Raw genomic sequence first — 57,671 nt, 5'->3', positions numbered from 1 at the left:
CTACGACTCCTACGGCGCCATCATCGGGCTCTCCGGCGCCACGCACGTCACCGCCCCGCTCCTGGCCCCGGATTTCATGCCGGACCTGGCCGCACTCGAGGCCGCCTTCAGCAACCGCACCAAGCTGGTGCTGATCAACAATCCGCACAACCCGACCGGGGCGGTGTTCCCCCGCGAGGTGCTCGAGCGCGTCGTCGAACTGGCCGCTAAATACGACGCCGTCATCGTCACCGACGAAGTGTACGAGCACCTGACGTTCGGTGTGCGGCACATCCCGATCGCGACGCTGCCCGGGGCGGCGGAGCGCACGCTGACCATTTCCTCGGCCGGCAAGACGTTCTCCTTCACCGGCTGGAAGATCGGCTGGCTCTCCGGGCCGGAGGAGCTGGTGGCCGCCGCCCGGACGGTCAAGCAGTTCCTGAGCTACAGTTCCGGCACGCCCTTCCAGGCCGCGATCGCGGTGGGCCTGGGGCTTCCGGACGAGTTTTACGCCGGCATCGCCGACACCCTCCGGTACAAGCGGGACATCCTCAGCGAGGGCCTGCGCGCTGCCGGTCTCGACGTGCTGACCCCGCAGGGAACCTACTTCGTCAACGTGGACACCTCACCGCTGGGGATTACCGATTCCGTGGAGCTGGCCCGCAGACTGCCGGCCCTCGTGGGCGTCGCCGCGATCCCGGTGCCCGTCTTCTGCCACGCCGACGGCGCCGAACGCACCCGCAGCCTGCTCCGCTTCGCGTTCTGCAAGCAGCTGCACGTGCTGGAGGAGGCCGCCGAGCGGCTGGCGACCTTGCGCGACAGGCTGTGAACATGGCCGGGCAGCAACCCGGGGCCTCGCGGTTCCTGCGGACCACCGGGCAGCACGCCGTGATCGAACCGGATCCCTTTACCGACGGCGGCTTCGTGCTGAGCATCGGCGGCGCCGAGCAGTCCCACGTCAACCTGGCCGACCCCGCGGACATCTTCTACGAATACCTGCGCAGGATCGGGCACGTGGTGGACCTCGCCGCCCCGTGGGGCGAGCCGATCACGGCGCTGCACCTGGGCGCCGGGGCCCTGACGCTGGCCCGCTACATCCAGGCCACCCGGCCCGGCTCGGTTCAGTACGCGGTGGAGCTGGAGCGGGAACTGCTGGACTTCGTGCTCGCTCAGCTGCCCCTGCCGGAGGGGACCGAACTGCACACGGTGATCGGCGATGCCCGCGACGCCCTCGCCGGGCTTCCGGCGGACCTGCGCTTCGACGTCCTGATCCTGGACATCTTCTCCGGGCCGGAGGCGCCGGAACACATCGCGTGTACCGGGTTCTACCAGGAGGCGGCGGCCCGGCTGACGCCGCGCGGCGTGTTGATCGTCAACGTGGGCGACGAACCCGGACTGACCCTGGTCCGGAGCCAGATCGCGGCCATGCGCCAGGCCATGGCCGACGTCTCGGCCTTCGCGGAGGCCGGAATGTTCACTGGCCGGTACCCCGGGAACATCATCCTGACCGGGACGCAGGGGCCGTGGCCGGAGGTCTGGACGGCGGCGCTCACGGCGCGCGGTCCGCATCCGGCCCGGCTGCTCGCCGGCGTCGATTTGGACGCGCTGGCCGGCTAGTCCCCTGCTTCCAGGTCCGCTGCTTCCACAGCGTCCAGGGCTTCCACGCCGGGCTCGGTGAACCACAGCCGGGTTTCGCCGTACTTCTTCTCGGCAAACCGTTCCATGCCCTGGGGCCATGCCGGCTCGGGGCTCCGGGACGAGCGTTCCACTACCACGACCGCTCCCTCGCCCAGGTGCGGCACGAGCTTGGCCAGCACGGCAGCGAGGGCCGGCTCGTCCAGGGGGTAGGGCGGGTCCAGGAACACCAGGTCCCAGATCGCGGAGTCGGCGGCCCGGTCGAGGAAGGATTCGACCTTGGAGCGGTGCACGGCGACGACCTTGCGGCCGGTGACGGTGTTGACAAGTTCGGCGTTCCGCTGGCAGACGGCGCTTGCCTTGGCGTCGAATTCGACCAGGTCCACGGAGTCCGCGCCGCGGCTGCCGCTCTCCACCCCCAGCGAGCCGGATCCCGCGTACAGGTCGAGCACGCGGGCGCCGGCGATGACGTTGAAGGCGTCCAGCCGGGAGAACAGGGCCTCCTTGACACGGTCGGTGGTGGGCCGTGTCAGGTTCCCGGGCACGCTGTTCAGCGTGCTGCCGCCGGCCGCACCGGCAATGATCCGGCTCATGCGCGGACCCCCGCGGACGTGTTTGCCTGGCTCGTGGTCCTAGCCGCGTTCAAGGAACGCCTCCTTCTCGGGGTTCAGGTATTCATCGATCGCGGCCGCAAGCCGGGGCTGGCCCGCCAGCGCGGGATCGGCGGCCACGATCCGCTGGGCGTCCTGCCGGGCCCGGGCGATCACGTCCTCGTGTTCGAGCACGCGCAGCAGTTTCAGCGTGGAGCGCCCGCCGGACTGCGAGGCGCCCAGGATGTCGCCCTCTCGGCGGAGCTTGAGGTCCTCCTGGGACAGTTCGAAGCCGTCGGTGGTGGCGGCGACGGCATCCAGGCGGCGCCGGCTCGGATGGCCCGGCTCCAGGGTGGTGACCAGCAGGCAGGTTCCGGGCAGCCCGCCGCGGCCCACCCGGCCGCGCAGCTGGTGGAGCTGGGAGATGCCAAATCGGTCAGCGTCCAGGATGACCATGAGCGTGGCGTTGTGGACGTCCACGCCGACTTCGATCACGGTGGTGGAGACCAGCAGCTTGGTCTGGTTGGCTGTGAAGGAGGCCATGGTCTCGGACTTCAGGACCGGGTCCTGCCTGCCGTGCAGCGGTGCCACAGCCACCCCGGCAAGGGCCGGTTCGTCCTGGAGGTGTTCCACGACGCCGGTGACCGAGGCGAGTTCCCGGGAACCGTTCTCGCCTTCGAGGTCCGCGGCGGACGGTTCGGCCTCGCCCGGGGTGAAGTCGCCGTCGTCGTCCGTGCCGATCTTGGGGCAAACGACGTAGACCTGGTGGCCGGCGTCGATCTCCTCCCGCGACCGGGACCAGATCCGGGTGGCCCACCCCGGGTGTTCCGCGAGCCCCACCACGTGGGTGGAGATGGGGGCGCGGCCGGCGGGCAGCTCATCGAGCACGGAGGTTTCGAGGTCGCCGAACACGGTCATGGCCACGGTCCGGGGAATCGGGGTGGCGGTCATGACCAGCAGGTGCGGCGGTTTGCTGGCCTTGGCCCGGAGGGCGTCGCGCTGCTCCACGCCGAAGCGGTGCTGTTCGTCCACCACGATCAGGCCAAGGTCGTAGAAGGAGACGTTGTCGCTGAGCAGGGCGTGGGTGCCGATCACGATTCCGGCCGTTCCGGAGGCGGCGTCGAGCATGGCCTGCTTCCGCGCCGCGGTGGGCATGGAGCCGGTGAGCAGGGTGACCTGGACGGCGTCCGGTCCGAACCCGCCGAGCATCCCGTCCCGGGAGAGCGGTCCGAGCGTGCGCCGGATGGATTCATAGTGCTGGGCGGCGAGGACTTCGGTGGGCGCCAGCAGGGCAGCCTGTCCCCCGGCGTCCACCACCTGCAGCATGGCGCGCAGCGCCACGATCGTCTTGCCGGAGCCCACCTCGCCCTGCAGCAGCCGGTTCATGGGCGAGTCCTGGGCGAGCTCGTCGGAGAGCGTCTTGCCGACGGCGGCCTGGCCGGCGGTCAGGGTAAACGGGAGCTGGCGGTCGAAGGCGGGCAGCAGCCCGTCCGGTGCCGGGCGGCGGGCCGTCGCTTCCTCGGCGGCGAGTTGGGCGCGGCGGCGGGCCAGGGCCGACTGGAGCACCAGGGCTTCCTGGTAGCGGAACCGGTCGCGGGCGCGCTGGTAGTCCGCCGGGGTTTGCGGGGCGTGGATCAGCCGGTAGGCGTCTGCGACCGGCAGGAACTTTTCCCGCGACGCGATCTCGGCGGGCAGCGGGTCGCCGAGCGTTTCCAGTTCCACGGTGTCCAGCAGTGTCGAGATGACCTTCTGGATGGACCAGCTGGTCAGTTTCGCCGTGGCCGGGTACACCGGGATCGGCATGGCGGCGAGCTTCTCGGGGTCGATGCCCGGCGTTTCGGGGTCCTCGTCCAGCAGCAGGAAATCCGGGTTGGTCAGGCCGAGGGATCCGGCGTAGCGCGTAACCTTGCCGGAAAACATGGCGCGCCGGCCCGGCTGCAGCTCGGCCTTGGCCCGGAACCCGTTGAAGAAGCTGACCTTGAGCGTGCCCGGCAGTGCGCCGGCGGCCCGCGTGGAAGCGGCACCGCCGGCGTCGTCGGAGACCACGACGTCGGTGAGGGAGCCGCGCCGGGCGCGCATGGGCCGGGTGCTGTTGGAGACCACCCGGGCGATCAGGGTCACTTCCTCGTCCAGCGGGACCTCGCTGATGGGAGTGAGCTCACCGCGGCTGAGGTAGCGGCGGGGAAAATAGTTCAGGAGCCCGCCGACAGTGGTGATGCCAAGGTGTTTTTCGATGACAGCCGCGGAGCGCTTGCCGATGCGGCGCTCCAGGCCCAGTTCAAGTTCAGCGTGCATGTCCGTCGGGGTTTCGGGTTTCGGCGGCACGCGCCGGGGCAGCAGGAGCAGCAGCAGCGACAACGGGTGCGGCGGCGGTGGCGGCAACTGTAGCGGCCGGTGCCTCCGGGTCGCGCGGGACTGCGAGTTCGCTCACGGAAATATCCGTGGGCTCGCCCAGGGAACGGATCAGCGCGACGGCGAGGTCCGCATCCAGGACGTGGACGTGGACACGCCAGCGGTAGCGCCCGGCGGCGTCAGCGCCGCCGCCAACCTGGCTCATGATCACCGAGTCGCCCATTTCGTCGAGCCGTTGGCGCATCATGGCGGCGTCCAGCGGGGACAGGGAAATGGTGCACATGACTTCGACACCTTCGTCGCGCGGCATGCCGACGTGGATATGCGGATCCTGGACGTCGTAGCCGTGCAGTCCGTCCAGCAGTTCGCTCTGGAGCTCCTCGCCCAGCACGGCGGAGCGGAGGCAGTCCAGGATCAGCAGCATGCCCACGCCGCCGGCGTCCACCACGTGGGCGGCCTGCAGGGCATCGAGCTGCTCCTCCGTGCGGACCACGGCGGCGAGGGCCGCCTCGACGGCGGCGTCCAGGGCCAGCCCCAGCGTCTGGTTGCTGTCATCGCCGTCGTGCGCGGAGTCCACGGCGGCCGCGGCCCGGGCGGCAGCCTCCATGACGGAGAGCATGGTGCCGGGCACTGGATCACTCAGCGCGGACCAGGCCCGGATCTGGGCCCGGTTCAGGGCCGCAGCCAGCAGAGGTGAGCTGATCCGGGTGTGCCCGGCCAGAGGTTCGGCGGCAGCGCAGAGGAAGACGGCGAACAGCGTTCCCGAGTTCCCGCGGGCCTGCTCCATGGCAACCTGGCCGGCCTGCGCCAGGACGGCGCCAACGTCATGCAGGGTTGGGTCCGGTGCCCCATCCGGGTGTCCCGGCACGGCGGCGTCCGCGGCGTGAGCCGCGGCGCGGACGGTCAGGTAGAGGTTGGTGCCGGTGTCGCCGTCGGCTACCGGAAAGATGTTGATGGCGTTCAGGCGGTCGCTGTGGTTGCCGAGCGTTGTTTCCGCCTTGCCCAACCACCGCTTCATCGCTTGCGCGTTGGCGGCAATCTTAGTCTGCAAAGTGATCCCATCCCACAGCGTCAGCGGGCCTGCCCGCGATCGTAACTCCCGTGCTTTCGGTTGGTGCAGGGGCCTCTACTGAGCCTATCGCAGTGAACCCGGGCGGGAGCGGAACCCCTGCCGGGAAAGTGGCGAGCAGCCCATGGTCTTCACCGCCGCCGAGAACCCAGGCCATCGGGTCGGCCCCCAACCGATCCGACGCCGGCAGCAGCGGGGCGGCCAGCTCCTTCAGGGCGGCGGCGTCCAGGTTCAGCACCGCGCGGCTGGCGGCCGCCATGCGGTTTCCGTCCCGGACCAGGCCGTCCGAGATGTCCATCATGGCGGACGCCCCCGCCTCACGGGCCAGCGGTCCGGCGGCGAGCGGCGGCTGCGGCCTGCACTGGGTGTCCAGGAGGGAACGCTGCCCGGCAGTCAGGGCGCCCACCGGGACGTCCGACTCCAGCAGCGCCAGCCCGGCGGCGGCCCGGCCTACCGTTCCCGCCAGGGCCACGGTGTCCCCCGGCCGGGCCCCGGAGCGCAGGACGGGCTCCTTGCCGTCAAGGGTCCCCAGGATCGCCACGCTGACCGCCAGTTCGCGGCCGCGGCCGAGGTCGCCGCCGGCCACCGCGCAGGCCGGAGCCCCCAGCCCCCTGATGCCGGCCACGAGGCCGTCCGCGAAATCCTCCACCCAGGAGACGAGGGTCTCCGGCGGCATGGTCAGGCTCACCACAACGGATGTGGCCCGGGCGCCCATGGCGTTGATGTCGCTGAGGTTTTGCGCCGCGGCCTTCCAGCCGACGTCGTACCCGGTGGTCCGGTAGCCGTTGTTCCATTCGAGCCGGAAATCCTGGTCCGCCACCTGGGTGTCGATGCTCACCACGGTCCGTCCGTCCGGTGCGGCGACAATCGCGGCGTCGTCCCCCGGCCCCAGCAGCAAGTACGACGCCGCCGCCGGGGCGCCATCGGGCTGCGGGATCGTCAGCCGCGGGAAGATGCGCCCCAGCAGCTGGGACTCCGAGAGACGGGCAACGGTCAGTGCGACGTCCGCGGGCACGGCGTCGGAGACAGGAGTTTCAGGCACAGTTTCAGGCACAGCCCTACGCTACCGCGAGGCCCGACACCTGTTTGGCGAGAGCGACGTAAACTCTTAGCCGTGCCTTCTTCCGTCGCCGCTGTGAATACAGCCACCCGCAGGGTGGTCGCCTTCGCCGTCGGGGGCATCTTGCTCTGGCTGCTCATTGCGGTTCAACTGTTCGTCAACGTGGATCCGCTCAGCGTGCGCCGGACGGACGCCATCATCATGCTGGGCGGCGCGGCCACCGAACGCCTGCCAGTGGCCCGCCAGATCCAGGCCGAATTTCACATCCCTGTCCTGGTAATCTCGCACACGGACACGTTCGGCAACCGTGCTGCGGATGAGGCGTGCAATGCAGCAGTCTTTCCGAACCCGTCTGTCATCTGTTTCAGGCCCCCCAACCTGGACACTCGTGGAGAAGCGCGGGCCGTCTCCCGTCTGATCGAGGCCAACGGCTGGAAGTCCGTCACCGTAGTGACCTCCAGCTACCACGTCACCCGTGCGGGCCGCCTGATCGGGCAGTGCACGACGGCGGACGTACAGATGGTCGCCTCGCATCCGGACCTGGATCTGGGCCAGTGGATCCGACGCTTCGTCATCGAAACGGGCGGCCTGATCGATGTGTCGCTGCGGCCGGAATGCGCCACGGACCGCAACTGATCCGACGCTCCCGACCCGCGGACGGACTGGGCCTGGTCCGGCACAGCCGCCCTCATAGCTCGTCGCTGAACTCGCGGAGCCTCTCGTGCGCCGGCGCGGGGTGGAAGCCCGCGGCGGTGATCCGGGTCAGATCCAGCACGCTGCTCTCCGGCCGGGGTGAAAATGTTTTTCCGCGGAAATATTCGGCGGTGGTGACCCCGGTGACGGCGTCCCGGGGATTTCCCTGCAGTTCGTACACATCGGCCGCGATGTCTGCCCAAGACTGCGGTTCCCCTGTGTTGCTGAGGTTGTAGGTGCCGTAGGGGGCGCCCGTCTCGAGCAGGTGCCGGATTCCCGCGGCGATGTCCTGGGTGAAGCTCAGGCGCCCAATCTGATCGTTGACCACCGACACTTCGATGCCGCGGGCAGCGAGGGAGGCCATGGTGCGGACAAAGTTGTTGCCGTCGCCAATGACCCAGCTGGTGCGCACAATGTAGTGGCGGGGCACCACGCTGACGACGGCGTCGCCCGCGGCTTTGGTCTGGCCGTAGACGCCGAGCGGCGCCACCGGCTCCGATTCATCGTGCGTGGCGCGCGTGCCGTCGAAGACATAGTCCGAGGACACGTGCACCAGGGTGAGGTCGTGTTCGACGGCGGTGCGGGCCAGCCGCGCCACGGCCGTGACGTTGACTGCCCAGGCGGCCGCGCGGCCCTCGGCCGACTCGGCGGCATCCACGGCGGTGTAGGCCGCGGCGTTGATGATCGTGGAGTAGTTCTTCCAGTTCCGTACGGCGAAGGCGTCCTCGCTGCCGAGGTCAAACTCGTCCCGGCCGGCAAACTCAACGGACGGGTCGCCGTCGTACTGCCGGCGCAGCGCCTTGCCGAGCTGGCCGTTGGCGCCGACCACGAGGACCTTCTTCGGCGGCATCGGCGTGACGTCCGCCAGGCGCGGGTGCGCCTTGTCCTTGTCCGAGAGCTCGGCCTGGCCCAGCGGCACCGGCCAGCCGATGGCCGCGGTCTCGTCGGCGAGGTTCAGGAACGTGTACTGGCCCTGGGCGTCGGCGGACCAGTGGTCGTTGACGAGGTAGGTGTAGGCGGTGTTGTCCTCCAGCGTCTGGAAGGCGTTCCCCACCCCGCGGGGAATGAAGATGGCCTGGCTGGGGTCCATCTCGGCGGTGAACACGGCGCCGAAGGTCGGGCCTTCGCGCAGGTCCACCCAGGCGCCGAAAATCCTGCCGGTGGCCACCGAGATGAACTTGTCCCACGGCTCGGCATGGATGCCGCGGGTGGTGCCGGCGGATTCGTTGAACGAGATGTTGTTCTGCACCGGACGGAAGTCGGGCAGGCCAAGCGCCACCATCTTTTCCCGCTGCCAGTTCTCCTTGAACCAGCCCCGGTTGTCACCGTGGACCGGAAGGTCGTAGAGGACGACGCCGGGGATCGGGGTTTCGTGCGCTGAGAGCTTCTTCGAGAACTCGATCGACATAATCTACTGGCCTTGTTCCTTGTACTTCGCTTCCGTGGCCGCCTTCTGGGGCCGCCACCAGTCCTCGTTGTTCCGGTACCAGGCGATGGTGTCATCGATGCCGGCCTCGAAGTTGGAGAACTGCGGCGCCCAGCCGAGTTCGTCGCGAAGCTTGGAGGAATCGATGGCGTACCGCAGGTCGTGGCCGGGCCGGTCCACCACGTGATCGTACGCGTCCGGCACCTCCCCCATGTGCTTGAGGATCAGCTCGACGACGTCCTTGTTGTTTTTCTCGCCGTCGGCGCCGATCAGGTAGGTCTCCCCGATCCGGCCCCCGGCGATGATCGCCAGGACAGCGGACGAGTGGTCGTTGGCGTGGATCCAGTCGCGGACGTTCTCGCCCTTGCCGTACAGCTTGGGGCGGATGCCGTCGATCACGTTGGTGATCTGGCGCGGGATGAATTTCTCCACGTGCTGGTACGGGCCGTAGTTGTTGGAGCAGTTGCTGATGGTCGCCTGCAGGCCGAAGGACCGCACCCAGGCTCGGACCAGCAGGTCCGAGCCCGCTTTGGTGGAGGAATACGGGCTGGAGGGGTTGTAGGGCGTGCTCTCGGTGAACCGCTCCGGGTCATCGAGCTCGAGGTCGCCGTAGACCTCGTCGGTGGAGATGTGGTGGAAACGCTTGTTGTGCTTCCGCGCGGCCTCGATCAGGGTGTAGGTCCCGATGATGTTGGTGTCCAGGAACGGGCGGGGATCGTGCAGCGAGTTGTCGTTGTGGGATTCCGCCGCGTAGTGAACCACGACGTCGGCCTGCGCCACCAGGACATCAACCACCGCGGCGTCGCAGATGTCTCCCTGCACGAACCGGAAGCGCTCTTCCGGCAGGCCTTTAAGTGACTCCAGGTTTCCCGCGTAACTGAGCTTGTCCAGCACCGTGACATGGCCGTCGGTGTTTTCCATTACATAGTGGACAAAGTTCGAGCCGATGAAGCCGGCGCCACCCGTGACGAGAAGTCGCTGCATGACTCAGACCCTACCGGTTGCGGTTGCTTGGATAAACATAAAGGATGTGCCCATGCGCGGAATCATTCTTGCCGGGGGAACCGGTTCACGGCTGCATCCCATTACGTTTGGCATCAGCAAACAACTGGTCCCGGTTTATGACAAACCGATGATCTACTATCCGCTGTCCACCCTCATCCTGGCCGGAATCAGGGACATCTTGATTATCACGGCCCCGCAGGATACCGACCCGTTCCGCCGTCTGCTGGGGGACGGCTCGCAGTTTGGGGTTTCCATCACCTACAAAGTCCAGCCGTCCCCGGACGGGCTCGCCCAGGCCTTCATCCTGGGCCAGGAACATGTCGGCAACGATTCGGTGGCCCTTGTCCTCGGTGACAACATCTTCTATGGCCCCGGAATGGGAACCCAACTCGGGCAATACACAGACGTTGACGGAGGCTCAGTTTTTGGTTATTGGGTGCAGAATCCGGGGGCTTACGGCGTCGTTGAGTTCGACGGTTCCGGCCGCGTGCTGACGCTGGAAGAGAAGCCCCCGACGCCAAAGAGCAACTACGCGGTCCCCGGCCTTTACTTTTACGACAATGACGTCGTCGGCATTGCCCGCGAACTGAAACCCTCTCCCCGCGGCGAACTCGAAATCACGGATGTGAATAAGGCGTATCTGGCCTTGGATAAGCTTCACGTCGAGATCCTCCCTCGCGGCACAGCCTGGCTGGACACAGGGACGTTCGACGATCTCAACGACGCATCAAATTTCGTCCGCACGGTCCAGAAACGCCAAGGGTTGATCATCGGTGCACCGGAGGAAATCTCGTGGCGCTTGGGCTTCCTCTCTGATGACGAACTGCGGGCCAGGGCCGAGCCCCTCTTGAAGAGCGGCTACGGTTCCTACTTATTGGGCCTGCTCGAGTCGTAGCCCGCATGGTTCATGAGTGGAGCACAGGTTCCGGCCGACCCGAATGCAGATTCAGCACGCGGGGATGTAAGAATTGAGACTGGCCCGGTAGACGTCGTCGACCAAGCCGGCGACTTTACGAGCGAGGAGGACTGACGTTGAAGGATGACGCCGAGCAAAGTCCCCCGCTAGTTGCAGCCCCGCGGCACTTGCGCCGGCGCCGCCTGCACGGCGACATTCCCGATATGCTCTTGGTCCCAGACGCCGAGCCCCTACCGCTGCCAGCCGCCCGCGCACCGCGTGAACCGAAGACGCAGGAGCAAGAAAGCGATCGGCCAGCGCCGGCCAAGCGGGCCGCCGACCTGGACCACGACGACGAGGAAATGGCTTACCGCCGCAAGCGTCTGACGGCTCTGCTTGCCGTCGTATTCGTCGTAGTCAGCGTCCCGGCCCTCATCATCGCCTTGCTGCTGCTGGGTTGACGCGGCCCTGCCAGCTTTTACCCACCTCAACCAACTCTTCTGGGGGATAGTCCATGCACACCATCATGCCAATCTTCGGGACCAGACCGGAGGCCATCAAGATGGCCCCGATCGTCAGTGCTCTGCACGAGGCCCCACACTTCCGCTGCATCGTGACGGTCACAGGGCAGCACCGCGAGATGCTGGACCAGGTCAACGAACTGTTCGGCATTGTTCCGGACCATGACCTCAACATCCTGCAGCAGGGGCAGTCCCTGTCCGCCATTATGACGCGCACCATCGACGGCCTGGAGACACTCTTTGCCGAGTCGAGGCCGGACGCCGTCGTCGTCCAGGGCGACACCACGACGTCCACGGCCGCCGCCATCGCAGCGTTCTACCACGGCATCCCCGTGGTGCACGTCGAGGCCGGGCTCCGCAGCGGAGACCTGCTCTCGCCCTTTCCGGAAGAAGCCAACCGCAAGATCACCAGCCAGATCGTGCGGCTGCATTTGGCTCCCACCTCCACCAGCAGGGAAAACCTGCTGAGGGAAGGCGTCAGCCCGGAGGACATCGTCGTGACCGGCAACACGGTGATTGACGCCCTTCTGGCCACGGTGGACAAGCGGCTCCCCTTCACGGACCCCAGACTGGAAGAGCTGGCAACCAGCGGCCGCCGAATCCTGCTGGTTACCACGCACCGTCGCGAAAACCAGGGCGAATCCATGCGCAGCGTGGGACGGGCGTTGGCCCGGATCGCCGACGCCGAGCCGGATCTCGTGATTGTCCTGCCCGCCCACAAGAACCCGGTGGTTCGCGAGGCCGTGCTGCCGTCGCTGGACGGCAAACCCAACGTGCTGGTCACTGAACCGCTGGCCTATGGCGAGTTCACCCGCCTGCTGTCCGCTGCCCACGTGGTGTTGACGGATTCGGGCGGAGTCCAGGAGGAAGCCCCTAGCCTGGGCAAGCCTGTCCTGGTGATGCGGGAAAACACCGAGCGGCCCGAGGCGGTAGTCGCGGGGACGGTGCTGCTGATCGGCACCGACGAAGAGCGGATTGTTGCCGAAGTGAACCGCCTGCTGCACGATTCCGCGCACTTTGCTGCAATGGCAAACGCCGTCAATCCGTACGGGGACGGTAAGGCCGCCGCGCGCACGGTCGCAGCGATCGAAGAACTGGTAGGCGTAGGGACCCGGATTCGCGAATTCGACGGCGCATAGGCGCTGGTAGAATTCACTGACGATCTGGTCCGGTCCAAAGCCAGCCCTAAGTTGAGTGAAGACCTCATTTTGAGCAGCGCAGAGCAGGGCAAGATGCAATTATCACGACGTGACGCAATTCGCTGGGCAACAAGTGCCGCGATAGGGGCCACTGTTCTGGGACTGTCCGAGTCCACGGGCTTGTTGGTGCCTGGCGCCCCGGGCGCCAGGCCGGCGCAGCTTGACCTAGATTCAACGCTGACAACTTTGGACGCCTCAGTCACTTTCGGACCCCTGCGCGAGCAGCGTCTGCCGTACCGCCGGCTCGCACGCGGGCCGGCTATTCAGACAGTCGTACGGGAAGAGTTATCGACCCGGAACAGCACCTCGAACACCCAACGCACAGCTCTGGCGTCTTTCGGCCATTTGACCGACACCCATGTGCTCGACGCAGCCAATCCGGGTCGGCTGACGTTTCTTTGGCAGTACTATGACTTCTCGGATGAATTTCCCAGTTCAACGAGATTTCGGCCACAAGATCTTTTTACCGTCCACGTATTGGACGCCACAATTCGGAAACTTAACGCCGTCCGACGCGGCCCCATTTGTGAACGACCCCTGGACTGTCTGGTGGCTACAGGCGACCTTACCAACGCTTATGCGGTCAGTGAACTGGCGGCAGCGATCGGTGTGTTCAAAGGCCTTGAGGTTTCCTCGCACCCGGGCGGCGGCTACCAGGGAGTCCAGGACGATGGCCCGGCCCCCTTGCAGCTGTCCAAGAGCATCTGGCATCCCGAACCCGAAACTTCATTGATACCCCCGGACGACTGGAAAACGCTTCATGGTTACCCCACGGTTCCCGGGCTCCTCGCAGCTGCAGTCAAGCCGGTAGCAGCGGAAGGGGCAAATGTCCCATGGCACATCGGCTTCGGCAATCACGATGAATCAGGACGGTCGTTCCTGTCGCCAAAGGACGAATTCGTCGACACTGTCCGAGTCAGCAGCCGGCTTCCGATCCGGCTGCCTCATGGCATGGACACCTCGGACTTCTGGAAAATAGTCGACGGCGCAAGTGACAGCGAACGCAGGAACCTCATAAAGTCGATGCCTTCCCGGCCGGTGCGCGCGTCCACGCTTCGCCGTCCGTTCAGCAAGGCGGAGTTTTTTGATGCCTTGCCGGCGGATGCCGCCCAGACCCGGTCCGCCCCTGGCCGAAGCTCCAGTGAGGCGCCTTACTACACATTCGAGATCTCACCAGATGTTATGGGTATCATGCTGAACACCGCGAGACCCAATGGGAGCATCAAAGCCGAGCTGGACGCGCCCCAGGCGGAGTGGCTGGAAGATCAACTTCGGCATGTATCCCAGAAGTTCTACAGTGCAAAGGGCAAACTCACCAAGTCTGATGCCAAAGATCGCCTTGTAATCTTGTTCAGCCATCATCCGTTGTCCTCCTTTGAGAAGGATGAGCGCTCCTCCACCAGCGGACCGCAGCCGTTGAACCGTTCCGCTGTCGTAGAGCTCATCTCCCGTTTTCCCAACGTGGTCGCCTGGATGAACGGCCATATACATAGGCACAGGATTACCCCTCACAAGTCGCAATACGAAACCGGCGGATTCTGGGAAATCACGACCGCGTCCCTCATCGACTATCCGCAACAATCAAGGATCATTGAACTCTTGGACAACGGCGACGGGACACTGTCGATCGCGGGCACGTTGATCGACCATTCAGCACCAGAGTCGGTCACGCATGAAGGAACCCAGACTGCCCCGTCCCTGGCGGCGCTGAGCCTCGAACTCTCCGGCAACCGCCCAGGACTTGACCGCGAGAGAATGCTGGGACAGGACATCGACCAAAACGTCGAGTTGATATTGCGGAAACCTTTTTAGCGCCGGCACCCGCACCCGCCGGCCAGCCGACCGGGATGCGGACTTCAAAGCCCGCGTTGCCGACCCGGCCGACGCGGGCACCAACTGAAAGTTAACGCACCGCCAACATTCGGTAACGAGCGTCATTGGGCGTCCCGTGACTGAACCCTTATGCTTGGACGCGGGGGAAGCGCCCTCTGGCCCGTGCATACGGTTCCGGGGCGATCTCTAGCGATGCAATGGCTCGCCGCTCCCGCCACCCGGATCGCTCTAGAAGAGGAAAAGACACATGAAAGTTCAGGCCGTAATCCTTGCAGCCGGAATGGGTACGCGGCTGGCGCGCCCACACCCGAAGCCCATGACAGAGCTTAGTGACGGACGCACCATCATGCACCAGCAGGTCCACAACCTGCAGAAAGCATTCGGCAAGGGGCTCCGCCTCACTATTGCTGTCGGCTTCAAGCTCGAAATGATCCTCGAACACGTGCCGAACGCGTCGTTTGTGTACAACGAGAACTTTGACCAGACCAACACTTCCAAGAGCCTCCTGAAGGCAATCCGGAATTCGGCCAAGGGCGGCGTTCTGTGGATGAACGGCGACGTCGTGTTTGACCCCGACATTCTTCAGATGCTGGCGCCCTACATCAAGCGCGATGAGTCTTTCATTACCGTTGATGTGTCTTCGGTTTCCGATGAAGAAGTCAAGTACATCACCGACGCAGACGGCAACATTTTGGAGCTCTCCAAGACAGTGCCAGCCAACGTTGCCCAGGGCGAGGCTGTTGGAATTAACTACGTCAGCTCGAAGGACAAGAAGAAGTTCCTGAAGCGGCTTATCGAAGTCGACGACCAGGACTACTTCGAGGGCGCCATTGAACTGACCATCAAGCAGGACGACGTCAAGTGGACCCCGGTGGACATCAGCGAGTTCTACGCCGTTGAGGTTGACTTCCCGGACGACTTGGTCCGGGCAAACGCCAGCATCTGAACCCGTTGATCTAACCACCCTTCGCATCGAAGGTGCCGCGAGACCGACCTGAGCCGTGTGGCTGGCATCTCCAGCCACACGGCGGGTAGAGAATGACCGACCCCCTCCCCCAAGAACTGTCACTGCTGGAAAACGCACTGCTGGAAAACGCAACGGAGATGCAATGAGTACCTGGGAAGCTGCGTTTGCTGCCGCCCGCCAGTTTGAGATCAACGACGATTGGCCGGCCGCGCTCGAAGGATACCGCGACCTGTATCACAACGGGCACGGTGGAGACAGTGCTGTCGTCTTCCACTACAGCGTTGCCCAGCTGCAGCTCGGCGCCCTGCAAGAGGCCCACGCGCTCCTCGCAGAGGCCGTCTCCATGGAGCCAGCCAACGACGACTGGCGGGAACGCCTCACGCTTCTGCGGAGCAACCCGGGGGTAACTGTCGTCGACGTGAAATCCAGCCCGGATCTGGCACCGCCCAAGTCGGGAGCACCCGAACGAACTGAGGAAGCCAACGGCAACCCGGCGGTCCCCCTACCGGACAGTACGGCAGTTGATCACTCGGCTCTCGCAGCCGAACATAAACGTTCCGGTCACCGCTGGCTGGAGATCCAAGCGCTGGAGGCCGGACTCGAACTGCACGGCGCAAGCGCAGCATGGCACATTCGGCTCGGCGAGGCGCGCGAGGCCATGAACCGGTACGAGCAAGCAGCCGAAGCCTATGCCGCGGCCAACCGTCTGGACCCGAGTGCGGCGGAGATTCACTTCAAGGAGGGATCCTGCAGACAACGCGGAGGGAATCCCGAGGCGGCGAACGCTCCGTTTGCCAAGGCGGCGGCAATGGACGAGAAGCTCAATGCAGCCTCGTTCGGTGTGGGCGTTTTTTACCAGCAGTTCGGAGCCTGGACTGAGGCCTCCCTTGCATATACCCGCGAACTTAGCAGTCAGCCCCACAATGCGACGCTTGCATACCGGGCGGCACACGCGCTCGAAAGGTGTTACGAATGGGAGGCGTCGGCGGAAATGTACCGTCGGGCAACGGCCATGAGTCCCAACGAGACTTCGTGGCACTTTCGGCGTGGCTTCGTGTATGAACGCCTGGAGCGTTGGGCTGATGCTGCGGACGCGTATGCATTTGGCCTCGCGTCAAGTTCGAAACCGTCCGCCTACTGGGCCTACCGGCGCGGGTTCGTGCTCGAACGCTTGGAACGGTATGAAGAGGCTTGCGCGGCTCATTGGCTGGGTGGGCCTGCGCCCGTTGACAGCATCGCGGCTTCAAACGGTGCTGCATCAACAGCGTCAGACTACGCTGAAAAATACGTTGACGACGCACTCCAAGCTGCTCTAAGAAATCCGGCGCCGCAAGCGAGCATGGAAGTGGCCGACAAAGCGTTCTCTCTGGGTCTCTATAGCCAGGCGGCGGATGCGTATCAAGCAGCCATAGATCGCAGCAACGAAATCCGTTCGGGCTGGTTTTACCGGCTGGGCCAGTCCCTGACGCTCACTCACGAGTTCAAGTCGGCGGCGGCAAGCTTCCGTATGGGCAGAGTGTTCGATCACGCCCATGGGGTGGACACAACGGGCTACCGCAAAGACAAAGCCCTTCTCGACGTCATGTACTACACATCCTGGCGGGAAAGTCTGCCGCTAAGGGAAAACGTTGTTCTTTACGAGAGCTTCCACGGCGAGTCCATCAGCTGCAACCCCTTGGCGATCTTCGAAGAACTAATACGACGCCGGGAATTTGATGGCTACCTCCACGTGTGGGTCGCCAATGACAAGACCTTTATCCCGCACAGCGTAAACACGCACCCAAACGTGGCCATAATCAGGCGCAACACTGCCGGATACAGGCGCCACCTTGCCACAGCAAAATACCTGATTAACAACGTCACGTTCCCGGCTTACTTCGCCGCACGGCCCGGACAGCAATACCTGAACACCTGGCACGGCACGCCTTTGAAAACCCTCGGCAAAGACATCGGAACTGGCTTTCTAGAGCACAAGAACGTGGCCCGCAACTTCCTGCACGCCACCCACCTCATAGCCGCGAATCAATTTACCGCTGACGTCCTGACGCGGCGCTACGATGTGGACACCATAATGTCCGGGCGCGTTGCGGTTACCGGCTACCMGCGAGTCGACCGAACACTCAACGCCTCGGTGCCAGCGCGCATCGGCTTGCGGCGGGCGCTCGGAATCCCCGCATCCGATATGCGGCCGGTGGTCCTTTACGCCCCCACATGGCGCGGAGGTTTGAGCACGACACATTTCGATATGGAGCGGCTGACCTCCGATCTCACAACGCTCGCAAACCTGGATTGCAACGTAGTTTTTCGGGCGCACCACAGGACACAGGAGCTTCTGGCCGGAGCAGACCTGAGCGTAACTATAGTTCCCGATAGCATCGAGACGAATGAACTCCTCGCGGCCGTAGACCTACTGATCACTGACTATTCGAGCATTGTTTTTGACTTCCTGCCCACCGGGAAACCCGTGGCGTTGTACACCTACGACCTCGATGAGTATCAGAACGAACGGGGCCTGTACATAGATCCGAGCTCAATAGGCATCCCCACAGCGAACACCATCGACGAACTTGTCAAGATCGTTGCTGAGCAGCTAGCCAATGATGATCAAACTAACCTCCACGCGGACCTGGTCGAGGAGTATTGCCCGCAAGAAGACGGAAGGGCATCCGCACGCGTTGTGGACTTCTTCTTCTTCGGCGATGATACGCATATATTGACGAGTTACGCCCCGGCGAAAAAGTCACTCCTTTTCCATCACAGTTTTATTCCAAACGGAATCACGTCGTCCCTGCTCAACCTTCTGAACTACATCGACCCTGAGGAATACGACGTTACGGTGGTGGTACCGGTAGACGACACTGCAGCGCATCCGGAGAGAGTTGAACAATTCGAAAAAGTCCCTCCCCATGTAAGGGTCATAGGAAGGGTCGGGCGTCAGCTTTTTACGCCCGAGGAGAAATGGGTTGTGGACCGTCTTAATAAACACCGCACTTTGGCGAATGATTCGCAGATGAAAATTTATCGACGAACGTTTGCTCGGGAATTCACGAGAATATTTGGACCGCACAAATTTGATTCTGTAATTGAATTTGAGGGATATTCCACATTCTGGACTGCGCTTATGAGCTCGGCTCCCAAACCTTCGCGGCGGATTGCATTTTTGCACAATGATATGAGAAGCGAATGGCTGGGGCGCTTCCCGCACCTTGAATCGATTTTCCGCATTTACCCCTCCTTTGATGCCCTCGTCTCCGTCTCTGAGGTCATAAGCGAAGAAAACCGCGACCACCTGGGTTCATTTTTGGCTCTGCCTGACCATAAATTCGTGCATGCTGTGAACCAAATTAACCCGACCAAGACACTCGAGTTGGCCGACGAGGATTTGGACCAAGACTTGCTTGATTGGTTCTCACCCGACTTCAGAACCTTCATCACCATGGGACGAATGTCGCCGGAAAAAGATCATGAGAAGTTAATCCGCGCTTTTCATGAATTCCGGAAGACGGACCCGACCGGTCGCCTGGTGGTCCTTGGGGATGGACCACTCAGGCAATCTCTCGAAATGCTGATAGCTGATCTTGATCTTTCAGCGAACGTCTTGTTGGCTGGCCTGCGAAACAACCCTTTCCCGGCTCTTGCCCGCGCGGATTGCTTCGTGCTGTCCTCAAACCATGAGGGTCAGCCCATGGTGCTCCTGGAAGCCCTCACGCTCAAGAAGCCCATAGTGTCCACGGACATCATCGGGGCGAGGTACGTTCTTCAAGACGGATACGGGCTACTTGTTGAGAATTCAGTGGAGGGCGTCCACAAAGGCCTGCAACAGTACGTTGAGGGCCGTGTACCCAGGCGAGTCTTCAATATTTCGAAATATCAGCAGATGGCGCACGCCCAGTTCGTGCAGTCTGCGCTCCCCGGCGAATCCGACAACGCCGCTATTCCCGGTAGCGCCCGTTCCGCTCTCTCATCTTCGTAGTGCCTCGCATTCGATAGCTGATGGCCATCGCTGGACCATCATGGTCCCCACACCATAGCCGAGGAACAAACACATCCGACCAATCGGAAACTCCTGCCGATGGTACCCATTAAAAGCAAGATCCTGCCGATTTACCGGGAAAATCCTGCCGATTTACCGGGAAGATCCTGCCGATCGTACCCATTATCGGGTTGTAGGATTAGGGACTGTCTGAGCCGCTGTGGTACTGGCGGCTGACCGGCAACAACCTGCCCAGAACATCCGCCGCGGGGGCGAAGGGTGTCCTGCACAAAAAAATACGCTTCTATGGAAGGTCTCAGATGTTGACGCGTTTGCGCACAGGAAGACGCACGGGATCGGGCGCTGCAGCGATTCTCCTGACACTAATGCTTGTTTTCGGCATGGGAACACCGAGTGCCATCGCCGCTACGGCACCTCCGACCGGGCTGAAGACCACGTCGCAGACCACGTCCACTTACTTGAGCATGTCCTGGAACCCGGTGACCGGCGCGGTCGGATATCGGCTCATGTATTCGACCGCGTCGGATATGAGTGCGCCGTTCTACCGCAACATCGCGTCCGGCACCACCGGTGGCTACGGGGGCTTGACGCCGTCAACCACCTACTACGTGAAGATCAAGGCCTTGGACTCAGCCGGCGCAGACCTCACCGCATATTCAGCGGCCGTGATGGCCAAAACCCTCCCGCCCGCGCCCGCCCCCCCGACCGGCCTCAAAGCGATTTCCCAGACCTCCAGCTACTTGACCATGGGTTGGAACGCTGTTTCCGGCGCGGTTGGTTACCGGCTCATGTATTCAACCGCGTCAGACATGGGGGCTCCTTTTTATCGAAATGTCGCGTCAGGTCTCACCGCAGGCTACGGGGGGTTGAAGCCGTCAACGACCTACTACGTCAAGATCAAAGCCTTGAACGCAGCTGGAGCGGACCTCACCGCATATTCAGCCGCTGTGACGGCGAAAACCCTGGTGGCCGCGCCCGCTCCCCCGGCAGGACTGAAGTCCACGGTCCAAAGCACTACGACCTTGACTTTCGCCTGGGGAGTCGTTGCCAACGCCCCCCAGTATCGGCTGGCATGGAGCAGTAGGGCTGACATGGGTTCGCCGGGCTACCTGACCACCTCAGGCCCGTCAGGCGAGGTTCGTGGCTTGTCACCCGCAACGCCGTATTATGCGCAGGTCCGTGCGCTCTCAGCAACCGGATCCGCTATCACGTCATACTCGGCCGTGGTGAAGGCAACAACGGCAGCAGTGCCCGTGATGCCGGCAATCGCTCATCCCCTGTCCGTTGCGACGTACAACATTCACTGCGAAAAATGTCATGACGGCATGCCGGAGGAAAAGACTTGGGCGGACCGGCGGGGCGGCATAGTGCAGAACATCGTCGCCAAAATGCCGGACGTCCTTGGCGTTCAGGAGGCGTCACAGTCATGGATTGATGGCGACACCAGACCGGGCGGTTATACGCAATTTGAAGATCTCCGAGATCGGCTCACAGCCGCGGGCGGAGCTTACAAACTTATCAACGCGAACCGAAACAACTGTGTGGACTCAACGCGTCCGACGAACTGCGTCTACGCCGACAGAGGCGCATCTGGCGGAACGAAGATTTTCTATAATTCCAAGACGGTCAAGCCGATCCGGTCAGGTTCCACGGAGCTCCCTGGAGCCACGGGAGGTGACGGCGCGCGTTACGTAGCATGGGCTGAGGTGGTGCAAATTCCCACAGGCAAGCACGTGTTCTTTGCCGACACTCATCTGGAGACCGGAAAGGACGCTGCGTCCAACACCCTGCGCAAGCAGCAGGCCCAGACCGTTACGGACACCATTAGGACCCAAAACCCTAACGGCCTGCCGGTTGTTCTTGTCGGCGATATGAACTCAAACAAGTGGACGGACCCTTCCAACGGCCCCTACGACGTTGTCACGAGCACGGGGCTCGTCGATCCCTTGGGCAACACTTATAAGAGCTGGTACCCAAGTGGCGCAGCGACCGCCGAAATGGTTGTCAACCGGCGCGTCAACAGCTGGAACGGATTTGAACGAGCGGCCAGACAGGGCGCGGCCGGAACCAGCGGTTCATACATCGATTACATCTTCACGTCAAAAATGAGGGTCTCGTACTACGAAAACGTTGCCAAAATCGACGCACTGGGAAACTATGTGGGGACGATTCCCTCGGATCACAACATGCAGTTTGCGACCGTCGGTCTGCCTTAGCCTTGAAGGTTTAGGGTGTAGCAGCAAATCACGCAGAAGCCCGGCTGGGTATACCAGTCGGGCTTTTGCGTTGCCGGCAATAAACTTCCTGGGCGAAGTGATGTGGACATGGCCAGGAATGACGCAATGGATCTGCCGGCGATTTGGGGACTGCGCCGCAGTATGCGGCGGCCCTCAATGCAGTTATGCAGGACTCAGGCACGTTTAACTGCAGCGCAGAACCGCGGGGCGGACTCCGAGGCGATGATCCTCTTTGCGGAGCTCGTTCGTCTTTATACCTTCATGGTCATAGAGAACCGCTGTGGCCCAGCGGTTCTCTATCATCCGTAGGACGGCCTGACACGGTGGACATCCAGCCCTGTCTCCAGGTATCAGGCCCGAAGCGCCTTGCTGTGGAGGCCGCCCCCGCGCGCAAGGACGCCCTCAATGCAGGATTCTGCAGATACTCGATCATCGAATTCGCGAGTGCTTCGATATCGCCATGCGGGACCAGCAGTCCGTTGTGACCATGCTGGACAATATCCCGCGGGCCGTAGACGACGTCGTACGAAATCACCGGAGTGCCGCAGGCGAAACTCTCCGTAAGCACCAGTCCGAATCCCTCATAACGGGACGTCAGGACCGAACAGTCAGCTGTGGCAAATTGATTGAGGGGCTCAGTGGTGTGGCCTTCGAGGGTGACTATACCGTCAAGCTTGCACTCGGAGATGACTTTTCGAAGAGCTGCCTCAGCGGACCCGATTCCGAAAATCTTGTATCTGGCTTCCGGGAATGCGCTATGCACCTTAGCGAAGGCCCTTATGGCGTGGTCAACTTGCTTGTCGTCAGTAAGTCGGGCGACGGTAACGAAGGTCTGCTCCACCCGGTTCAGGGTGCGCTGCAAAGCGGCCCCCTGATCCAATGGAGCCGCGTGCGGGACAACCGTCGTTCGCTCTGGGGGGCAACCGGTGTCCTTGATGAAGTCGCGCCGCTGTGTATCAGTGAAAAAGACGAACAGTCCAACGTTGTCGATGAACTCTACGTGGTGCTTCATCCATTGCTTCAAGCCGTCGGCATTGTCCCGATTGTTCTTGTAGTGCGTGGTATGGATTGAAGCCACATGAAAGACGCCCGGAGAGGCGATTGCCAGCGCGAAGCTAGTCCGGGGCTCGTCGCTGAAGACAACCGCCGGCCCGAATTCGTCCAGCTTCTCGGCCAGCCAGGCGCTGTTGGCCCAGCGCATATCGTTGTGGAGTACAGGGTCCCCGGACGTGTGCTCGACGGTTCGGTATTCATATCCGCCCGGGTTGACCCACGTTGAAATATACGCGCATTCGTCCACTCCAACGTAGGTCCTAAAGCGGACATTTCCTTCGTCGTCAAAATAGTCCCGCTTTGCAATGGCTCCGCCCGGCCAGCCCGTATCACGGTAGATCCGGAGCCAAGGCCGGTCGTCGTCGTGTCTATCGACATGGCGCAGCTCCCCGTTAGCCGCTCTGCCGACCAGACCAACGAACGCACCCGAAGCGAAATATCGTCGAAGGCTCCAAGAGGCCGCGTTTTCAGATACCGACTGGAATGCTGGGCTCGACTCCCACTCTGGATGCTCAAATACCATTCTTTGGCGTGACTCGCGGGTACGGCGACGGAGATCCTGATGGAAGCTGACGAGTTCGGCATGCGCAGGAAGCGACCCGTCCCTCTTCAGTTCGTCGAAGAGCTCTTCAACGTCCGACTGAAAGGCCACGGTGACAAGGATCGCGCGCCTTCCCTCGGAGACTGCACGGAAGCGGTCAAATACAGCTCTGGTCAGGCCTCCACGATTCCTGCCCAAGCTGTCGAGGACCTGGACGATCACTGTGTCGCTCGGGCCTACGTCTTCACTCCAACTTGTCATAAGCGCCATCTTATTCTGCGATGAAGGTATTCCAGTGATCGGCTCAGCTGCGCTCCCGCGCCAGGCAACGGGCGACCCAAGGAGGCGGACTGCAAACGCGCGGACGCCCCAAGGACGCATTGCTCGCTCAGCGAGCCCTCGGCATCGCTCCACCGATCCGCAGTTGGTCCTCATTGACTATCGGGGCGGCTGCCGCCTGACTCTGAATGAGGGCCACGTGATCGGGCGTCGAGAAGATCGCTGCACTCCGCGCCCTGTCCACGTTTAAGGCCCAAGGTTTTCCCATGCTGCCCTCCCTACAGTCTGTCTTGCCAGGGGGAATTGCAGCAGGGGGGCTAAAATGGAACGTTCGGCGACAGGCCGGAAGCAGGGCAGGAACGTCCGCCACGGGTTCTGGGGGCCGCCCTCCGACCGGGCCTTAGACTCCGGCAGAAATTCAGGTCCCAACTCTGAAATTCTGCCGGCAACGCCGGCGGTGATACATGCGTCGTTCCGTCTGCCGCGGCCTGCGATCCTGCTGGCGGTGCGTACCGACATACGCCGGGTGTCCTTACTTCTGATCGGATCATTGCTGATCACGGCTCTCGTGGCACTCGTTCTGCACGTGCCGTCGGGGGCGACCGGATCGCACATTCACAGTGCGGTGCCGCCGGCCGCGGCAGAGGCGACTCTGGACGGCTTGTCGGGCGTGGACGGACCTCACATTCACAATGCCGCGCTGCCGGCCGCCGCGACGGAGGCCGCTCCGCTTCCCTTGTCACGGACCGGCTGGACCGCTTCGGCCAGCGACGAGGAAACCACCCGCGTGAACGGCCAAGCCAGCAACGTGCTGGACGGAAGCGCCACCACCATGTGGCACAGCCGCTGGTACCCGGCGCCGGCTACGCCATTGCCGCACACCATCACGATCGACACCAAGGCGGCGCGAAGCATCGGGGGGCTTCGCTATCTCCCGCGTTCTGACGGCAAGAACGGGCGGGTCGGCAGCTTCGAGATCCGGGTCAGCACCAACGGGACCACCTGGAGCGCCCCGGTGGCCCGCGGAACCTTGCCGGATAGCGGCACGGAGAAGACGGTGAGCTTCATTTCAGTCAGCGCCCGCTATGTCCGGCTGATTGCCACTTCCGAGGCCGGCAACCGCGGTCCGTGGAGCAGCGCCGCCGAGATCAACCTGCTCGCCGGGCAGACAGTAACTCCCACCAGTGTTCTGCCCCGGACCGGCTGGACGGCTTCGGCCAGCGACGAAGAGGTCATCCGGGCCAACGGCAGGGCCAGCAATGTACTGGACGGCAGTGCCACGACGATCTGGCACAGCAGGTGGTCGCCGGCGCCCGCAGCACCGCTGCCGCACACCATCACGATCGACACGAAGGCGGCGCGAAGCATCGGGGGACTCCGCTATCTCCCGCGTTCTGACGGCAAGAACGGGTGGATCGGCAAATACTCGATCGGGGTCAGCTCAGACGGTATCGTCTGGCGTGCGGTAGCCAGCGGGACGTGGCCGGACACCATTGAGGAGAAGACGGTGACCTTCCCCACGGTCGATGCCCGCTATGTCCGGCTGACCGCAACCACCGAGGCCGGCAACCGCGGTCCATGGAGCAGCGCCGCCGAGATCAATCTCCTCGGCCCGTCGCGAGGTTCCTGGGGTCCGACCATCAACTTCCCGCTCGTTCCGGTCGCGGCTGCAGTGCTGCCGGGCAACAAGCTGCTGACGTGGTCGGCCTATTCCCCTATCGCTTACGGCGGCAGCAATGGCTACACGCAGACATCCATCCTGGACCTCACCACCGGTGTGGTGAGCCCGGCCACGGTTGTCAACACCGGTCACGACATGTTCTGCCCCGGGATCTCGATGCTGGCGGACGGCAGGATCATGATCAGCGGCGGCGCCAACAGCTCGAAGACCACCATTTACAACCCGAAGACTAACACTTGGACCTCGGGGCCGGATATGAAGATCGCCCGCGGCTACCAAAGCAACGTGACCACCTCCACCGGTGAGGTGTTCACCATCGGGGGATCGTGGTCAGGCGGCATCGGCGGCAAGAACGGCGAAATATGGTCCGCTGCAGGCGGCTGGCGAACTTTGCCGAATGTACCCGTTGACAGCATCCTGACAGCCGATCCCCGGGGCGGGTATCGTTCCGACAATCACCCTTGGCTGTTTGCCACCTCGGGTGGCCGGGTTTTCCAAGCCGGGCCGAGCCGCCAGATGAACTGGATCACTACTAGCGGCGATGGAAGCATCACCTCGGCCGGTCTGCGGTCGGACAGCCCTGACGCGATGAACGCCGACGCCGTGATGTACGACATCGGAAAGATCCTGACCGTGGGCGGGGCAACCGCCTACGATAATGGCATAGCTACGGCACGGGCCTACACCATCGACATCAACAAGACCGCCACTGTGTCCCGGACTGCGGACATGGCATTCACCCGGTCGTTCGCGAGCGGCGTTGCATTACCCGACGGCCAGGTGTTCGTGGTCGGCGGCCAGCCCAATCCCGTGGTGTTCACCGACACCGACGCCAGGATGTCTCCGGAAATCTGGAACCCGGCAACTGGAAAGTGGACGACGCTGGCCCCGATGGCCATTCCCCGGACCTACCACAGCGTGGCGACGCTTCTTTCTGACGGCCGGGTTTTCGTCGGCGGCGGCGGCCTGTGCAACGGCTGCACCACCAATCATCTGGACGGAGAGATCTTCACACCGCCCTATCTGCTCAATGCCGACGGCAGCGCCCGCACCAGGCCGACGATTGCGACCGCACCGGCTACCGCCGCGGCCGGCAGCACGATTTCAGTCACCACTAAAACGCCGATCAGCAAGTTTTCCCTGATGCGGATGAGCACTGTAACCCATACGGTGAACACCGACCAGCGGCGGATCCCGGTGACCGCGACGGCAGTGTCCGGCAACACCGCGACGCTGAAGTTGCCGGCGGATCGCGGCGTGCTGGTCCCCGGCACGTATATGCTCTTCGCATTGGACGGCAACGGGGTCCCCAGCGTCGCCTCGACCATCTTGATCAGCTGATCACGACGACTGAGTATGTCAACGTGTTTCAGGATCACTGAGACGGCCTGATCCAAAACCACGCACGACCCTGTTGGCCTGAGTGCTGGACCTTGCCACATCAGGAGGCGACGGCGCAGTGGGCCAGGGCTTCCGCGGTTCGAGCAGACCCTGAACGAACTGCCATACTCTGACAATGGCCGTTTACTTTGAGTGCACGACACGGACGGGCACGCCCCAATCGGAACTGTTTGACCGTGCCCGGAGTATCGACGCCCACAAGGAATCGATGGCGCACTCTCGTGAAGAGGCGGTTGCCGGCGTCACGTCCGGGCTCATCTCTTTGGGTGAGGAGGTCACATGGCGAGCTTGGCACTTCGGCGTTCCGCTCCATATGACGAGCCGGATCACCGAGATGGAGTCCCCGAACTATTTTGTGGATGAGCAGGTTAAAGGTCCGTTTCGGCGGTTCCGGCACGTCCATGAGTTCAGTCAGGATCTGGCGGGCACCACGATGATTGATCGGATCGAGTTCGCGGCACCGTTCGGGCCCATAGGGCGTCTGGTGGAGAGGCTGGTGCTGGCCCGTTACCTCCAAAAGCTAATCGAGAGGCGGAATCGGCACCTTACCGAGGATCCCACGCGCGGATAGTTCGCATCAGTAGTCCAACGACACCCGGCTGGCCTCCGGTTTGTTGGGCGATGGTGTGAGCGAGTCGGTGGGAGTCTGTCCCGGTTTCGATGATGGCTCCATTGAACGTAAGCCTGTCCACGATTGCGGCGCACAACCTGGGGTCGGTGAAGGTCTTTGTCCAGCCGGAGAATGATTCGTTGCTTACGATGTGGCGATGGAGTTCTTCTCTTCGCGTTCGGTGAGGACCTGGAAGAGGAGTTCGGCGCCGCGGCGGTCCAGTTCCATATAGCCGAGTTCGTCGATGCAGAGCAGGTCGACGCGCCCGTAGCGGGCGATGGTTTTGGCCAGCATCTTTTCGTCGGCGGCTTCTACAAGTTTCGTTCACGGGCCAGGTCGCCAGGGCGTATTTCACCCGGTACCCCTGCTCCGCCGCGGCGGTGCCGAGGCCGATGAGCATTTGGGATTTTCCAGTCCCGGAGTCCCCGATGAGGCACAGTGGTGCACCTTTGCGGATCCAGTCCCCGGTCGCAAGGCTTTGAAAAGTGGCGGGTTTGATGTTCGGGTTCGCGTCGAAATCGTCCCCCAGCCATTTGTCCCGGGAAAAGTTGGCGGCTTTGACGCGGCGGATGGAGGAGCGCCGGTCCCGGCCATCACACTCGGCCAGCAGCAACTCGGCCAGGAACCCCTGGTAGCTCAGTTGTTCCTTCCCCGCAACGGTAAGCGCTTCATCGAGCACCGCCCGGACGGTGCGCAGTCGACGGCAGGCCTGGTCCACGGCCGCGCCAGCGGCCTTTTCGGTCAGGCCGCGCCGCCGGCGCAGGGTCGGGGTGAGGAACACCACGACCTCGGACGCCTCGTTGAACGCCTCGATGTGACCTTCCAGGAAAGCCTCCTGAGCCTGCGTTGGGTAGATCCGGTGGATCGCTTTGCCGGAGTGCGAGAGCCGCAAAACGAACATATGGCACTTGGTCTTCACCCCATTCAGGGTGCCCCAGACTTCACCGAAGTCCGCCTCGGCATCCGCGCCCGGCGCGTGTTCCTGCGGGACAAACGCTTCCACCCGGCGGCCGGCCTCGACATCGATCTGCGGCCGTCGGACCCGCACGTAGTCTCGCACCGTCGAATACGACAGATCGGCCGCTGGTGGTCCTGACTCAAACCGTCGCAAGCAACCGGCGAGTAGTGGGTGGTCCTGGTTCAAGCCGTCACACCGGTCCTGAATCAAACTGCCATATTCAGACGGCAGTCCGCCTCAGCCGGTTGGCTGATGCCGCAGAACAGCGCCTTAGCCGATCACTGGCACACGCTGGGAGCCGCACTGTGCCTCTCTGAAGTGCCATCTGCTGCTGAGATTACAGCGGAGACCCTCTGATTACGCCAACGCGTCCCTCGACTCTGCCGAAAAACGATCCACGATAGAATTCAGAGTCGAACACCCATAGAACCTAATCAAAGGCGAATCTTCTTAAGATGAACAAGGAAACAACGAAGGAAGTCCTTCCCTCGAGGGCCGAGCTTCGCGCCGCCAAATGGACAGGCGCCCGGACGTTCACGGTTAGATTTTGGGCCTACCTGCTGCCGGAAACATCGAAGTCTGCGAGCGTGGACATTGAGCTCTGGCTTCAGGACGAGGAAGGACGACGCACGGATGCATTAGTGCGCCGATACACGGAGCCTGCCGCCAACGAAGGGAGCTCCAATACTTCAGTTGATGTTTCAACTTGTGCCTTTGAGGCAGTATTCGACTTCGACTGCCATCTTGCCGCCGCTTCTGCGCGAGGAAGCGTGCTGACGGCTCACATGGCCATATCTGATGGTCGTCAGAGCCACGAATCGAAATTTACTGATCGTTACAGGTGGGGATCGGCCGGCGCGCTGGAGGCTTGCAGCTTCGAAAATGGCGTACAGGTCGTCCCAAGTTGGACCGCAAACGGACTGCAATTCAAGGTTGTGGAACGTATTGCTGTCGCCCATGCAGTCTCATTTGTCGGAGACGAACTTCGACTCTGGGTCAAAAGCAGCGGACTCTTCACCCCGGATCTCGCCGTGCTGAAAGATGATTCAGAGCGTGAGGCTCAGCCGTCATTCTTCAACCGGGAGGGAAGCTGGGTTGAAGTCGCTTTCAACATCGCGGATCTGCCGGAGTTTGCGGCGGAAACCCAGGAAAGTTGGCGAGTCTATCTCCAGCAGGACGATAAACGCAGGCTCGCGCATTCGGACCACATCCCCGCGCAGGCGAGTCCGCGGGAGGATGGATTCGTTCTAACTACCGGTCCGAGCGGCGTCCTGAGGTTGGACCGCTACCGGCACAATATCGAGGCGTCCGCCATCGATTTTTATCCCCTTCCCAGCCCGCACCTCACGGTTTCGGGATCGTACGCGGGCGACGAGTCGAGGCCTGTAGCACTCTCCCTCGACGGGCAACGAACCGGCGTTCCGGGAGTACTCGTTACCAACAAGGCCGGTCGTTTTATCTTTTCGGTTCCGCTTGTCAGGCCGGCGGAATCCGGCACCGCTCCCGTCCCCTCGGGGGGGTACCGGGTGTCTGTCCACTTCGAGGACGAGTCTTACGAGCGTTTACGCCCGGCGAAGTCGCTTACCGCCGGGCTGTACAAGGCCGCCTATTCTGACAGCCTCAACATTCGTTTGGAGCGTTCTCCTGCCAACGAAGTTTACGTGAATGTTAGTCCGCCGCTCTTGCCCGAAGAGTTGGGTGCATTCAACCAGCGGAAAATAAGAGTTGCAACCAAAAAAGTATCCGACCTTAGGGAGGACAGCTTTTACTTTGAAAGCTGGTTCGGAAAGAACTTCTCCGATAGTCCCCTGGCTCTCTTCAAGGAGGCCAGTCGACGGCTTCCCGACGCGAAACTTTACGTCGGTGTGGCAGATCTGTCCGTGGCACTGCCCGAGGGCGCCATACCGGTAGTACGGAACAGCCGCAAATCATGGATGGCGCTTGCCGAATCCAAATTTGTCATCACGAACTGCTGGGTGCCGGATCGGTTTGAGCGGCACCCGGAACAGATCCTTGTGCAAACGTGGCACGGGACTCCGTTGAAACTCCTTGGCCTGGACCGGCCAGGCTCCAGGGAAAAAGCGGGTCGAGTATCCAAAATCGAGCGGGAAGCCAACGACTGGAGCCTGCTGATTTCCCAAAACCCCCACAGCACGGAGGTCTTTCGGCAGGCGTACGCCTACGCCGGCGAAATCATCGAGTCGGGCTATCCGCGCAACGACGCGCTGTTCGAAAGTGACGACCTCGGTCGTCAAGTCCGTGAGTCACTGAATATCCCCGCCGGTAATAGAGTCGTCCTCTATGCACCGACATGGAGGGAAGACAGTGCCGGCACGCCTGACCTCATCCAGGCGGGCGCCATGGCCGAGGCGCTGGGTCCGGACTTCACAGTCCTGCTACGCGGTCATTCAGTCAGCCTGCGGAGAGGCCAGAACGTTGATGCCGCGGGCGTCATCGATGTCACTTCGTTTAATGACCCTTCCGGTCTCATGGCAGCTGCCGACGTCCTGGTGACCGACTATTCATCCATCATGTTCGACTTCACTGTCACTGGGAAACCGATAATTTTCTATGTTCCGGACTGGGACGAATACACAGGATCGGGCCGGGGAGTGTACTTCGACTTGGCGGACAAAGCCCCCGGTCCCCTCTGCCACACCCGCGAAGAAGTGATTGCGGCCCTGCAGGACCTCCCTGAGTCCGACAAGCTGTACCACGAGGCCTACGCAGCCTGGCGCAAAGAATTCAATCCCTGGGACAATCCCAAGTCCTCCGTGGCGGTATTTTCCCGCATCCTCGAACTTCGAGACACCCCCGCAAAGGGCTGAGGCCGTCAAGGCAGTTGTCCGCACAAAAAGAGCGGCTAACGGATCGCCATCCGTTAGCCGCTCTTTTGTCATCGGCTCGATGTCATCGGGTCAGTGCAACATCCGCTCCGACGATGCTCTCGAACTTGGCTATGGCGCCGGCGACGTACTGGTCTGCATCGAATTGGGCTTGAGGTACCTCCCCTGCCAGGTAGGCGCGCATGCCTTCGACGAGGCCTCCCACCGTGTTCGCCACCAGCAGTCCGTGTTCCCCGTCCGGACCTGCGAGGACGCCTCGTGAACCGTCAATGTCTGTCGCGACGATCGGCATGCCGAGAACCATGGCTTCCAAGAGGACCATAGGCTGACCCTCATGGTTAGACGAGAGGATGAAACAGTCGCTTCTTCGCAAGATGGCGAATGGATTGTCCTGCATTCCGGCAAATAGGACGGAGCCCTCCAGGCCAAGCTCGCTGGACAATCTCCGCAACTCCCCGGCCAGTACCCCATCACCGATCATGATGAGGCGCGTATCCGGTGACTCGTCAACGATTTGCTTGAAGGCCCGCAGCAGCTTGGCGTGGTCCTTTTCCGGGGAGAGGCGCGCACTTATCGTGAAGACCTTGCCAGGGCCCGACATCCAATCAGCCAGGGCGGAGTCCACAGGTTCGGCGGCCCGGGCGAGGATCCGCTCCGGGATCACGACGTTGGGCGTATAGCCAAATTTCTCGTTCGGGATACCGAAGCTGTCCGACAACTTTGTGGCGTTGACGTCGCTGAGCGCCTTCGAAACGGAAACCACTCCGTCAAACTCGCGGTAAAGGGCAAACATTTCACGCAAGTACGGATACTTGGAACTGGACTCGGCCAGCATGTCGTTGTGCAGGAAGATCTCACTCTTGTTCGTTCCGTGGCGGCCGCCGAGCAGGATCGAGGCCATAAAGGGTGAGTAACCGTCAAATTCCACGAGGGCATCGAAGGCAGACTTGCCGAACAGCCGACGGAATTCGCGGCTGTACGCCTGGAAATATAGCTGCTTTTGCTCTTCTGTTGAAAAGCTGTTCAACCTTTTGAAGGTTGAAATTATCCACCGCTCCTCCACGGAAGCGACGTGGCGACCCACCCTGCCAACCGTGCGGACGTTACCGGGAAGTGACGTGAAAGCGGCATGCCGCTGGGGATCGTTTGAGACCCCCGCCGCATCAATGAGCAACGTCAAGGCATGGTGTTCCGGGTCCAGCGCCTGAAGCAGGTTCAGCAAGGAAGCCGTCATGCCATTCGGGTTCATGCCGTGCCTGAAAAGCAGGGAACTTTCCTTCTTCGGCAGCAAGACATCGTGGCTGGTGTCCCCCTCAAAGAAGAAGGCGACTGCCCTCGCTGCAGCATTTCCGTCCTCGGCCGGCGTGAAGCGTTTTTGGTTCGCCGCATACGTGGGATGGACCTGTTCGGAGGCTAGTCCGTTCCGCACGCCAGCCAAAACTTGTTCGACCGTGCGGCACACTGCACCGGGGAGGCTGCCCATATCAAAGTAGAGTCCCCGTTCCGCCGAATATTCGTCGAGGTCCGGGACATAGAACACCACGGGGCGCCCAGTGGACATGTAGTCGAAAACGACGCTCGAGTAGTCGGTAACCAGCACGTCAACAACGGACAGCAGATCATTTGTGGTGAGATTCCGCGGTACAACGGCGATCGGCTGTTCACCGCCGATCAGGAGGTCCTCGGTGTAGTGGTGGGCACGCACCACCAGGTGGAAGTCCTTGGCCGAAGCGAGTGCCTCGATGTCCCGAGTCATTGCCTCCGCGTCGAGAACCTTTGCGTCCATGCTGCCCCGCCAAGTGGGGGCGTACAGAACAATTGGCTTGGGATCCTTGGGATCTATCCCAAGCTCGCGGGAAACTGCCTCGCGGCTGGCAGCAGAAGATCGTACCGTTTTGTCGATACGGGGATATCCGGTGAGCGCCACGCGACCGCTGAAGAGCTGATCCACGCCGAATGCCCGGGTGAGCACATCTGTCGTGTGTTCGTTCGAACTGAGAAGATGTGTGGCCTGAAGCAGATTGCGGGTGACGTTGGCATGCTCGAGGGCAGCCCCCTCCACGTCGGTTCCCATTTTCTTCAAAGGCGTGCCGTGCCAGGTATTCAAATATGACTGGCCGTCTTTGCGGATGAAGTAAGACGGAAAGGTTGAGTTGTTGATGAGATACTCGGCCGTGGCCAAGTACCGCAGATACAAATCAGACTGCTTGACCACAATGCGAACATTTTCGCGTCCGAGGATGCTGGCGGGCAATGAGACGTCCCGATCTGCGACGGTCCAGATATGCGTGAAGTCGGAATATTTCGGATCATCAATAATTTTTTCAAATATAGACAGAGGATTGCAATCGATGGACCCGCCCAGGTTGCTCTCGTAGAGAATTGTATTCTTGGCTACAGGCCGTGTCTCGTAATACTCGACGTATTCAATAACGGTCTTAACCGCGGCAGTCTTGGAATACCCCTGCTCATTTACTCCATACGGTCGCGCGAATATCCGACTCATTCGGAAGGCGTCACAGGCCTCCTCGGCGTCGCCTGCCTTCGCGAGGGCGTGGCCCAGCCGGTTATACCAAGCAGGTTTGTGGTCATTGCTGCGAAGCACAGCCTGGTGATAGAGCTCAGCTGCACCCCGCCAGTCCCCGAGTTTTTCGGCATCCATGCCCACGTCAAAAAACGAATTTGCGTCCAGCTTGGTTCTTATAGAGCTGGCGAGTTGCCTCACGAGTCGTTGAAGCCGGTCCTTCACCTCTGTGGCTTGCGACTCAATTGAATCGTCGAATATTTGATCGAGTGGCGTCAGCTTCGCCGCCGCGATATAAGATTCAATGGCTTCCTGGAAGCGGCCCGCTTCGTGGAGAACATAAGCCCGCCGAAATAGCCAATAAGGCTTTTGAGTTTCACTTGCTTGGATTGCGGCCCCGTACGATTCCGCTGCCGCTTGCAGATCCTGCTGGCGCTCCTGGACGAATCCGAGCCGGTAATGCCAATAGGCTTCATCCGGTTTCAAGGCTACCGCAGCCTGGTACGAAGATTCCGCGTCGGACCATTTGTAGCCCCGGTCGCAGGCAAATCCATGACGGTAATGCAGTTCCGAATCCAACGGCCGGTACTTAAGCTGTTCCAGATACGCGCCGGCAGCACTGTTCCAGTCCTTTAGGTCTTCAAAGAAGACTCCATGCCCGAATCGTGCCGCATTGAGTTCGCGATCAGCCGCCACCGCGCGGCTGAACCATTCTTGCGCAGCGGCGCGGTCAGCCCCGTCTGCGTGCGCGCGGCCGGTACTAAACAACAGCCGCGCATCATCAGGCCGCAATTGCAGTGCGAGCTCGAAGAGTTCGGCCGCCTCTGAGAAGCGTTCCATTTCAAAGTAGGCTTGGGCAAGCTTGATCAGCCAATCCGCGTCTTGCCGGTGGAGCGCCAGGCCGTCCTCCAGCGCCTCGATCTCCTGCCACCGGGCAGCACCTTTGCCTAGCAGTTTTCCCAAACCCTTATGGAATTTGGCATTGCGCGGGTCGAGATGAATAGCCGAGCGCAGGGATTCCTGCGCTGCAACCTTTTCGCCCAATGACTGTTCACACTGGGCTTTCCGGTAGAACCACTCGGCCCGGTGAGGGTCCAGTCCGGTAGCCGAAGTGTAGGAGTGCAGCGCCTCTGTCCACAATTTCAGACGTTCCTGGATAAACCCGAGGCGGTAGTGCCAAGCGGCGTTTTTTGGATCCAGCTTAACGGCACTGGAGACATACTCATGGGCAAGGTCCAAGTTTTCCAGCCGGAAGTAAGCGTGACCGAGCTTGAAGGCGACCTTGGCGTTGGTAGATTCCCCCTGGTCCCAGAGCCTCTGATAGACGGAGGCGGCCGATTTCCAGTTGCCGCGCTTTTCGAGCTCGCGGCCGCCCCAGTAGCCGATTTGCCAACCAATCATCAATATCCTCCATGTTAAAAGAACCGCCGAGCAGACGCGCTGCCGGCCCTGTCCATCCCTAAAGCTTACGGTGCCAACAGGGCAGACCCACGGTTCACCCTTGAAAGGCCCCAGTTATAGCGGGCCAAATTTTGCCCACGACCCTGCCGGCGGCTCCGCCGTCATCCTGTGCCGCGTAAGTCGCCTTGAAGTGCCGGTATGCGGCGTCATCAGATGGCATACCTGACGCGATAGCTTCACAGAGTTGGTCTGTGTCTGAACATAACGGGCCTGGAGCCATTGCCTCCCAGTTCAGGTAAAATCCGCGAATCTCATCCCGGTACTGACTGAGATCGGGCACCAGGAAATACATTGGCTTGTCGGTCACGCAATAGTCGAAAGAAATCGACGAATAGTCTGTCACGAGCAGGTCCGAAGCCAGGATCAGATCGTTGATTTCCGGATACATCGAAACGTCGATCAGGTTGGAGCCAACTTGGGTGGACGAGGCGGCGACGACATTGTGGTGCCCACGAATGAGGAACACGTAGTTTGAGCCGAGGTTCGACAATGCCCTGGCGAAATCCAAATGGGCCACCAGGGTATGGTGCTCTGATCCATCTTTGGCATTGTCGCGCCACGTAGGGGCATAGAGAACCGCTATTTGCTCTGGAGTTATCCCCAGATCCTGCCGGACTCGTTCGGACCGGCGTTCCGAGTCCGGCGCAGCCAGAGCATCGTTGCGTGGGTAGCCGAGCGTCAGGACCTCTCCCCCGTACCCAAAGGCCTCGGGTAGGACGTCGGCCGCAAACCCGTTTTGTGCGAGCAGGACGTCCCACGTCCTGGCTTCCCGTTCCATGAGCATTCGATAGGAGGCCGAGAGATACCGGCTGGGAGCGTGCCGAGCCAGCTTTTTCAGCGGTGTGCCGTGCCAGGTCTGCACGTACCGCTGCCCTTCGGATTTCCTGAAGAACGACGGGAAGTTGTTGTTATTGACAAGTATCCTGGAGGTCTTGAGCCTGACGAACCAATCGCGGGAGCCACGGAGAACCGGGACCGCGTACTCGGGATACTCCACGGAAAAATCGTTGATAGACCAGTAAATGGGCACGTTGGCGGACTTTGCATGCAGTGCGTCCGAGATGGCGCGTGGACTGTCGGTGCAGCTCTTACCAGCGAAGCTCTCGAAGAAGACGGCGTCAGTGAGTGTGTCGGGGCCTGTCCTCATGGCGTACTCATCGCGGAGCCGCCGTTGGTTGTATTTCCCGCGCTCCCAGAGTTTTAGCGGCGGTGCGATCCCCACGGCACAGGCTCCGGATGCGGTTTGAAACACTCTGACCGTGGCGTGCGCAAAGCCGTGTTCCAGGGGAAGAACGCCCGTCCATCGATCATCGGTCTTGACCGGCAGGGACGACTGATTGAGGCTGTCTCCCCCACTTACAAAACGCAGCGTGTAGGCGCCGGAGATTGGCGCAGCGGTCTCCCTGCCCCATGTGGCCTGTTTCAGGGAGAATGTAAACACCCGGGCGTCCGGGCGGCGGTCCTCCACTGACGTCGGACGCACTGTATTCCGTGCCGTTACCAGGGCGACGTCAAACGTCGCCAACCCGGACGCCACTGGACGCGGGACCCGGACGCAGACACTGAACTCGTCCCGCTCTTCATCAAAGGTGACGTCAGTGACCACGGGTTGCCGCAGGGAGGGGCCGCTGACAACGTCTTTGGTGTCCCGGAGCGGAGGACTCACGATGTGCCGGCGTTCAAAGACTTCCTGGGCAACAGCCAACCTGACGACAACTTCGATGGGTGCCGTGACGACTTCGCCGATGAGCTCGGCACCGACGCGACAAGTGAAAGCCGCGCCCGTGTGGCTGGCATGCGGATCGCCGGCAAGCACGTCCAGGTGCGGATCCTGCACGCGGTCGACCCCCACGTCCCGGAGCTTCCCGGCGCCGTCCGTAATCAAGACGCTGATCTCGCCGGGGTAAATTGCCGAATCGAGTCCCGACAGATAGAAGTGCCCGCCCAACATGACGGCGCCGTCCTTTGCCCACCCCACGCCGCGGACGTGCGAATCCGGCGTCAACGCTGCCGAGGGGAATTCCAGCAGCTCGTCGGAGTCGGCCGTGGTCAGCGAGGGGAGGTATTCAAGCCGAGCAAGAAATCGATTGTTGCGAATGTGGGTCTCGAACCCGGTGCCGTTTTCGAACCGATATATAAGTACCATTTCGAAGTCATCGCGGGCTCCTTGCGCTGCCAGGCTGCACAGGATTTGCTCGTGCGGCCCGATGTTCTTCAGCACGGCCGCAGAAAGTTCGCTCTCCAGGCTCCGCACAGACGACAGTATTTTTGCCAGGCCAGCGTGAAGTGCGTTCCAGTAGTCGTCACCGGCGTACGGCACCTGTTCGAAGTAAGGCACGAGGTCCGATCCGAGAACTCTCGTAAACCATGCTAGGAGGGCATCCGGTCCGCTTTCGGCCACCAGCAGCTGGCTGACGGAATCCACAACGCAGAGGCGGTCTTCCAGGTCCCCAATGGAGTGCTTGTTCTGGGTAATGGAGGATCCGTCGTGACGGATCCTCCAGTGGTAGACGGTGTCCGGGATGATGTCGAATGTCCGGGCCCGCGCGTAGGCCCGGGCCGAGGTTTCCTGATCCTCGTACAGGACATCCTCCGGAATCGGCCCGACTGCCGAATCCCAAAAATCCTTGCGAAACATCTTGTTCCACAGGAAGACGTCCGACAGGATGTCGGGGTAGTCAGACAGGCTGATTGCATCCCGAGGGAGGGCGTGGAGCTTGTCCATCATCGTCACTCGTGATCGCTTTCGTCCCAGCAGCCGGTCGGAGGAGCCCACGACAAACTGGGACGACGTCTCGTGCAGCTTCGCGATCATGGCCCCATAGGCGCCAGGGGCCACCAGGTCGTCGGAATCTGCAAAGGTGATGAACCTGCCAGTAGCTTTTTCGAGGCCCGCGTTTCGGGCGCGGCCGTTTCCACCGTGGACAACATCAAGAATGTGGATCCTTCGGTCGCGGCGGGCGAAATCCTCGGCAATTGCCCGTGAACCATCTGTGGAGCCATCATCGATGACGATGATCTCCAGGTGCGTGTAGCTTTGCGCGACGATGCTTGCAAGGCAGTCGGCCAGGTAGGGCTCGACATTGAATACGGGCACTATCACTGACAGCCGCCCCAGACGCTTGTGACGGCCCCTGACCAGACGGTGAAGCCGCGACTTGTCAGCCGGATGCATTGCCCCGGTGAGGCGGGCTATTACGCGTCGAAACCGGCGAGTCTGCTGGAATCGGAGCGATCCTCCCATGCCAGAGGAATTCATCGCAGTCCGTCGCCTATCTTCATCGCTCAGCGCCAAAAACCGCGGGTGTCGATGATTTGCTTGCCTTCAAGGCTGGCCGGCTCCACCTCGCGGAATTTGTCGTGATCCACCAGAAGCACCACCACCTGGGCAGCCTCGATGGCCTTGTCCGTCTCCACGTGACGGACGTTGGGAAGCACGGCCAGCACCTGGGGCAGATGATCCTTGTGCGGTGCCGCGACGAGAATCTCGGCATCCGGATGTTGCACGGCCACACGTCGGACGATCTCCACGGCTGGGGACTCACGGACGTCGTCGATATTTGCCTTAAAGGCCAGGCCCAGACAGGCAATCGTCGGGCTGCTGATGTCCCTGACCGCCTTTTGGACCTGTTCCACAATGTAGCCGGGCTTGCCGTCATTGACTTCGCGGGCGGTCCGGATCAGGGTGGAATTTTCGGGATCGGCAGCAACGATGAACCACGGATCCACGGCGATGCAGTGGCCGCCTACCCCAGGGCCCGGCTGAAGGATGTTGACGCGGGGATGATGGTTTGCCAAGCGGATGAGCTCCCACACATCGATATCGAGGTTGTCGCTGATAACTGACAGCTCGTTCGCAAAGGCTATGTTGACGTCCCGGTAGGCGTTCTCGACGAGCTTGGACATCTCGGCCGTGGCGGCGTCGGTTAGATGGATTTCGCCCTGGCAGAACACCGCATATAGCGCGGCGGCAGCCTCTGCAGCCTCAGAGGTAAGGCCGCCCACCACGCGGTCGTTGGTGACCAATTCAATCATGATCCGGCCTGGCAGCACCCTTTCAGGGCAGTGTGCCATGAGCAGTTTCGGCTTGCCGTCGTTGCCGTCCAGGCTGAGGTCCGGCCGCAGTCCCAGGATCAGCTCGGCAAGCCGGGCCGTGCTGCCGGGAGGGGACGTCGACTCGAGGATCACCAGTTCGCCGCCAGCCAGTTTCGGGGCGATAGCGCGGGCAGCAGCGGCAATGTAGGACATGTCGGCGGACTTGTCTGCCATGAACGGGGTGGGCACAGCCACAATGTAGGCATCCGCGGCGGGGGTTTCGAGCTGAGCCCGGAGCCGGCCCTGGCTGACGGCGCCAGCAACGTGGACACCCAGATCAGGCTCCACAAAGGGCACGTCGCCGTTGTTGACGGCTTTCACGGTGCCGGGATTGACGTCGACTCCGATCACATCGAGTCCGTTGGTGGCCAGGATGGCAGCCGTGGGCAGCCCTATATAGCCCAGTCCAACGACGGCGACTGTCCTGATGGGGGCCTCGGTCTCGGCAGACTTAGATGTCAACATGTTCATTTAACTTTCCATAGAATTTCAGGTCTCCGGATGCCAGCAGTTCTGCGTCCTCCACCTGCCACGTGTGCCCGTCACCGGTACGGACCTGGAAGTAGTTGAAGCGGTCCGCCGAGTAAATGATCCTACCGGCGGCATGCGCAGCACGCAGAAATCCCGTGTCCTCGCCGACTGTGACGTCCAGGAAGGGGTGGTCGGTGAAGACTTCCCTGCGGGCCATGATTGTTGGCCCCATGACGAAGTCGGTGAACCGGTGTTCCCTGGCCGCGAACCGCAGGATGGCGGCGTTCGCCGTCTCAAGGTGCATGTAATGGGCCTGTTTCCCAACGACATCTGCCCCCGAGTAGGCCAAGGCGTGAAGCTGGTCACTCAGATAGTGCGGGCCGTAGTGGTCGTCGTCGTCCATCTTTGTCAGGACCTGCCCGCTGGCCGCGGCGACGCACCGGTTCAGGCATTCCCCCAGTGACACGTCCCGCGGTGCCTCAAGGAGCACGACGTTGTGCAACCCGGACGTTTCGGACAGCTCCGCCAAGCGTTCTGCGGAGAGCTGGAAGCCGTGGGTGAGCAGCACCAGTTCCGGTTCTACGCCGCGCTGTCCGGCCAGGGTCCGGAAAACATTTTCCAGGTTTTGGGGCCGGATGGTCGGCAACAGCACCGACAGGGACGGTTGTGCAACGGTCGTCGCATTTCCCGGCAGGGCGTGCTCCAACACCGTCGCGGCCCGGTGGGCATAGGTGTGGTGCGCCCAGATGGTCCGCTGGGCCAAATGGGCCGTGCGGTCGTTCAGTTCCGGATTGGAAACCAGAGCCCGTGTGAGGTGCTCCGCGTCCTTGCGGCTGGCGGCCACGGGCACGGCTGCAGCCGTAAAGAACGCTCCCACGGCCTGGCTGGGCGCAGTGATGACCGGAGTACCGGATGCCGAGATTTCAAAGATGCGCCGGGCACACATGCTGGGCGAGTCCACAACCGAATTTACGTTGAGGAAAACCTTGTAGGCCTTGTAGGCGGACAGGGTCTGGGCATAAGTCAGCGAACCGACGACGCGCGAGTCCAGCGGCGTTGGGAACTGGTACTCGGGATTGCCGCCAAGCTGACGCGAGAATATCTCCAGCCCCGTCCGCATCCGGGTGGACGCGTCCAACGCGCCGCCCAGGAGAAAGTCCATCTGGGCACGGCGTTCGGGATACTTATGGGCAAAGTACATTCCCGCGAAGGCAACATCACGCTGGTGCCGGCCATGCCCGGGACGCACGGGATTGTGAATCGCGGGCTGAGCCGCAAACGGAAGAACCGCCACACTTTCATGCCCGAGATCAACGGTGTACTGGGCTATGCGGCCCGCATCAGAGGTGAAGACGTGGTCAAAGAGCCGGGCAGCGGGCAGGAAATCCTCGTAATGCGGCGGGTCTTCCTTGTTCCAGAAAACCGTGGGGATTCCTTGCTCCCGGCACCACTGGACCAGCTCCCGGAACTCGTCACTGGGTCCGTTGGGGCCGGTCAGCTTGCCACGCCACAGCCCACCGTTACCGGCCCAGGCCGACTCGACAAACAGGAGGTCAACGGCTCCGGACGCCAGGACGCTGCGCCAGGTGTGGGGGTGCACGGCGCTGGTGGCCCACTCGTAGCCGAAGGCCAAGGCGGAAAAGTCGTCCAGGATCACTGCGGCCCGGACGTCGGGCCGGGACGGTTGGTGCTGTGGGAGGGCGGCCGGAATCAGCGAGAGCCGGCGTTTGCGCCCCCGCCCCGTCCAGGCCGCTTCCACGCCCTGAACGTTGCGGGGCGCGGCGAAGCCCTGTTCGGTCCGCTCACGGGACCGCCAGGTCTTGTACTGTGCCAAACCGCCTCTGCGCAAATGCCACAGGCCTTTCCGGAGCTCTCGGAGGCCCGGCATCAGCCTCGGCTCCGACGTGAGGACCGCCCACGGACCTCGGTGGCCACAAGGTTCGCTTTGGCGTCGTCGAGAATCCTGGCGGCTGAAATGTTGTTGCCCTTTGACAGGTGCCGGGTGAAGTCCTGATAGGCCTTGATGGCGATTTCCGGCTCACCGTCCATGATGAGGTCGCCCTTGTCCAGCCAGATCACGCGCGTGCACATGGACTTGATCGTGTCCAGGCTGTGGCTGACCAGGAAGACGCAACCTGCCTGCTCGCGGAGCTCGTCCATCCGCAATTTGCTGCGGTCACCAAACTGGGCATCACCGGTGTTGAGCGCCTCATCCACCAGGAGAATCTCGGGATCGACGCTCGCGGCGATGGCAAACCGGAGGCGTGACGCCATGCCCGAAGAATAAGACTTCATCGGTAAGTGAATGGACTTCTCGAGTCCGGACAGTTCGACAATACTGTTGTACTTCTCGTCTACCTCGGCCCGGCTCATGCCCATGGCAAGGCACCCAAGGATGACATTCTGGTCCCCCGACAGGTCTTGGACCAAGGCTGCGTTAACGCCGAGCATGATCGGCGTGCTGGAGGCATACACGGCCCCGGACGTCGGCTTGGATTGGCCGCTGATGATCTTCATGAGCGTGCTTTTCCCGGATCCGTTTCGGCCGATGATGCCGACGGATTCACCGCGTTCCACCACCAGGGAGAGCTCATTCAGGGCCTGTACGGTGACCATGTTGGGCTTGTTGACGGCGCGGCGCAGGAACCGGGGCTTGGTCGTGTCGGGCTCCGCGTCGGACGACGCACTTGAGGCGACGCGATAGCGCATCCGTACGCTGTCCACCACTACGCAGGGATGTCCCTCGATGAAGATTTCCTTCTCACCCGCGTCCATAGGATTCCTCCCCCTTCCAGAAGTAGACAAGCCCAACAGCCAGGGCCCCCAAAGCCCAGGCAGCGAGTATTGCCCACGACTGCCACTGGGGAACCCTGGCATAGAGGACGCAATCCCGGACTATGTCGATGACGTTGAACAAGGGGTTGAGCTTGATGGCGGCAAGCATTTGGGGATGGGTGATGAAGCGCTCATAGGTGTAGAAGATCGCCGATCCGTACATCCACGCCCGGAGCGCGAAGGGCAGCAGGTGCGTGACGTCGTGAACGCGGGAGATAATCCGGGCCAGGATGAGCCCCACCCCCAGGTTGAATAGCGATTGCAGGAGTATGGCCGGTATCACCAATACCCACAGCCAGGTGATGTTCTCGGCTGGAGGTAGCACCACCACGATCAGGAGCATGGCGAGCATGAGGGGCACGGCCGACAACAACTCCCGAACGTTGGCGCCGATGGGAAGTGCGGCACGCGGGAAGTTGAACGCCTGAACAACGGACTTGTTGCTCCTGATGGAGCGTGCGCCGGAGGTGATGGCACCGGAACTGAACTGGAACACGAAAATTCCTACCACCAGGTATCCCACGAAGTTCTCAACACCGCGGCTGGTCTTGAGCAACAGCCCGAAAATCAGAAAGTAGGTCAGGCCGTTGAAAATGGGGTTCAGGAGCAGCCATGCGCTGCCCAGTCGATCTCGCCGCGTTCCGCTTTGCACCCGGGCGCGGGCATCGTAAAAAATGAACTGGCGGAAGTCCCAGAGCTGAACAAGATAGTCCAGGAAGTTGGGCCGCGAACCGACACGGGTCAGCCGCCGCATGTCCACGGAGAGGGGCTGCACAGCCACCGGCTCCGGGTCTATTGCACTATCTGCGGACACTACTCGATCTCCTCATGTTCATGGTGCAGCCCAGCGTAACGCGCGGCCAGCGCCTCGGCGTTGGCCGCCCAGGTCCTCTCGGCCAGGACTGCGGCCCGGCCCGCGCGCCCCATCGACGCCCGTCGGCTCGCGTCGAGCAACAACGCCGAGATCGTGCGCGCAAGCTCGACCGGTGACGCGGCAGGGACCAGAAGCCCGTTGCCGCCGTCGTCTATTATCTCCCGAAGTGCGGGCAGGTCGCTTCCAACCACCGGCCGTGCACTCGCCAGCGCCTCGACCGGCTTGAGCGGGGTCACGGCACGGGTCACGTCCAGGTCCTTGCGCGGCACCACGAACACGTCCAGGGCCTGATGATAAAGCGGGGTCTGATCCCGGGGCACCCTGCCCGTGAAGACCGCCCGCCCCGCCAGGCCGAGGCCCCGGACCTGCTCCCGCAGGGCGGGACCGGCCACGCCGTCCCCAACAACCAGCAGGCGCAGTTGCGGAAATTCCGGCGCCAGGAGCGCGAACGCGCGGACCAGGTCATCCAGGCCTTCATACGCGACCAGGCTGCTGACCGTGCCGATGTAGAGTCCGTCCCCGGGTAGGCCGAGTTCGCGGCGCGCGTCGGCGGCGTCCCCGGGCTGGTCGAGGAATGCCCCGCCCACGGCATTGGGAGCGATGACGATCTTCCCGCCCGGAATGCCCGCGGCCACAATATTGGCCTTCATGGCATGGCCCAGCGTCACGACCAAATCGGCGTCGCGCATGACTTCGGTTTCCCGGGCCTGGAATTGCGCGTACTTTTCGCTGTTCCGTGCCGCAGGTCCCCGCGTGGCGGCCCACGTGTCTGCCAACTGGCCGCGGACCTCGTACACCCACGGGATGCCCAGGGCCTCGGCCACGGCCCGGACCACCAATCCATTGACGAAGTGTGTGGTGGTGTGCAAAACGCTCGGCCTGAATTGCAGGGCCACCCGCAGTAAGTCCTCAGCCTGTTGCTGCAGACGCGCGTCCATGGTGGGGGCCAGCCGAGACGGGAGGAGGCGCCGGTAACGGACGCCATCCACCACGTCGGTGGCCCGCGCCAGGAATTTGCCGACCTGCACGGGGTACCCGAGCCTCGTGACCGCCAGGACGCCCCAGCCCGCTTCCCGCTGGGCCACCATGATGGAGTGGGATCTCTGGGCGTAGCCGCTGGCGGTGTGCGGCAGTGAATTCGTGAGCAAGTGCAGGACCCGGCCGGGAACCGGTTCGAAATCCTGCCGACGGAGCACCGGAGCCGCGCCGGCGTAGACCGCCGCCTCACCGGCGAGGCGTGCCTGCTGCCGCCGTCCTGCAGCGCCGGAGCCGTCGAGGGTCTTGACGGCTCCGCTGAGGTCCCCGTCATGCCACAATCTGCGGGCCCGCGCAGACTTCAGGCCGCGGGCGTTCCCTGCCTTGGCCAATAAGTCGTCCGATATCTCCAGCAGGCCGGCGGACAGGGCAACGTCCGCAAGGCGCCGGGCCGGTTCCCCCTGGGTGGGGCCATCCGCGGCCAGTTCGAGGCGGCGCTTGGCATCGGCGTCGTTTCCGTTGCTGAGCGCGGCCAGGATGACGGGAACCGCCACCGAGTTCCTCGGAAAGATGGCGGTCACAACCCGGCCGAACGGGCGCACGACGGCGGGCAGACGGCGGGCAGCTTGCAGGTACAGGAGAACCGGATCATCAACCAGGTGCTGGCTGATGACACTCGCGGCGAGCCGCGCATTCTTGAGATGCTGGATCATTTGCTGGGAACGTCCGCCAGAAGCTCGGAGATGAGTTGCATGTAGCGGCTGGCGAGGTGTCCATATTCTGCGTGGGTTTTAACCCACTGACGGCTGTCGCCGTTGCGGACCAGCCTGCTTCGGTCGGCTGCGAGCTCGCGCCACAGATCCGCCACAGCTTCCGGAGAGCTGGCAACAATGTCCCCGGCTTCCGCGTCCATGACAATGCGGGCCGCTTCGCCGCGCACCACAGCAGTGATGTGGCGGCCGATGGCCAGAACTTCGTAGGTCTTGGATGGAACGGTGGTGTCGAAGGACTTCCAGTCGTCTCGAAGGGACACCAGGCAGGTGTCGGCCGACGCATATCGCTCGAGCATGGCGTCCCCGGTCAGGGGTGCGTGAAACGTGACTGGGGCCTTCAGCTCCCGTGCCAGCTTCTCCAGCGCCGGCCGCTGAGTCCCGTGGCCCACCAAGTGCAGGTGCATGGAGTCCCCCACGAGGGCGCTTGCCCTGATGGCCACGTCCAGCCGCTGGCTCTCGCCGTGGTTCCCCAGGTACAAAGCTTCGAAGACGTCGCGGTCGAGTTCCGGCGGTCCCATGACGGGGATGGAGTCCAGGTGCACGCCGTTGCTGACGGTTGCTACGTTGCGGATGCCGCGCGCCCGAAGCGTCGCGGCGAATCCCTCGGTCACGGTGACTACGAGGTCGGCGCGGTGCTGGACAAAATCCACGACGCGCTCAACGACGCCTTTCACGCTGCCCTGGACCAGCCGGGCGTCGCGGGCCAGGTCCGGCCACGCATCCCGCATTTCCACGATCAGGGGCACGCCGCGGGCCTTGGCCAGAATGTAGCCGGCTCCCAAGGAAGGCAGACCCGGCGCCGTGACAATGACGACGTCGGGCTTGCGGACCATGAAACCGGCCGGAATCGACAATGCCGCGGAAAAGCACTGATCCAGCAAACGTGCCGCCCGGGAGTTGCCGTGGCGGAGGTAGGGGACGCGGAGTATCTTCTCGGTAAACTGCCCTTTTTGCGGCTGGAAAGGCCTCCCGGCCATCTTGCGGGGCAGCGCCCGCCGGCCGAAAGGATAGTGCGCCACGGGTGTCACGACGTCGACGTCCCAGCCGGATGCCGAAAACTCCTTGATCATGGCGGTCCATCGGCGCTGGGGAGGGCTCTGTTCCGGCCAGTAGGAGTGGGTCAGCAGGGTTATCCGAAGGCTCTCGGCCTGCGTCCCTTGTGGTGTGCGGTCAACGAATTCGTGGCGCATGTCTAGGGTGTTACTTTCCCGCCCTGGCGGGGACGAACCCTAGTCTTCCCGCCGAGGAAACGGAAGTAGACCAAACCCGCGCCGAGCAGGATCAGGACTGTGACCAGCTGAATCCCCAGCGGGCTGCCGGTAGCTACCGCAACCGCGGCCTTGACTTCGGACTTCACCATGACGGGTGGTTCGCTGGGGGTGGCGATCACCGCAGGGGCGGTAGAGGGGGCCGACGTCGGAGTCGGGGTGGCCGAGGGGGTCGGCGTTGCCGAGGGTGTTTCTTGCACGGGCTCTACCGGGACCGCGGGTGCAACGACCGGCGGCGTTTCGATAACAGGCGCGGGCGTCACAACCGGCGCAGCCGGCGGCGCCGGCGCGATTTTGACCGGCGGGGCCGGACTCTGAGCAGGCGGGGCCGGGCTCTGAACAGGCGGGGCCGGGCTCTGAACGGGCGGCGTTTCGATGATGGTCGGGGGCGTCACCACCGGCGCCGTCTCAGTGGGCGAAGGAGTCGGAGAGGCCGTGACCACAGGTCCACCGCCAACGGGAAGGGGGTCTTCAGCGTGGGCAGGAACGGCCGTTCCCGCGACGGAGAGGGCCAGGAGCAGTGCTCCCAGCCCGACGCGTGCGGACTTCAGTTTTTGGCTGCGCGACGTCATCGACAGGCCCTCCCCCAGGTACGAGATTTAATCAGGTGTGTGCGGTCGTGGCCATCACAAACGTCATTGTCGGCAAAACCCCAGCGTTGCACGGTCCCCCCAGTCTACTTGACGGAAGACACCGGCTGTTCATCGAAGTACCACCGGGCCATGATATAGCGGAGGCTGGGCCGGGACGATTGCGCCACGCGGACCGGGATAAGCTGGGTGGATGCTCCATTTCAGACGGTTCGTTTCTGCGCGCCCTTCCCTCGCTGTTGCGGCCCTCGCAGCCGGTCTTGTTTTGACGTCCTGCTCCCCGGTGGTCGACGTCACGCCGGCCAAGGACGCTGGGAACGCCGCCTGCGCGCCCATGATGCTGGCCCTGCCGGACGCGATCGGCGATGCCAGGCTGCGCAAGACCAATGCCCAGGCCACGGCGGCCTGGGGCGATCCGTCGCAGGTGATTCTGCGGTGCGGAGTCAACGTCCCGGGCCCCACGACGGACCGCTGCGTCAGCGTCAACAACGTCGACTGGGTCATCAAGGAAGGCGACCCGGTGTGGACGCTGACCACGTTCGGCCGTGAACCGGCGACGGAAATTCTGATGGATCCGGACAAGACCAGCTCGGCTACCGTGTTGGCCGACCTCTCCGCCGCCGCGCTCAAGATCCCGGCAACCCGGAAATGCGTGGGCCAAGAGGACCTGCAGAACCTCCCCAACAGCAAGTAGGCCCGGGCAGGCGCGTCCGCGCCCGCCCGGTTCTAGCGCTGCCCGGTTCTAGCGCAGGCCGGTCTTGCGGTGCAGGGCCAAGTGGATCAGCTCGTCAATCAGCTCGGCGTAGCCCAGTCCTGAGGCCTTCCACATCTGCGGGTACATGCTCTTAGGCGTAAACCCGGGCATGGTGTTGATCTCGTTGATGATCAGTTCGCCATCGGAGGTGTAGAAGAAGTCAACGCGGCTCAGTCCCTCGCCGCCGACGGCGTCAAAGGCGAGCGCGGCCAGTTCCCGGACACGGGTGATCGCTTCTTCGGGGAGGTCGGCCGGGCAGCTGAGGGCCGCGGCGTCGTCCACATATTTGGCGTTGAAGTCATAGAATTCATGGCCTCCGCCCGCGACGGAGATCTCGCCCGGCATGGACGTCCGGGGAGCATCGGTCCCCCGGCCCTCCAGCACGGCGCATTCGATCTCGCGGCCCGTGATGCCGGCCTCGATGACCAGCTTGGGGTCGTGCTCGCGGGCGATCTCTATGGCGGCGTCGAGGCCCTCGAGGGAGTCCACCTTGGAGATGCCCATGGAAGACCCTGCCCGGGCCGGCTTGACGAATACCGGGAAGCCGAGCTGGTCCACGCGCTTGCGGACGGTCTCGGGATCGTTGCGCCACTGCCGGTCAGTCACGGCGATGTAAGGTCCCACGTGGAGCCCGGCCGATTCAAAGACCACCTTCATGAAGTGCTTGTCCATGCCGACGGCGGACGCGAGCACGCCGGCGCCCACGTAGCGGGTGTCGGACAGTTCCAGGAGGCCCTGGATGGTGCCGTCTTCGCCGAAAGGCCCGTGCAGCAGCGGGAAGACGACGTCGACGGCTCCCAGCTCCTGCGGGACGGTATTCGGGGCTGCGACGATCAGCTGGTGCTCGCCGCCGATCTCGGCCAGGGTGACGGTCTGTGCCGAGGGGGCCACCTCGGGCAGCGACGAGGCGGAGAGCGACCACTCGTCGGTTCCGCCGGACGCCAAAACCCACTGGCCGGTCTTGGCGATCCCGATCGGGATGACGTCGTATTTGTCCTTATCGATGGCTCCCAGGACGCCGGCGGCTGTCACACAGCTGACGGCGTGCTCGCTGGAGCGGCCGCCGAACAGCACCGCCACGCGGGGTTTGGACTGGACCGGACGGTCTTCTGTGGTCATGTTCCCTGACACTCTCAGTGGTCGCCTTCGGCTTTCAGGTCCCGGGACAGCAGCAGCGGACCCAGTTCATCGACGGACAGTTTTCCGGCAAGGACCGCGACGACGGCGGCCGTGATCGGCATGTCGACGCCGAGCTTTCCGGCGAGTTCGTTGACAGCCTGGCTGGACTTGATGCCTTCAGCCGTCTGCTTCATTTCGGCGGTGACCTGGTCCAGGGTCAGCCCCTTGCCGAGCAGCCTGCCGGCCGTGTGGTTTCGGGACAGCGGGGAGGAGCAGGTCGCCACGAGATCGCCCAGGCCTGCGAGCCCCGCCATGGTCCGGGCTTCGCCGCCAAGGGCGAGTGTCAGCCGTGAGGTCTCGGCCAAGCCGCGCGTGATGACGGAGGCTTTGGTGTTGTCCCCCATCTTCTTTCCTTCGCAGATTCCCACGGCCAGGGCGATCACGTTCTTGACGATGCCGCCGATTTCGACGCCGATCACGTCGCTTGTGGTGTAGGGGCGGAAGTAGGGGGCAGTGCAGCTGCGGGCGATCCAGCCTGCCGTGATCGGGTCCGTGCAGGCCACCACCGAGGCTGTTGGCTCCTCCCGCGCGATTTCCATGGCCAGGTTGGGGCCGGAAACCACGGCGACCCGGTCGGCAGGCAGGTCCAGCTCCGCGCTGATGACCTCGCTCATGCGGGCATCGGTGTGGAGCTCGAGGCCCTTCATGAGGGACACCACGACGGCGCCGGGCGCCAGATGTTCCTTCCAGGCCTGCAGTTGCGGCCGCAGGGTTTGTGCCGGCACGGCCAGGATGACCAGTTCCGCGCCCGCCAGGACTTCGGATACGTCCTTCGACGCAGTGATGCTGGAGGGCAGCGTGATGCCGTTCAGGTACTGCTCGTTGCGGTGCAGGGTGTTGATCTGGTCCACGATTTCGGGGCGCCGGCCCCAGAGGCGGATGGTTCGTTCGACCCCGGAGGCCGTGGCGGCGTCGGCAACAACCTTGGCGAAGGTGGTGCCCCAGGAACCTGCCCCCAGGACGGCCACGGTGGTGGCGGATGTTGTTCGTTCAAAGTTAACCGTCATCCGGTGCTGTCCCCAATGTTCTCGTTCGATGCGCCACCCTCTTGGATGGCTTTACCTTTGGCGCCGCCCCGCTCGACGAAGCGGCCCTGCGTGGACTGGTTGTGCGCCGCTGGGTTCCACCGTTGCGGGGGCGGTTGTTCACCACGCAGTCCTGCCAGGAGGCCGGTGATGGCGTCCATGATGGCATTCGTGGCTGCGTCGAGCGTGGCCTTGTCCAGCGGGTGGCCCTCAAAGGCGCTCAGGTCCACGGGATCCCCGACCACCAGGCGGGAGGTCTTGCGGGGAAAAATGTAGAAACGTTTCGCATACCGCGGGAAGACCTCCTGGGCACCCCAGTGGGCGATGGGCACCACGGGAATGCCGCTCTCCAGAGCCATGCGCGCGGCACCGGTGTGCCCCTTCATCGGCCAGAGGGCCGGGTCCCGGGTCAGGGTTCCCTCTGGGTAGATGATGATCGCACCGCCCTCGTTCACGATCTCTTTGGCGAGTTGCAGCGAACGGTTCGCCCCCGTCGTCGAACGCTCCACCGGGATCTGCTTGGTGGAGCGCAGGACAGCGCCAAGCACCGGCACGTTGAAGAGGCCGGCCTTGGCGAGGAAATGCGGCATCCGTTTCTGGTTGTAGAGCATGTGCCCCACCACCAGCGGGTCGATCTCCGTGCAGTGGTTGGGCGCGGCGATGAAGCCGCCGACGGGGAGCTTTTCGAGGCCTTCCCACTTCTTGCCCATGAGGAGGTTCATCACGGGCCGGATGATCCCGGCGACTGTCACGAACGTGACGTGACTTTTGGCGGATTCCTTCACGGGACCCCCGCTACTTGGCCGAGGTGATGTCGAAATCGGCGCCGAGGCCCGCGAGCTTCTCGGTAAAGCGCTCGTAGCCGCGGTTGATGATGTCGATTCCCGTGACGCGGGAGGTGCCGGTGGCGGCCAGGGCGGCAATGAGGTGGCTGAATCCGCCGCGCAGGTCGGGGACGTCGATGTCGGTGCCCTTGAGCTGTGCCGGACCGGAGATGACGGCGGAGTGCAGGAAGTTGCGCTGGCCGAAGCGGCACGGCACGCTGCCGAGGCACTCGCGGTGGACCTGGATATTGGCGCCCATGCGGATCAGTGCATCGGTGAAGCCGAACCGGTTCTCGTACACGGTCTCGTGGACAATCGAAACGCCCTCGGCCTGGGTCAGGGCTACGATGAGCGGCTGCTGCCAGTCCGTCATGAATCCGGGGTGCACGTCTGTTTCGAGGACCAGTGGGTTGAGCTTGCCGCCGCGGTGGTAGAAGCGGATGCCGTCGTCGCCGATGTCCATGCCGCCGCCGACCTTGCGGTACGTGTTCAGGAAGGTCATCATGTCGCGCTGGGTGGCGCCTTCGACAAAGATGTCGCCGCGGGTGACCAAGGCCGCGGAAGCCCAGGAGGCGGACTCGTTGCGGTCCGAGAGGGCGCGGTGGTTGTAGCCGCCGAGGTCCCGGACGCCTTCGATGCGGATGGTGCGGTCAGTCTGGACGCTGATGATGGCGCCCATCTTCTGCAGCACCGCGATGAGGTCCACGATTTCCGGTTCGGTGGCCGCCCCGGAGAGTTCGGTGATGCCTTCTGCGCGCGTGGCGCTCAGCAGGACCTGCTCAGTGGCGCCCACGGACGGGTAGGGCAGCGCAATCTTGGCGCCCTTGAGCCCGTTGGGCGCGGAGATGTGGATGCCGCCGGGGCGCTTTTCCACGACGGCGCCGAACTGTCGCAGGACATTGAGGTGGTAATCGATCGGACGGTCGCCGATCTTGCAGCCACCCAGGTCCGGGATGAAGGCTTCGCCGATGGCGTGGATCAGCGGTCCGCACAACAGGATCGGGATGCGCGAATCGCCGGCGTGAGCGTCGATGGCCGTGCTGGAAGCCGTCTTGGCGCCCTTCGGGTCAAGCGTCAGATCGCCGGTGACGGGATCTTTGTCCACCCTGACGCCGTGGAGCTGGAGCAGGCTGGTGACAACCTCGACGTCCTTGATTTCAGGCACGTTGCGCAACACCGATGGCTCGTTGCCCAAAAGGGCAGCAACCATGGCCTTTGGGACAAGATTCTTGGCCCCGCGAACGGTGACGCGGCCAGTGAGCGGGACGCCTCCGCGGATTGTCAGAACACTACTCATATACCGGTTTCCTCACGACTACTAGCCCCCAAATCCTTACAAAGGCACCAGCTAAGCATAGGAGCATCCGTTACCGATCTGAAATACGTGCCCATCGAGATGCCTTCGGCGCCCGGATAGACGACGCCGGACCAGTCGCCCCGTAAGTCACGGTTTGGGCAGACTCCCGGGGCCTCCTTCTCAAGGTCGACGCGCTACGCGTCGCAAGACCTTGGCCCCGACGCCCGTAACGCGCTACCTGTTGGTCGAACCCGGACGAACCAAGTAGTCGCCGCCCAAAGACACGTGGCGCGACCAACTTAACGAGTAACCGTTCCCGTAGCGGGGCGTGCCGGAGGCCACCATCCTCGAAAGTAACCGCTCGTCGAGCCAGTGACAACAGCGGTGCGGTTGTCACCAAACGGGCAATTGCATGGTGACCAGTGAGGGTGAGTCCAATGGCGTTTCCCCGACTTCGTCGGCTGTCCCAACAATTCTTCGCTGTGGCGGCAGTCGCCGCGCTCGCTTGGAGCACTGCAACCGCCCCTGGCGCGTCCGCGGACCCCGGATGCCCTGCCGGTACTGTGATGAACATCGTCGCCCACCAGGACGACGACCTGCTCTTCCAGAGCCCCGCGCTCATCTCCGTGATCCGCGAAGGCCTGTGCGTTCGTACCGTCTACGTCACCGCGGGCGATGCAAACCAAACCGCCGACTATTGGACATCACGCGAGAATGGCGTAAGAGCTGCCTACGCGGAGCTCGCCGGCGTCGCAAACACCTGGACGACAACGGATGCCGGAATTGCCGGCCACCCGATTCCGGTGGCGACGCTCGACGGTGCGACGAAAATTTCGCTCGCATTCATGCGGTTGCCTGACGGATTCCCCGACGGAAGTGGCGGGTCCAACAACGGATACCAGAGTCTCCAAAAACTGTACGGCGGTGTGCTCAACACCATAACCACCGTAGATGGCTCCTCCTCGTACACCTTATCGACGCTCCAGGACACCCTGCTGGCATTGATGAACAGTTACCAGCCGGACCAGATCGCCACGCTGGACTTCGCTGGCAGCTATGGCGACGGCGACCACAGCGACCACCACACCGTGGCCTACCTCGTACTCGCGACGCAGCAACGGTACAGCCTCCCTCACACTCTCACCGGATATCAGGGATATGGCATCGTCCTACGACCGTCCAACGTTTCCGAACCAGATCTAACCACCAAGACCAACGCCTTCCTGACATACGCGCAATACGACTACAGGACCTGCAACACGGCCGAAGTTTGTGCCACCGAGGCGATGGGCGCCCGATTCTCCCGGTCATACACCGTCGCCCTGCCTGCCATGACTCGGAGTAGCGACGCAAACGTGGCTGGGTCGGCGATGGTCACCGCCAGTTCCCAGAACTCCGCTTCTGGCCAGACTGCAACGAAGGCCATCGACGGCGTCGCCGCGGGCTACCCCACTGACTCCAGCCGGGAATGGGCCACCGCCGGTGGCAAAACGGGAAGTTACCTCGAGCTCACCTTCCCCACCGCCGTCGACTTGAACCGCGTCGTACTCTTCGACCGGCCCAATGCCGCCGACCAGATCACGGCCGGCACCCTCACCTTCTCCGACGGCAGCACCGTGGCCGTGCCCTCCCTGGACAACGCCGGCACAGCGACCACCGTCAACTTCACGGCCCGTTCCACCACCAGCCTGAGACTGACAGTCACCACCGTCAGCGGCACCACCAGGAACATCGGGCTCTCCGAACTCCAGGCCTACACGAGCGCCAACGTGGCTGGATCGGCGATGGTCACCGCCAGTTCCCAGAACTCCGTTTCGGGCCAGACCACAACGAAGGCCATCGACGGCGTCGCCGCGGGCTACCCCACTGACTCCAGCCGGGAATGGGCCACCGCCGGTGGCAAAACGGGAAGTTACCTCGAGCTCACCTTCCCCACCGCCGTCGACTTGAACTTCGTCGTACTCTTCGACCGGCCCAATGCCGCCGACCAGATCACGGCCGGCACCCTCACCTTCTCCGACGGCAGCACCGTGGCCGTGCCCTCCCTGGACAACGCCGGCAAAGCGACCACCGTCACCTTCACGGCCCGTTCCACCACGAGCCTGAGACTGACAGTCACCACCGTCAGCGGCACCACCAGGAACATCGGACTCTCCGAACTCCAGGCCTACACGGAATAGCGGCCGCCTTCATCGAATCGACAAGACCACTGTGTGGCTGACTGCGGCCTCGCAGCATCGGACCGGCCGGCTACGCCAATGGGGCCTCAGGACAACCGGGCGGGCAGCGTCTTGGGCTTGAAGGAGGGCCGGGTGGCCTCGTACGCGGTGATGTCGGGTTCGTGCTTCAGGGTCAGCCCGATGTCGTCCAGGCCCTCGAGGAGGCGCCACCGCGTGTAGTCGTCAATCTCGAACGGCGCCACAATATTGCCGCACTGCACGGTCTTGGACACGAGGTCCACCGTCACCTCGGTGCCCGGAGCGTTTTCAAGTTCTTTCCAAATGAGCTCGATGTCGTCCTGGGCGACTTCGGCGGCAAGCAGGCCCTGCTTGCCGGAGTTGCCCCGGAAGATGTCGGCAAAGCGCGAGGACAGGACCGTCTTGAAGCCGAAGTCCTTCAGCGCCCAGACGGCGTGCTCGCGGGAGGAGCCGGTGCCGAAGTCGGGACCCGCTACCAGAACGGATCCTGCGCTGAACGGCGCCTGGTTCAGGATGAAGGACGGGTCCTTGCGCCACGCGGCGAAGAGCGCGTCCTCAAAGCCGGTGCGCGTGATGCGCTTGAGGTACACGGCGGGGATGATCTGGTCCGTGTCGACGTTGCTCTGGCGCAGCGGGACACCGATTCCGGTGTGAGTGGTGAACTTTTCCATGGCGGATCCTTCGGGACTGTGTGGATCGAGGCTGTGTGGAGCGAGGCTTCGGATCTGGGCGGGGAAGGCGGAGGCTACGCGGCGCCGACCCGGACCGCAGCGGACTCCGGAGCAGGGTCCAAATCCGACGGCGAACTCAGGGTGCCTCGGACTGCCGTCGCCGCAGCGACCACGGGCGAGACGAGGTGGGTGCGGCCGCCCTTGCCCTGGCGCCCCTCGAAGTTGCGGTTGGATGTGGAGGCGCAGCGCTCCCCCACCTCCAGCTGGTCCGGGTTCATGCCCAGGCACATGGAGCAGCCGGCGAAGCGCCACTCGGCCCCGAAGTCCTTGAAGACCTTGTCCAGGCCCTCGGCTTCAGCCTCAAGCCGGACGCGGGCGGAGCCGGGCACCACCAGCATGCGCACGGCCGGGTCCTTGGTCCGGCCCCGGATGATGTCGGCGGCGGCCCGGAGGTCCTCCATCCGGGAGTTCGTGCAGGACCCCAGGAACACAGTGTCCACCCGGATGTCCTTCATCGGGGTGCCGGCCTCGAGCCCCATGTACTGCAGGGCGCGTTCGGCGGCGGCCTTGGCGTTCTCATCGCCGAAGTCATCGGGCGAGGGCACCTTTGCGGACAGCGACACGCCCTGGCCCGGGTTGGTTCCCCACGTCACGAAGGGTTCCAGGGTGTCGGCGTCAAGGTCCACCTCGACGTCGAACGCTGCGTCGTCGTCGGTGTGCAGCGTGTTCCAGTATTCGACGGCGGCATCCCAGTCGGCGCCCTCGGGCGCATGCGGGCGGCCATGCATGTAGTCGTAAGTGGTCTGGTCCGGAGCCACCAGCCCTGCGCGGGCGCCGGCCTCGATGGACATGTTGCAGATGGTCATCCGGGCTTCCATGGACAGCGCACGGATGGCGGAGCCGCGGTATTCCAGCACGTAGCCCTGCCCGCCGCCGGTGCCGATCTTGGCGATGACGGCCAGGATGATGTCCTTGGCGCTCACGCCGGGGCGCAGCGTGCCCTCAACATTGATCGCCATGGTCTTGAACGGCTTTAGGGACAGCGTCTGGGTGGCCATGACGTGCTCCACCTCGGAGGTGCCGATGCCCATGGCGAGCGCTCCGAAGGCGCCGTGGGTTGAGGTGTGCGAGTCGCCGCAGACCACGGTCATGCCGGGCTGCGTGAGGCCCAGCTGGGGGCCAACCACGTGCACGATTCCCTGCTCGGCGTCGCCGAGGGAGTGCAGGCGGACGCCAAACTCCTGGCAGTTGTTGCGCAGGGTCTGGATCTGGGTCCGGCTGGTGAGATCGGCAATTGGCTTGTCGATATCCAGCGTGGGAGTGTTGTGGTCCTCGGTGGCGATGGTGAGGTCCGGCCGGCGCAGCTTGCGGCCGGCGAGCCGCAGACCTTCAAAAGCCTGCGGCGATGTCACCTCGTGCACCAGGTGGAGGTCAATGAAGAGGAGATCCGGCTGGGCGTTGGCTCCTTCGCCGTCCCCCTTGCGCACAACGTGCGCGTCCCAGACCTTCTCGGCCAGTGTCTTTGCCACGGCCTGCTCCCTTCACTGCGGTAAGTATTGTGCGTTCCGACGGACTATCTCTTCCACTGAACCAGCACAGCCAAGTAATACGCCAGCGCGTTGACTTGCATCTCAGATAATGAGACGTCAATATCATTACATGGACAATTCTAGTGGAGTCGGTGTCATCGATAAAGCGGCCCATGTGCTTGACGCACTTGAGGCCGGCCCCACCACCCTGGCGCAGCTGGTGGCGGCCACGGGACTGGCCCGGCCCACCGTGCACCGGCTGGCTCTCGCGCTGGTGCACCACAGGCTCGTGAGCCGCGATATCCAGGGCCGCTTCGTGCTCGGGAGCCGTCTGGTGGAACTGGCCTCCGCCGCCGGCGAGGACCGCCTCATCGCCTCCGCCGGCCCCGTTCTCATGCAGCTGCGCGACGCCACCGGCGAAAGCGCCCAGATCTTCCGCCGCCAGGGTGACTGGCGCGTCTGCGTGGCCTCCGCCGAACGCCCGATCGGGCTGCGCGACACCATCCCCGTCGGCACCCAGCTGTCCATGAAGGCCGGTTCCGCCGCCCAGGTGCTGCTGGCGTGGGAGGACCACGACCGCCTCCTGGAAGGCCTCCAGTCCGCCCGCTTCACCCCCACCGTCCTGGCCGGAGTACGACGCCGGGGCTGGGGCCAGAGCCTCGGCGAACGCGAGCCCGGTGTCGCCTCCGTTTCGGCCCCCGTCCGAGGGCCGTCCGGCCGCGTGATTGCCGCGGTGTCCATCTCCGGCCCGATCGAGCGCCTGACCCGCCAGCCGGGGCGCCTGCACGCCGAAGTGGTCTGCAACGCAGGCCGTGTCCTGACGGAAGCGCTGCGCAAGACCAACGACTAAGTATGCTGTGCCCATGAACAGATATGCGGTCTTCCTGCGGGGCATCAACGTGGGCGGCATCAATATCAAGATGGCCGATCTCAAGAACGCCCTGAAGTCCCGGCCGTTTTCGGGTGTCGTGACCCTCTTGGCCAGCGGCAACGTCGTGCTGGCCAGCGAGCTGGATCCGGCCGGCGTCAAAAAGGAATTCGAGGCGTGCCTGCGGGAAACCTTCGGCTACGACGCCTGGGTGGTTGTGCTCACCGCGGGCCGTGTGGCAGCCCTGGTCGACGCGTGCCCCTACCCGGCCGACGACGCGTCCACCCATACGTACCTGACGCTCGCCTCTGATGAAGAGGTCCTCTCGGAGCTGCTCGAGGCAGGCAGGGCCTTGGACGGGGCAGAGCTCACCCGGCTGGGCCCGGAAGCCCTGGCCTGGCTCGCCCCCGCCGGCGGCACCCTGGACAGCCCTTTCAGCAAGCTCTCCTCGAAGGCGAAGTACAAGGCTGCCACCACCACACGCAACCTCCGCACCATGATCAAGGTCCGCGACGCCGCGGCCGGGATTTAGGCAGGCCGCATCCGGCCGGCCGCGCACGGACGGCTTACTGCCGGCCCGCGGCGGCCTTCAGCGTGGCAGTGAACTTCGCCAGGCGGCTGACCTCACGTTCCACG

The 57,671-nt window shown here is 63.1% G+C and carries 40 protein-coding genes and 2 pseudogenes (2 of these 42 cut by a window edge); 17 read left to right on the top strand and 25 right to left on the bottom strand.

Translation table 11 applies throughout. The features are described 5' to 3' along the window. Both AC1DRO_RS13615 and AC1DRO_RS13610 read left to right on the top strand, forming a co-directional pair. Window positions 1-808, top strand: the 3' portion of a protein-coding gene (locus AC1DRO_RS13615; protein WP_476951202.1) for an aminotransferase class I/II-fold pyridoxal phosphate-dependent enzyme. 401 nt of this gene lie to the left of the window's left edge; the window shows 808 of its 1,209 coding nt (coding positions 402-1,209); its start codon lies beyond the left edge, outside the window; its stop codon occupies window positions 806-808. A 2-nt stretch (window positions 809-810) separates the two neighbouring features. After that, entirely contained in the window at window positions 811-1,596 is a 786-nt protein-coding gene (locus AC1DRO_RS13610) for a spermidine synthase (protein WP_476951201.1), read from the top strand. On the opposite strand, the gene rsmD is transcribed toward AC1DRO_RS13610, so the two are convergent. From rsmD to thiL, 4 genes are read right to left on the bottom strand one after another with little or no spacing between them, the layout of a single operon-like run. Beyond that, complete coding sequence (gene rsmD, locus AC1DRO_RS13605) at window positions 1,593-2,207, bottom strand: 16S rRNA (guanine(966)-N(2))-methyltransferase RsmD (protein ID WP_476951200.1); 615 nt, start codon at window positions 2,205-2,207, stop codon at window positions 1,593-1,595. The two genes, AC1DRO_RS13610 and rsmD, sit on opposite strands and share 4 nt — an antisense overlap. Before the next feature lie 39 nt (window positions 2,208-2,246). Further along, window positions 2,247-4,499 (bottom strand): ATP-dependent DNA helicase RecG, encoded by a 2,253-nt coding sequence (locus AC1DRO_RS13600; RefSeq protein ID WP_476951199.1) that lies wholly within the window; start codon window positions 4,497-4,499, stop codon window positions 2,247-2,249. After that, on the bottom strand, window positions 4,489-5,574 hold the full coding sequence (locus tag AC1DRO_RS13595; RefSeq protein WP_476951228.1) for a DAK2 domain-containing protein: 1,086 nt from the start codon (window positions 5,572-5,574) through the stop codon (window positions 4,489-4,491). The genes AC1DRO_RS13600 and AC1DRO_RS13595 overlap by 11 nt, the downstream gene beginning before the upstream one ends. 22 nt (window positions 5,575-5,596) lie before the next feature. After that, complete coding sequence (gene thiL / locus AC1DRO_RS13590; protein ID WP_476951198.1) at window positions 5,597-6,679, bottom strand: thiamine-phosphate kinase; 1,083 nt, start codon at window positions 6,677-6,679, stop codon at window positions 5,597-5,599. A 60-nt stretch (window positions 6,680-6,739) separates the two neighbouring features. On the opposite strand from thiL, the gene AC1DRO_RS13585 reads away from it, so the two are divergent. Further along, a complete protein-coding gene (locus AC1DRO_RS13585) occupies window positions 6,740-7,321 on the top strand; it encodes a YdcF family protein (RefSeq protein ID WP_476951197.1) in 582 nt (193 codons plus the stop codon). A 52-nt stretch (window positions 7,322-7,373) separates the two neighbouring features. On the opposite strand, the gene AC1DRO_RS13580 is transcribed toward AC1DRO_RS13585, so the two are convergent. After that, window positions 7,374-8,786 carry a sugar nucleotide-binding protein gene (locus AC1DRO_RS13580; RefSeq protein WP_476951196.1) on the bottom strand — a complete coding sequence of 471 codons (1,413 nt, stop codon included), beginning with the start codon at window positions 8,784-8,786 and terminating at the stop codon, window positions 7,374-7,376. A 3-nt stretch (window positions 8,787-8,789) separates the two neighbouring features. Continuing rightward, window positions 8,790-9,788, bottom strand: coding sequence for a dTDP-glucose 4,6-dehydratase (rfbB, locus tag AC1DRO_RS13575; RefSeq protein WP_476951195.1), 999 nt, complete (start codon window positions 9,786-9,788; stop codon window positions 8,790-8,792). 52 nt (window positions 9,789-9,840) lie between these two features. On the opposite strand from rfbB, the gene rfbA reads away from it, so the two are divergent. From rfbA to AC1DRO_RS13540, 7 genes are all read left to right on the top strand, one after another. Further along, entirely contained in the window at window positions 9,841-10,704 is an 864-nt protein-coding gene (gene rfbA, locus AC1DRO_RS13570) for a glucose-1-phosphate thymidylyltransferase RfbA (protein WP_476951227.1), read from the top strand. A gap of 224 nt (window positions 10,705-10,928) precedes the next feature. Beyond that, window positions 10,929-11,165 (top strand): hypothetical protein, encoded by a 237-nt coding sequence (locus AC1DRO_RS13565; RefSeq protein WP_476951194.1) that lies wholly within the window; start codon window positions 10,929-10,931, stop codon window positions 11,163-11,165. 53 nt (window positions 11,166-11,218) lie between these two features. Beyond that, a complete protein-coding gene (gene wecB / locus AC1DRO_RS13560) occupies window positions 11,219-12,364 on the top strand; it encodes a non-hydrolyzing UDP-N-acetylglucosamine 2-epimerase (protein WP_476951193.1) in 1,146 nt (381 codons plus the stop codon). Between the two features lie 51 nt (window positions 12,365-12,415). Further along, a complete protein-coding gene (locus AC1DRO_RS13555; protein WP_476951192.1) occupies window positions 12,416-14,236 on the top strand; it encodes a TIGR03767 family metallophosphoesterase in 1,821 nt (606 codons plus the stop codon). Window positions 14,237-14,504: 268 nt separating this feature from the next. Further along, the gene (locus AC1DRO_RS13550; protein WP_476951191.1) at window positions 14,505-15,203 is read left to right on the top strand and encodes a phosphocholine cytidylyltransferase family protein; all 699 of its coding nucleotides are present in this window, start codon (window positions 14,505-14,507) and stop codon (window positions 15,201-15,203) included. 163 nt (window positions 15,204-15,366) lie between these two features. Continuing rightward, window positions 15,367-19,197 (top strand): CDP-glycerol glycerophosphotransferase family protein, encoded by a 3,831-nt coding sequence (locus AC1DRO_RS13545; protein WP_476951190.1) that lies wholly within the window; start codon window positions 15,367-15,369, stop codon window positions 19,195-19,197. A 386-nt stretch (window positions 19,198-19,583) separates the two neighbouring features. Further along, on the top strand, window positions 19,584-21,434 hold the full coding sequence (locus AC1DRO_RS13540; protein ID WP_476951189.1) for a fibronectin type III domain-containing protein: 1,851 nt from the start codon (window positions 19,584-19,586) through the stop codon (window positions 21,432-21,434). A 286-nt stretch (window positions 21,435-21,720) separates the two neighbouring features. Here AC1DRO_RS13540 and AC1DRO_RS13535 read toward each other — a convergent pair whose 3' ends face one another. After that, on the bottom strand, window positions 21,721-23,310 hold the full coding sequence (locus tag AC1DRO_RS13535) for a glycosyltransferase (RefSeq protein WP_476951188.1): 1,590 nt from the start codon (window positions 23,308-23,310) through the stop codon (window positions 21,721-21,723). A 523-nt stretch (window positions 23,311-23,833) separates the two neighbouring features. Here AC1DRO_RS13535 and AC1DRO_RS13530 point away from each other — a divergent pair. Both AC1DRO_RS13530 and AC1DRO_RS13525 read left to right on the top strand, forming a co-directional pair. Next, window positions 23,834-26,350 (top strand): discoidin domain-containing protein, encoded by a 2,517-nt coding sequence (locus tag AC1DRO_RS13530; protein WP_476951187.1) that lies wholly within the window; start codon window positions 23,834-23,836, stop codon window positions 26,348-26,350. Window positions 26,351-26,525: 175 nt separating this feature from the next. Next, window positions 26,526-26,981 carry an SRPBCC family protein gene (locus tag AC1DRO_RS13525; protein ID WP_476951186.1) on the top strand — a complete coding sequence of 152 codons (456 nt, stop codon included), beginning with the start codon at window positions 26,526-26,528 and terminating at the stop codon, window positions 26,979-26,981. Here AC1DRO_RS13525 and istB read toward each other — a convergent pair. Together istB and AC1DRO_RS13515 are read right to left on the bottom strand one after the other, a co-directional pair. Next, window positions 26,956-27,804: pseudogene (gene istB / locus AC1DRO_RS13520) on the bottom strand (IS21-like element helper ATPase IstB). The gene AC1DRO_RS13525 and the pseudogene istB sit on opposite strands and share 26 nt — an antisense overlap. Before the next feature lie 18 nt (window positions 27,805-27,822). Beyond that, window positions 27,823-28,104 (bottom strand): annotated as a pseudogene (locus AC1DRO_RS13515) (IS21 family transposase); the annotation flags it as partial. Between the two features lie 329 nt (window positions 28,105-28,433). Here AC1DRO_RS13515 and AC1DRO_RS13510 point away from each other — a divergent pair. Beyond that, the gene (locus tag AC1DRO_RS13510; RefSeq protein WP_476951185.1) at window positions 28,434-30,806 is read left to right on the top strand and encodes a CDP-glycerol glycerophosphotransferase family protein; all 2,373 of its coding nucleotides are present in this window, start codon (window positions 28,434-28,436) and stop codon (window positions 30,804-30,806) included. Window positions 30,807-30,888: 82 nt separating this feature from the next. Here AC1DRO_RS13510 and AC1DRO_RS13505 read toward each other — a convergent pair whose 3' ends face one another. The 9 genes from AC1DRO_RS13505 to AC1DRO_RS13465 form a co-directional block, all read right to left on the bottom strand. After that, the gene (locus tag AC1DRO_RS13505) at window positions 30,889-34,749 is read right to left on the bottom strand and encodes a CDP-glycerol glycerophosphotransferase family protein (protein ID WP_476951184.1); all 3,861 of its coding nucleotides are present in this window, start codon (window positions 34,747-34,749) and stop codon (window positions 30,889-30,891) included. Between the two features lie 94 nt (window positions 34,750-34,843). Continuing rightward, window positions 34,844-37,906 carry a bifunctional glycosyltransferase/CDP-glycerol:glycerophosphate glycerophosphotransferase gene (locus AC1DRO_RS13500; RefSeq protein WP_476951183.1) on the bottom strand — a complete coding sequence of 1,021 codons (3,063 nt, stop codon included), beginning with the start codon at window positions 37,904-37,906 and terminating at the stop codon, window positions 34,844-34,846. Window positions 37,907-38,094: 188 nt separating this feature from the next. Continuing rightward, window positions 38,095-39,375 (bottom strand): UDP-N-acetyl-D-mannosamine dehydrogenase, encoded by a 1,281-nt coding sequence (gene wecC, locus AC1DRO_RS13495; RefSeq protein WP_476951182.1) that lies wholly within the window; start codon window positions 39,373-39,375, stop codon window positions 38,095-38,097. After that, window positions 39,356-41,209 carry a glycosyltransferase family protein gene (locus tag AC1DRO_RS13490; protein WP_476951181.1) on the bottom strand — a complete coding sequence of 618 codons (1,854 nt, stop codon included), beginning with the start codon at window positions 41,207-41,209 and terminating at the stop codon, window positions 39,356-39,358. Before AC1DRO_RS13490 ends, wecC begins: the two co-directional genes overlap by 20 nt. Window positions 41,210-41,262: 53 nt before the next feature. After that, a complete protein-coding gene (locus tag AC1DRO_RS13485; RefSeq protein ID WP_476951180.1) occupies window positions 41,263-42,150 on the bottom strand; it encodes an ABC transporter ATP-binding protein in 888 nt (295 codons plus the stop codon). Next, the gene (locus AC1DRO_RS13480; protein WP_476951179.1) at window positions 42,137-43,024 is read right to left on the bottom strand and encodes an ABC transporter permease; all 888 of its coding nucleotides are present in this window, start codon (window positions 43,022-43,024) and stop codon (window positions 42,137-42,139) included. Before AC1DRO_RS13480 ends, AC1DRO_RS13485 begins: the two co-directional genes overlap by 14 nt. Then, on the bottom strand, window positions 43,024-44,772 hold the full coding sequence (locus AC1DRO_RS13475) for a glycosyltransferase family 4 protein (RefSeq protein ID WP_476951178.1): 1,749 nt from the start codon (window positions 44,770-44,772) through the stop codon (window positions 43,024-43,026). The genes AC1DRO_RS13480 and AC1DRO_RS13475 overlap by 1 nt, the downstream gene beginning before the upstream one ends. Next, complete coding sequence (locus tag AC1DRO_RS13470) at window positions 44,769-46,022, bottom strand: glycosyltransferase family 4 protein (RefSeq protein WP_476951177.1); 1,254 nt, start codon at window positions 46,020-46,022, stop codon at window positions 44,769-44,771. The genes AC1DRO_RS13475 and AC1DRO_RS13470 overlap by 4 nt, the downstream gene beginning before the upstream one ends. A 2-nt stretch (window positions 46,023-46,024) precedes the next feature. Continuing rightward, the gene (locus AC1DRO_RS13465; RefSeq protein ID WP_476951176.1) at window positions 46,025-46,300 is read right to left on the bottom strand and encodes a hypothetical protein; all 276 of its coding nucleotides are present in this window, start codon (window positions 46,298-46,300) and stop codon (window positions 46,025-46,027) included. Between the two features lie 583 nt (window positions 46,301-46,883). Here AC1DRO_RS13465 and AC1DRO_RS13460 point away from each other — a divergent pair. Further along, window positions 46,884-47,384 (top strand): DUF3515 domain-containing protein, encoded by a 501-nt coding sequence (locus AC1DRO_RS13460; RefSeq protein ID WP_476951175.1) that lies wholly within the window; start codon window positions 46,884-46,886, stop codon window positions 47,382-47,384. A gap of 48 nt (window positions 47,385-47,432) precedes the next feature. Here the strand turns inward: AC1DRO_RS13460 and AC1DRO_RS13455 are convergent, their stop codons facing one another. From AC1DRO_RS13455 to murA, 4 genes are read right to left on the bottom strand one after another with little or no spacing between them, the layout of a single operon-like run. Next, window positions 47,433-48,563, bottom strand: a complete 1,131-nt coding sequence (locus tag AC1DRO_RS13455; RefSeq protein WP_476951174.1) for a D-alanine--D-alanine ligase family protein — start codon at window positions 48,561-48,563, stop codon at window positions 47,433-47,435. 14 nt (window positions 48,564-48,577) lie between these two features. Beyond that, entirely contained in the window at window positions 48,578-49,630 is a 1,053-nt protein-coding gene (locus AC1DRO_RS13450) for an NAD(P)H-dependent glycerol-3-phosphate dehydrogenase (RefSeq protein ID WP_476951173.1), read from the bottom strand. After that, window positions 49,627-50,433 (bottom strand): lysophospholipid acyltransferase family protein, encoded by an 807-nt coding sequence (locus AC1DRO_RS13445; RefSeq protein ID WP_476951172.1) that lies wholly within the window; start codon window positions 50,431-50,433, stop codon window positions 49,627-49,629. The genes AC1DRO_RS13450 and AC1DRO_RS13445 overlap by 4 nt, the downstream gene beginning before the upstream one ends. A gap of 10 nt (window positions 50,434-50,443) precedes the next feature. After that, window positions 50,444-51,769 (bottom strand): UDP-N-acetylglucosamine 1-carboxyvinyltransferase, encoded by a 1,326-nt coding sequence (murA, locus tag AC1DRO_RS13440; protein ID WP_028278332.1) that lies wholly within the window; start codon window positions 51,767-51,769, stop codon window positions 50,444-50,446. A gap of 566 nt (window positions 51,770-52,335) precedes the next feature. Here murA and AC1DRO_RS13435 point away from each other — a divergent pair. Then, on the top strand, window positions 52,336-53,949 hold the full coding sequence (locus tag AC1DRO_RS13435) for a PIG-L family deacetylase (RefSeq protein WP_476951171.1): 1,614 nt from the start codon (window positions 52,336-52,338) through the stop codon (window positions 53,947-53,949). Between the two features lie 86 nt (window positions 53,950-54,035). On the opposite strand, the gene leuD is transcribed toward AC1DRO_RS13435, so the two are convergent. Both leuD and leuC read right to left on the bottom strand, forming a co-directional pair. Further along, on the bottom strand, window positions 54,036-54,638 hold the full coding sequence (leuD, locus tag AC1DRO_RS13430; protein WP_476951170.1) for a 3-isopropylmalate dehydratase small subunit: 603 nt from the start codon (window positions 54,636-54,638) through the stop codon (window positions 54,036-54,038). 74 nt (window positions 54,639-54,712) lie between these two features. Beyond that, complete coding sequence (leuC, locus tag AC1DRO_RS13425) at window positions 54,713-56,167, bottom strand: 3-isopropylmalate dehydratase large subunit (RefSeq protein ID WP_223916419.1); 1,455 nt, start codon at window positions 56,165-56,167, stop codon at window positions 54,713-54,715. Between the two features lie 130 nt (window positions 56,168-56,297). Here leuC and AC1DRO_RS13420 point away from each other — a divergent pair, with 130 nt between their 5' ends. Further along, window positions 56,298-57,017 (top strand): IclR family transcriptional regulator, encoded by a 720-nt coding sequence (locus AC1DRO_RS13420; protein WP_026266447.1) that lies wholly within the window; start codon window positions 56,298-56,300, stop codon window positions 57,015-57,017. A 13-nt stretch (window positions 57,018-57,030) separates the two neighbouring features. Further along, window positions 57,031-57,567, top strand: a complete 537-nt coding sequence (locus tag AC1DRO_RS13415) for a DUF1697 domain-containing protein (RefSeq protein ID WP_476951169.1) — start codon at window positions 57,031-57,033, stop codon at window positions 57,565-57,567. A gap of 34 nt (window positions 57,568-57,601) precedes the next feature. On the opposite strand, the gene AC1DRO_RS13410 is transcribed toward AC1DRO_RS13415, so the two are convergent. Further along, a protein-coding gene (locus AC1DRO_RS13410) for a GTPase (protein WP_476951168.1) crosses the window boundary here: on the bottom strand, window positions 57,602-57,671 show its final stretch. The gene runs 1,583 nt beyond the window's last position; the window shows 70 of its 1,653 coding nt (coding positions 1,584-1,653); its start codon lies off the right edge, out of view; the stop codon is at window positions 57,602-57,604.

It is taken from the genome of Arthrobacter sp. P4_F11 (assembly GCF_056401395.1).
Note: the sequence above shows the minus strand (reverse complement) of the source record. Positions and strands in the feature narration are given on the sequence as shown.

Bases quoted from the DNA above. Each gene is read 5' to 3' on its own strand.
- AC1DRO_RS13610 (WP_476951201.1), top strand. From the start codon at position 811: ATGGCCGGGCAGCAACCCGGGGCCTCGCGGTTCCTGCGGACCACCGGG.
- rsmD (WP_476951200.1), bottom strand. From the start codon at position 2,207: ATGAGCCGGATCATTGCCGGTGCGGCCGGCGGCAGCACGCTGAACAGC.
- AC1DRO_RS13600 (WP_476951199.1), bottom strand. From the start codon at position 4,499: ATGCACGCTGAACTTGAACTGGGCCTGGAGCGCCGCATCGGCAAGCGC.
- AC1DRO_RS13595 (WP_476951228.1), bottom strand. From the start codon at position 5,574: ATGAAGCGGTGGTTGGGCAAGGCGGAAACAACGCTCGGCAACCACAGC.
- AC1DRO_RS13580 (WP_476951196.1), bottom strand. From the start codon at position 8,786: ATGTCGATCGAGTTCTCGAAGAAGCTCTCAGCGCACGAAACCCCGATC.
- rfbB (WP_476951195.1), bottom strand. From the start codon at position 9,788: ATGCAGCGACTTCTCGTCACGGGTGGCGCCGGCTTCATCGGCTCGAAC.
- rfbA (WP_476951227.1), top strand. From the start codon at position 9,841: ATGCGCGGAATCATTCTTGCCGGGGGAACCGGTTCACGGCTGCATCCC.
- AC1DRO_RS13565 (WP_476951194.1), top strand. From the start codon at position 10,929: ATGCTCTTGGTCCCAGACGCCGAGCCCCTACCGCTGCCAGCCGCCCGC.
- wecB (WP_476951193.1), top strand. From the start codon at position 11,219: ATGCACACCATCATGCCAATCTTCGGGACCAGACCGGAGGCCATCAAG.
- AC1DRO_RS13550 (WP_476951191.1), top strand. From the start codon at position 14,505: ATGAAAGTTCAGGCCGTAATCCTTGCAGCCGGAATGGGTACGCGGCTG.
- AC1DRO_RS13540 (WP_476951189.1), top strand. From the start codon at position 19,584: ATGCTTGTTTTCGGCATGGGAACACCGAGTGCCATCGCCGCTACGGCA.
- AC1DRO_RS13535 (WP_476951188.1), bottom strand. From the start codon at position 23,310: ATGACAAGTTGGAGTGAAGACGTAGGCCCGAGCGACACAGTGATCGTC.
- AC1DRO_RS13525 (WP_476951186.1), top strand. From the start codon at position 26,526: ATGGCCGTTTACTTTGAGTGCACGACACGGACGGGCACGCCCCAATCG.
- AC1DRO_RS13510 (WP_476951185.1), top strand. From the start codon at position 28,434: ATGAACAAGGAAACAACGAAGGAAGTCCTTCCCTCGAGGGCCGAGCTT.
- AC1DRO_RS13505 (WP_476951184.1), bottom strand. From the start codon at position 34,749: ATGATTGGTTGGCAAATCGGCTACTGGGGCGGCCGCGAGCTCGAAAAG.
- wecC (WP_476951182.1), bottom strand. From the start codon at position 39,375: ATGAACATGTTGACATCTAAGTCTGCCGAGACCGAGGCCCCCATCAGG.
- AC1DRO_RS13485 (WP_476951180.1), bottom strand. From the start codon at position 42,150: ATGGACGCGGGTGAGAAGGAAATCTTCATCGAGGGACATCCCTGCGTA.
- AC1DRO_RS13475 (WP_476951178.1), bottom strand. From the start codon at position 44,772: ATGATCCAGCATCTCAAGAATGCGCGGCTCGCCGCGAGTGTCATCAGC.
- AC1DRO_RS13470 (WP_476951177.1), bottom strand. From the start codon at position 46,022: ATGCGCCACGAATTCGTTGACCGCACACCACAAGGGACGCAGGCCGAG.
- AC1DRO_RS13460 (WP_476951175.1), top strand. From the start codon at position 46,884: ATGCTCCATTTCAGACGGTTCGTTTCTGCGCGCCCTTCCCTCGCTGTT.
- AC1DRO_RS13455 (WP_476951174.1), bottom strand. From the start codon at position 48,563: ATGACCACAGAAGACCGTCCGGTCCAGTCCAAACCCCGCGTGGCGGTG.
- AC1DRO_RS13450 (WP_476951173.1), bottom strand. From the start codon at position 49,630: ATGACGGTTAACTTTGAACGAACAACATCCGCCACCACCGTGGCCGTC.
- murA (WP_028278332.1), bottom strand. From the start codon at position 51,769: ATGAGTAGTGTTCTGACAATCCGCGGAGGCGTCCCGCTCACTGGCCGC.
- AC1DRO_RS13435 (WP_476951171.1), top strand. From the start codon at position 52,336: ATGAACATCGTCGCCCACCAGGACGACGACCTGCTCTTCCAGAGCCCC.
- leuD (WP_476951170.1), bottom strand. From the start codon at position 54,638: ATGGAAAAGTTCACCACTCACACCGGAATCGGTGTCCCGCTGCGCCAG.
- AC1DRO_RS13420 (WP_026266447.1), top strand. From the start codon at position 56,298: ATGGACAATTCTAGTGGAGTCGGTGTCATCGATAAAGCGGCCCATGTG.
- AC1DRO_RS13415 (WP_476951169.1), top strand. From the start codon at position 57,031: ATGAACAGATATGCGGTCTTCCTGCGGGGCATCAACGTGGGCGGCATC.